This window comes from Ruegeria sp. CDSC079 (genome assembly GCF_059610505.1).
The window spans coordinates 54,006-109,291 of sequence record NZ_JBXWNT010000007.1 but is presented as its reverse complement, the minus strand read 5'-3'; the positions used below and the strand labels follow the sequence as shown (position 1 = coordinate 109,291).

The 55,286-nt window shown below is 54.7% G+C and carries 61 protein-coding genes (2 of these 61 cut by a window edge); 32 read left to right on the top strand and 29 right to left on the bottom strand.

Annotated elements, in window-relative coordinates:
• On the bottom strand, window positions 1-128 hold the start of the coding sequence (locus AC2FIC_RS14770) for a hypothetical protein (protein ID WP_496692139.1). The gene continues 745 nt to the left of window position 1, outside the view; the window shows 128 of its 873 coding nt (coding positions 1-128); the start codon lies at window positions 126-128; its stop codon lies beyond the left edge, outside the window.
• Between the two features lie 369 nt (window positions 129-497).
• Between AC2FIC_RS14770 and AC2FIC_RS14765 the strand changes: the two genes are divergently transcribed.
• The 3 genes from AC2FIC_RS14765 (at window position 498) to AC2FIC_RS14755 (ending at window position 3,745) form a co-directional block, all read left to right on the top strand.
• Window positions 498-1,334: an amino acid ABC transporter substrate-binding protein gene (locus AC2FIC_RS14765; RefSeq protein ID WP_496692140.1), complete on the top strand. Its 837-nt coding sequence runs from the start codon at window positions 498-500 to the stop codon at window positions 1,332-1,334.
• A gap of 190 nt (window positions 1,335-1,524) precedes the next feature.
• A complete protein-coding gene (locus tag AC2FIC_RS14760; protein WP_496692141.1) occupies window positions 1,525-2,853 on the top strand; it encodes a DUF3300 domain-containing protein in 1,329 nt (442 codons plus the stop codon).
• Between the two features lies 1 nt (window position 2,854).
• On the top strand, window positions 2,855-3,745 hold the full coding sequence (locus tag AC2FIC_RS14755) for a DUF2950 family protein (protein WP_496692142.1): 891 nt from the start codon (window positions 2,855-2,857) through the stop codon (window positions 3,743-3,745).
• Between the two features lie 530 nt (window positions 3,746-4,275).
• Here the strand turns inward: AC2FIC_RS14755 and AC2FIC_RS14750 are convergent.
• From AC2FIC_RS14750 to AC2FIC_RS14740, 3 genes are all read right to left on the bottom strand, one after another.
• Window positions 4,276-5,610 (bottom strand): alpha/beta hydrolase, encoded by a 1,335-nt coding sequence (locus AC2FIC_RS14750; protein ID WP_496870186.1) that lies wholly within the window; start codon window positions 5,608-5,610, stop codon window positions 4,276-4,278.
• A gap of 95 nt (window positions 5,611-5,705) precedes the next feature.
• Window positions 5,706-6,452: a porin family protein gene (locus AC2FIC_RS14745; RefSeq protein ID WP_496692144.1), complete on the bottom strand. Its 747-nt coding sequence runs from the start codon at window positions 6,450-6,452 to the stop codon at window positions 5,706-5,708.
• A 68-nt stretch (window positions 6,453-6,520) separates the two neighbouring features.
• Window positions 6,521-7,594, bottom strand: a complete 1,074-nt coding sequence (locus AC2FIC_RS14740; protein ID WP_496692145.1) for an AraC family transcriptional regulator — start codon at window positions 7,592-7,594, stop codon at window positions 6,521-6,523.
• A 472-nt stretch (window positions 7,595-8,066) separates the two neighbouring features.
• On the opposite strand from AC2FIC_RS14740, the gene AC2FIC_RS14735 reads away from it, so the two are divergent.
• From AC2FIC_RS14735 to AC2FIC_RS14700, 8 genes are all read left to right on the top strand, one after another.
• On the top strand, window positions 8,067-9,125 hold the full coding sequence (locus AC2FIC_RS14735) for a DUF1214 domain-containing protein (RefSeq protein ID WP_496692146.1): 1,059 nt from the start codon (window positions 8,067-8,069) through the stop codon (window positions 9,123-9,125).
• Window positions 9,126-9,141: 16 nt separating this feature from the next.
• Window positions 9,142-10,152 (top strand): DUF1254 domain-containing protein, encoded by a 1,011-nt coding sequence (locus tag AC2FIC_RS14730; RefSeq protein ID WP_496692147.1) that lies wholly within the window; start codon window positions 9,142-9,144, stop codon window positions 10,150-10,152.
• A gap of 40 nt (window positions 10,153-10,192) precedes the next feature.
• Window positions 10,193-10,981, top strand: a complete 789-nt coding sequence (locus tag AC2FIC_RS14725) for a transporter (protein WP_496692149.1) — start codon at window positions 10,193-10,195, stop codon at window positions 10,979-10,981.
• A 1,061-nt stretch (window positions 10,982-12,042) separates the two neighbouring features.
• Window positions 12,043-12,471, top strand: coding sequence for an EF-hand domain-containing protein (locus AC2FIC_RS14720; protein WP_496692151.1), 429 nt, complete (start codon window positions 12,043-12,045; stop codon window positions 12,469-12,471).
• A 217-nt stretch (window positions 12,472-12,688) separates the two neighbouring features.
• Window positions 12,689-13,753 carry a hypothetical protein gene (locus tag AC2FIC_RS14715; protein WP_496692152.1) on the top strand — a complete coding sequence of 355 codons (1,065 nt, stop codon included), beginning with the start codon at window positions 12,689-12,691 and terminating at the stop codon, window positions 13,751-13,753.
• The gene (locus tag AC2FIC_RS14710) at window positions 13,750-15,279 is read left to right on the top strand and encodes an ABC transporter transmembrane domain-containing protein (RefSeq protein WP_496692153.1); all 1,530 of its coding nucleotides are present in this window, start codon (window positions 13,750-13,752) and stop codon (window positions 15,277-15,279) included. The genes AC2FIC_RS14715 and AC2FIC_RS14710 overlap by 4 nt, the downstream gene beginning before the upstream one ends.
• Before the next feature lie 304 nt (window positions 15,280-15,583).
• Window positions 15,584-16,864 carry a HAMP domain-containing sensor histidine kinase gene (locus AC2FIC_RS14705; RefSeq protein WP_496692154.1) on the top strand — a complete coding sequence of 427 codons (1,281 nt, stop codon included), beginning with the start codon at window positions 15,584-15,586 and terminating at the stop codon, window positions 16,862-16,864.
• 94 nt (window positions 16,865-16,958) lie between these two features.
• Complete coding sequence (locus tag AC2FIC_RS14700; RefSeq protein ID WP_496692155.1) at window positions 16,959-17,630, top strand: response regulator transcription factor; 672 nt, start codon at window positions 16,959-16,961, stop codon at window positions 17,628-17,630.
• A 221-nt stretch (window positions 17,631-17,851) separates the two neighbouring features.
• Here AC2FIC_RS14700 and AC2FIC_RS14695 read toward each other — a convergent pair whose 3' ends face one another.
• Window positions 17,852-18,526, bottom strand: a complete 675-nt coding sequence (locus AC2FIC_RS14695; RefSeq protein ID WP_496692156.1) for a sensor histidine kinase — start codon at window positions 18,524-18,526, stop codon at window positions 17,852-17,854.
• 8 nt (window positions 18,527-18,534) lie between these two features.
• Window positions 18,535-19,032 carry a hypothetical protein gene (locus AC2FIC_RS14690; protein WP_496692157.1) on the bottom strand — a complete coding sequence of 166 codons (498 nt, stop codon included), beginning with the start codon at window positions 19,030-19,032 and terminating at the stop codon, window positions 18,535-18,537.
• An 861-nt stretch (window positions 19,033-19,893) separates the two neighbouring features.
• Between AC2FIC_RS14690 and AC2FIC_RS14685 the strand changes: the two genes are divergently transcribed.
• Window positions 19,894-21,435 carry an ankyrin repeat domain-containing protein gene (locus tag AC2FIC_RS14685; protein ID WP_496692158.1) on the top strand — a complete coding sequence of 514 codons (1,542 nt, stop codon included), beginning with the start codon at window positions 19,894-19,896 and terminating at the stop codon, window positions 21,433-21,435.
• A 73-nt stretch (window positions 21,436-21,508) separates the two neighbouring features.
• Here AC2FIC_RS14685 and AC2FIC_RS14680 read toward each other — a convergent pair whose 3' ends face one another.
• Window positions 21,509-22,459 (bottom strand): alpha/beta hydrolase family protein, encoded by a 951-nt coding sequence (locus AC2FIC_RS14680; RefSeq protein WP_496692159.1) that lies wholly within the window; start codon window positions 22,457-22,459, stop codon window positions 21,509-21,511.
• 208 nt (window positions 22,460-22,667) lie between these two features.
• On the opposite strand from AC2FIC_RS14680, the gene AC2FIC_RS14675 reads away from it, so the two are divergent.
• On the top strand, window positions 22,668-23,762 hold the full coding sequence (locus tag AC2FIC_RS14675; RefSeq protein ID WP_496692160.1) for a helix-turn-helix transcriptional regulator: 1,095 nt from the start codon (window positions 22,668-22,670) through the stop codon (window positions 23,760-23,762).
• A gap of 403 nt (window positions 23,763-24,165) precedes the next feature.
• Here the strand turns inward: AC2FIC_RS14675 and AC2FIC_RS14670 are convergent, their stop codons facing one another.
• The 4 genes from AC2FIC_RS14670 to AC2FIC_RS14655 form a co-directional block, all read right to left on the bottom strand.
• Entirely contained in the window at window positions 24,166-26,442 is a 2,277-nt protein-coding gene (locus AC2FIC_RS14670; protein ID WP_496692161.1) for a serine/threonine protein kinase, read from the bottom strand.
• 298 nt (window positions 26,443-26,740) lie between these two features.
• A complete protein-coding gene (locus tag AC2FIC_RS14665) occupies window positions 26,741-27,781 on the bottom strand; it encodes a hypothetical protein (protein WP_496692162.1) in 1,041 nt (346 codons plus the stop codon).
• 76 nt (window positions 27,782-27,857) lie between these two features.
• Window positions 27,858-29,474 carry a phosphate ABC transporter substrate-binding/OmpA family protein gene (locus AC2FIC_RS14660; protein ID WP_496692163.1) on the bottom strand — a complete coding sequence of 539 codons (1,617 nt, stop codon included), beginning with the start codon at window positions 29,472-29,474 and terminating at the stop codon, window positions 27,858-27,860.
• Window positions 29,475-30,162: 688 nt separating this feature from the next.
• Window positions 30,163-30,297, bottom strand: a complete 135-nt coding sequence (locus AC2FIC_RS14655) for a hypothetical protein (protein ID WP_496692164.1) — start codon at window positions 30,295-30,297, stop codon at window positions 30,163-30,165.
• Between the two features lie 76 nt (window positions 30,298-30,373).
• Here AC2FIC_RS14655 and AC2FIC_RS14650 point away from each other — a divergent pair, with 76 nt between their 5' ends.
• The 4 genes from AC2FIC_RS14650 (at window position 30,374) to AC2FIC_RS14635 (ending at window position 32,402) form a co-directional block, all read left to right on the top strand.
• On the top strand, window positions 30,374-30,823 hold the full coding sequence (locus AC2FIC_RS14650) for a hypothetical protein (RefSeq protein WP_496692165.1): 450 nt from the start codon (window positions 30,374-30,376) through the stop codon (window positions 30,821-30,823).
• Window positions 30,824-30,826: 3 nt separating this feature from the next.
• Window positions 30,827-31,045, top strand: coding sequence for a helix-turn-helix transcriptional regulator (locus AC2FIC_RS14645; protein ID WP_425595609.1), 219 nt, complete (start codon window positions 30,827-30,829; stop codon window positions 31,043-31,045).
• 37 nt (window positions 31,046-31,082) lie between these two features.
• Complete coding sequence (locus AC2FIC_RS14640; RefSeq protein WP_496692166.1) at window positions 31,083-31,706, top strand: class I SAM-dependent methyltransferase; 624 nt, start codon at window positions 31,083-31,085, stop codon at window positions 31,704-31,706.
• Between the two features lie 72 nt (window positions 31,707-31,778).
• Window positions 31,779-32,402: a putative glycolipid-binding domain-containing protein gene (locus AC2FIC_RS14635; RefSeq protein ID WP_496692167.1), complete on the top strand. Its 624-nt coding sequence runs from the start codon at window positions 31,779-31,781 to the stop codon at window positions 32,400-32,402.
• A 99-nt stretch (window positions 32,403-32,501) separates the two neighbouring features.
• Here AC2FIC_RS14635 and AC2FIC_RS14630 read toward each other — a convergent pair whose 3' ends face one another.
• Window positions 32,502-33,311: a division plane positioning ATPase MipZ gene (locus AC2FIC_RS14630; RefSeq protein ID WP_142639130.1), complete on the bottom strand. Its 810-nt coding sequence runs from the start codon at window positions 33,309-33,311 to the stop codon at window positions 32,502-32,504.
• A gap of 211 nt (window positions 33,312-33,522) precedes the next feature.
• Between AC2FIC_RS14630 and AC2FIC_RS14625 the strand changes: the two genes are divergently transcribed.
• A complete protein-coding gene (locus tag AC2FIC_RS14625; RefSeq protein ID WP_496692168.1) occupies window positions 33,523-34,410 on the top strand; it encodes an AEC family transporter in 888 nt (295 codons plus the stop codon).
• 79 nt (window positions 34,411-34,489) lie between these two features.
• Window positions 34,490-36,076: an MFS transporter gene (locus tag AC2FIC_RS14620; RefSeq protein ID WP_496692169.1), complete on the top strand. Its 1,587-nt coding sequence runs from the start codon at window positions 34,490-34,492 to the stop codon at window positions 36,074-36,076.
• Between the two features lie 106 nt (window positions 36,077-36,182).
• Here AC2FIC_RS14620 and rpmE read toward each other — a convergent pair whose 3' ends face one another.
• Window positions 36,183-36,404 (bottom strand): 50S ribosomal protein L31, encoded by a 222-nt coding sequence (rpmE, locus tag AC2FIC_RS14615; RefSeq protein ID WP_142639136.1) that lies wholly within the window; start codon window positions 36,402-36,404, stop codon window positions 36,183-36,185.
• Window positions 36,405-36,415: 11 nt separating this feature from the next.
• Entirely contained in the window at window positions 36,416-36,799 is a 384-nt protein-coding gene (rplS, locus tag AC2FIC_RS14610; RefSeq protein WP_142639138.1) for a 50S ribosomal protein L19, read from the bottom strand.
• A 381-nt stretch (window positions 36,800-37,180) separates the two neighbouring features.
• On the opposite strand from rplS, the gene AC2FIC_RS14605 reads away from it, so the two are divergent.
• The gene (locus AC2FIC_RS14605) at window positions 37,181-37,984 is read left to right on the top strand and encodes a glycoside hydrolase family 25 protein (RefSeq protein WP_496692170.1); all 804 of its coding nucleotides are present in this window, start codon (window positions 37,181-37,183) and stop codon (window positions 37,982-37,984) included.
• Between the two features lie 133 nt (window positions 37,985-38,117).
• Here the strand turns inward: AC2FIC_RS14605 and trmD are convergent, their stop codons facing one another.
• The 11 genes from trmD to AC2FIC_RS14550 form a co-directional block, all read right to left on the bottom strand.
• On the bottom strand, window positions 38,118-38,927 hold the full coding sequence (gene trmD / locus AC2FIC_RS14600) for a tRNA (guanosine(37)-N1)-methyltransferase TrmD (RefSeq protein ID WP_496692171.1): 810 nt from the start codon (window positions 38,925-38,927) through the stop codon (window positions 38,118-38,120).
• On the bottom strand, window positions 38,924-39,739 hold the full coding sequence (locus AC2FIC_RS14595) for a hypothetical protein (protein WP_496692172.1): 816 nt from the start codon (window positions 39,737-39,739) through the stop codon (window positions 38,924-38,926). The genes trmD and AC2FIC_RS14595 overlap by 4 nt, the downstream gene beginning before the upstream one ends.
• Window positions 39,739-40,242, bottom strand: coding sequence for a ribosome maturation factor RimM (rimM, locus tag AC2FIC_RS14590; protein WP_271951457.1), 504 nt, complete (start codon window positions 40,240-40,242; stop codon window positions 39,739-39,741). Before rimM ends, AC2FIC_RS14595 begins: the two co-directional genes overlap by 1 nt.
• On the bottom strand, window positions 40,235-40,384 hold the full coding sequence (locus AC2FIC_RS14585) for a hypothetical protein (RefSeq protein WP_496692173.1): 150 nt from the start codon (window positions 40,382-40,384) through the stop codon (window positions 40,235-40,237). The genes rimM and AC2FIC_RS14585 overlap by 8 nt, the downstream gene beginning before the upstream one ends.
• A gap of 4 nt (window positions 40,385-40,388) precedes the next feature.
• Window positions 40,389-41,024: a 5,6-dimethylbenzimidazole synthase gene (bluB, locus tag AC2FIC_RS14580; RefSeq protein WP_496692174.1), complete on the bottom strand. Its 636-nt coding sequence runs from the start codon at window positions 41,022-41,024 to the stop codon at window positions 40,389-40,391.
• A 12-nt stretch (window positions 41,025-41,036) separates the two neighbouring features.
• Complete coding sequence (gene rpsP, locus AC2FIC_RS14575; protein ID WP_142639148.1) at window positions 41,037-41,426, bottom strand: 30S ribosomal protein S16; 390 nt, start codon at window positions 41,424-41,426, stop codon at window positions 41,037-41,039.
• Between the two features lie 42 nt (window positions 41,427-41,468).
• On the bottom strand, window positions 41,469-41,765 hold the full coding sequence (locus AC2FIC_RS14570) for a chorismate mutase (protein WP_142639150.1): 297 nt from the start codon (window positions 41,763-41,765) through the stop codon (window positions 41,469-41,471).
• On the bottom strand, window positions 41,762-42,313 hold the full coding sequence (locus AC2FIC_RS14565; RefSeq protein ID WP_496692175.1) for a GNAT family N-acetyltransferase: 552 nt from the start codon (window positions 42,311-42,313) through the stop codon (window positions 41,762-41,764). Before AC2FIC_RS14565 ends, AC2FIC_RS14570 begins: the two co-directional genes overlap by 4 nt.
• Entirely contained in the window at window positions 42,310-42,864 is a 555-nt protein-coding gene (locus AC2FIC_RS14560) for a GNAT family N-acetyltransferase (protein WP_496692176.1), read from the bottom strand. The genes AC2FIC_RS14565 and AC2FIC_RS14560 overlap by 4 nt, the downstream gene beginning before the upstream one ends.
• Entirely contained in the window at window positions 42,865-44,361 is a 1,497-nt protein-coding gene (gene ffh, locus AC2FIC_RS14555; RefSeq protein WP_496692177.1) for a signal recognition particle protein, read from the bottom strand.
• A 161-nt stretch (window positions 44,362-44,522) separates the two neighbouring features.
• A complete protein-coding gene (locus AC2FIC_RS14550; protein WP_281973524.1) occupies window positions 44,523-45,041 on the bottom strand; it encodes a hypothetical protein in 519 nt (172 codons plus the stop codon).
• 88 nt (window positions 45,042-45,129) lie between these two features.
• On the opposite strand from AC2FIC_RS14550, the gene AC2FIC_RS14545 reads away from it, so the two are divergent.
• Complete coding sequence (locus tag AC2FIC_RS14545) at window positions 45,130-45,660, top strand: prolyl-tRNA synthetase associated domain-containing protein (protein ID WP_496692178.1); 531 nt, start codon at window positions 45,130-45,132, stop codon at window positions 45,658-45,660.
• Here AC2FIC_RS14545 and AC2FIC_RS14540 read toward each other — a convergent pair whose 3' ends face one another.
• Together AC2FIC_RS14540 and AC2FIC_RS14535 are read right to left on the bottom strand one after the other, a co-directional pair.
• A complete protein-coding gene (locus tag AC2FIC_RS14540) occupies window positions 45,661-46,401 on the bottom strand; it encodes an aspartate/glutamate racemase family protein (protein ID WP_271951500.1) in 741 nt (246 codons plus the stop codon). It abuts the gene before it with no gap.
• 66 nt (window positions 46,402-46,467) lie between these two features.
• Complete coding sequence (locus AC2FIC_RS14535; RefSeq protein WP_271951444.1) at window positions 46,468-47,049, bottom strand: FMN-dependent NADH-azoreductase; 582 nt, start codon at window positions 47,047-47,049, stop codon at window positions 46,468-46,470.
• Window positions 47,050-47,166: 117 nt separating this feature from the next.
• Between AC2FIC_RS14535 and AC2FIC_RS14530 the strand changes: the two genes are divergently transcribed.
• The 4 genes from AC2FIC_RS14530 (at window position 47,167) to AC2FIC_RS14515 (ending at window position 49,802) form a co-directional block, all read left to right on the top strand.
• The gene (locus tag AC2FIC_RS14530; protein ID WP_142639300.1) at window positions 47,167-48,045 is read left to right on the top strand and encodes a LysR family transcriptional regulator; all 879 of its coding nucleotides are present in this window, start codon (window positions 47,167-47,169) and stop codon (window positions 48,043-48,045) included.
• The gene (locus tag AC2FIC_RS14525) at window positions 48,042-48,956 is read left to right on the top strand and encodes a DMT family transporter (RefSeq protein ID WP_496692179.1); all 915 of its coding nucleotides are present in this window, start codon (window positions 48,042-48,044) and stop codon (window positions 48,954-48,956) included. The genes AC2FIC_RS14530 and AC2FIC_RS14525 overlap by 4 nt, the downstream gene beginning before the upstream one ends.
• 69 nt (window positions 48,957-49,025) lie before the next feature.
• The gene (locus tag AC2FIC_RS14520) at window positions 49,026-49,289 is read left to right on the top strand and encodes a hypothetical protein (protein ID WP_142639168.1); all 264 of its coding nucleotides are present in this window, start codon (window positions 49,026-49,028) and stop codon (window positions 49,287-49,289) included.
• A 9-nt stretch (window positions 49,290-49,298) separates the two neighbouring features.
• Entirely contained in the window at window positions 49,299-49,802 is a 504-nt protein-coding gene (locus tag AC2FIC_RS14515; protein ID WP_281995864.1) for a universal stress protein, read from the top strand.
• A 5-nt stretch (window positions 49,803-49,807) separates the two neighbouring features.
• Here the strand turns inward: AC2FIC_RS14515 and AC2FIC_RS14510 are convergent, their stop codons facing one another.
• Window positions 49,808-50,140, bottom strand: a complete 333-nt coding sequence (locus tag AC2FIC_RS14510; RefSeq protein WP_142639170.1) for an ArsR/SmtB family transcription factor — start codon at window positions 50,138-50,140, stop codon at window positions 49,808-49,810.
• An 83-nt stretch (window positions 50,141-50,223) separates the two neighbouring features.
• On the opposite strand from AC2FIC_RS14510, the gene AC2FIC_RS14505 reads away from it, so the two are divergent.
• The 7 genes from AC2FIC_RS14505 (at window position 50,224) to AC2FIC_RS14475 (ending at window position 54,928) form a co-directional block, all read left to right on the top strand.
• Window positions 50,224-51,135 (top strand): DMT family transporter, encoded by a 912-nt coding sequence (locus tag AC2FIC_RS14505; protein WP_496692180.1) that lies wholly within the window; start codon window positions 50,224-50,226, stop codon window positions 51,133-51,135.
• A gap of 184 nt (window positions 51,136-51,319) precedes the next feature.
• The gene (locus tag AC2FIC_RS14500) at window positions 51,320-51,652 is read left to right on the top strand and encodes an AtpZ/AtpI family protein (RefSeq protein WP_142639174.1); all 333 of its coding nucleotides are present in this window, start codon (window positions 51,320-51,322) and stop codon (window positions 51,650-51,652) included.
• Window positions 51,653-51,654: 2 nt separating this feature from the next.
• Complete coding sequence (locus AC2FIC_RS14495; protein WP_142639176.1) at window positions 51,655-52,413, top strand: F0F1 ATP synthase subunit A; 759 nt, start codon at window positions 51,655-51,657, stop codon at window positions 52,411-52,413.
• Window positions 52,414-52,461: 48 nt separating this feature from the next.
• Window positions 52,462-52,686, top strand: coding sequence for a F0F1 ATP synthase subunit C (locus AC2FIC_RS14490; RefSeq protein ID WP_005981269.1), 225 nt, complete (start codon window positions 52,462-52,464; stop codon window positions 52,684-52,686).
• 86 nt (window positions 52,687-52,772) lie between these two features.
• Window positions 52,773-53,324: a F0F1 ATP synthase subunit B' gene (locus tag AC2FIC_RS14485; protein ID WP_271951428.1), complete on the top strand. Its 552-nt coding sequence runs from the start codon at window positions 52,773-52,775 to the stop codon at window positions 53,322-53,324.
• 5 nt (window positions 53,325-53,329) lie between these two features.
• The gene (locus AC2FIC_RS14480) at window positions 53,330-53,890 is read left to right on the top strand and encodes a F0F1 ATP synthase subunit B (RefSeq protein WP_496690334.1); all 561 of its coding nucleotides are present in this window, start codon (window positions 53,330-53,332) and stop codon (window positions 53,888-53,890) included.
• Between the two features lie 177 nt (window positions 53,891-54,067).
• Window positions 54,068-54,928: a glycosyltransferase family 2 protein gene (locus AC2FIC_RS14475; protein WP_496692181.1), complete on the top strand. Its 861-nt coding sequence runs from the start codon at window positions 54,068-54,070 to the stop codon at window positions 54,926-54,928.
• Here AC2FIC_RS14475 and AC2FIC_RS14470 read toward each other — a convergent pair.
• Window positions 54,925-55,286, bottom strand: the 3' portion of a protein-coding gene (locus tag AC2FIC_RS14470; RefSeq protein ID WP_496692182.1) for a metal-dependent hydrolase. It continues 133 nt past the right edge of the window; only the last 362 of its 495 coding nucleotides appear in the window; its start codon lies off the right edge, out of view; the stop codon is at window positions 54,925-54,927. The genes AC2FIC_RS14475 and AC2FIC_RS14470 overlap by 4 nt on opposite strands.

The following is a 55,286-nucleotide window of genomic DNA, read 5'->3' as shown; positions in this document are numbered from 1 at the left end:
AACTCGGACTTCAAAAGTTCTGGGTTCGTGGTTGCGCAGGATGCGAAGAACAGTAAACACACAAAGGCAAAAGGTACGGTTTTACGCGCCCCAAGTTCCGCCAAACTCCATTGTAGTTCTATTCCCATTACCCTTCGCTCAACCTCACCGTTGAATATCAACCCTAACGTACAGCGTCACGGCGAAGGTCAACAGTTTGCACCACGAAAATATACTGGTGCGGTGTTGTGTTGTCGCAACGACTTGCAGTTGACGCGGGTCCTTTGAAACTTCGAGCATAAGCTCTGCCCACAAGACTTTTCTCTCGCGTTAAGCCCTGAGCAGGAGCAGATGCATTCGGGCATCTGCCAATATTGCGAGGGTATACTTTCGATTCGTCGCCATGCCAGCACCTCTCATCAACAGACCGACTCCTAGGCGACACAATGTGTTTTACTCTCGACACAGGGTGCTTTTCACCTCCACAAGGGTGTTACGCCACTAAAGAGGGAAAAACCATGCGCTTGCTTTCTATACTTATTGTGACGGTTCTATTCACAACCGGCGCGGTTGCCCAAACAATCGACAGGATAACAAAAAACAACGAAATCCGATTTGGTTTTCGAACAGATGCTGCTCCGTTGTCTTACATTAACGACCAAGGTCGCCCATTTGGTCTGTCGCCGTTGATTTGCGATCATGTAGCGAAGGTAGTTGCGCAGAAACTGGAATTGAAGGATTTGAATGTTCAGTTCATTCCGGTCGACTCTAAGGATCGTTTCGACAAAGTAGCTTCCGGAGAGGTGGATATGCTCTGCGGGGCAGCGTCGATTACACTTTCCCGACGCGAAATTGTTGATTTCTCAATTCCAACTTATGTCGATGGCACGTCCATATTGTTACCAATCGAGGCTGAGGGCACCATGGGTGCACTCGCGGGAAAGAAGGTTGGAATGAGAAGCAGCACAACAACAGAAGCGTCCGTTCTGAATTCATTTGAAGCTGCAGGTGTCGACGCAGAAATGGTGCGGTTCGCTTCACACCCAGACGGTATCAAAGCACTTCGAGACGGTGAAATTGACGCCTATTTTGCAGATCAGTCGATTTTGCTGGTCAACTACATTGCTGCGGGACTAAAGGGCAAATTCAAACTATCCCAGGAAATACTGACGATAGAAAAGCAAGGATTGGCCATCGCGAGGGGTGACGATAACTTTCGACTCGTTGTCGATAGTATTCTGTCAGAAATGTATGCTCAGGGCACAATGGAAGAGATATTTCGTCTCGCTTTGCCGGGGGTGGAGCCGAGCGAAGCACTAAAAGCTCTGTATGTTTTCGCCCCCATTAATCCCTGAAGCTTGTCGCGCAAAACAGTTTTGTCGGGAGTTAATCGCCCTGCACAATAGAAGCTGGCCTTGTAAGCAAATTGACGGCTCAAGCCAGCTTGACCAATGACCATGTTTTACTAAATGATCCTCCATTTGGCAGGCCAGTTGCCAGAATCACGGTCTTAGGCGATCCTTCGATAAATTGAAGGATCGCAATATGTTTAGATATATAATATTTGCTCTCAGTTTAAGCACATCTAACGCCCTGTTCGCACAAGAGGCGTCCGATACTGTTGCAACGGAAGTTACGTCTGAAACTTCATCCGACCTTTTATCTGATGCTGAGTTGCAAACTTTGGTCGCCCCGGTGGCTCTTTTTCCCGACACTCTACTCATACAGATATTCGTTGCGGCCACTCAGCCACTGGAGATTGTTAAAGCAGAACGGTATTTGTTGGATAACGCCGACCGCGACCCCGTAGAGCTCGAGCCGGAAATCGAAGCTATGGGCTGGGATCCGTCTGTAAGTGTATTGGCCACGGCGTTCCCCGAAGTCGTCGGTCAAATGGCCACCCACATCGATTGGACCGAGACAGTCGGCACCGCCATGCTGGCCCAGTCCGACGATGTACTGGATGCGGTGCAGGTAATGCGGGATCAGGCAATTGACAGCGGAGCTCTTGTTTCCGGGCCCGAGCAAACTGTCGAGGTATCTGATGAAGAAACGGTTGTAATTACTCCGACACAACCCGAAACAGTGTACGTCCCGCAATATAATCCCGAGACTGTCTATACCGGCCCGTCGACCGGGGACGTAGTGGGCGCGGCCTTGCTGACATTTGGCACCGTGGCGCTGATCGACGAGATTTTCGACGATGACGACGATTGGTATGACTATTGGGGGTGCCGGAATTGCGGCGGATGGGGCGGTGGCCCGATATACAGAAACCCGGACATCGACATAGACGTCGACGGCAACGTCAATATCGGTAACGATATAGATCTTGGTGACCGAACTGATATCGGATGGAAACCCGATCCTGACCGAAAAAAGGAAGCCCGGGACAAGATCGCTGATCACAAAAGGCCGGAAGGTGGTCGCGGCGACCTGCCTGTCGACCGCCCCGAGGGTCGCACGGACGAACTCCGCGCAAAACTGAGCCGTGAATCCGGTGCTGCAGACATCAGCAGGGGAGGCGCGGCAGCAGTTGCAGCCGGTGCAGGGGCGGGGGCTATCGCGAGCGGTGCTCTGGCCAATCGAGGTAGTGGGGGCAAGTCCTTGCCGCAGGTGAATCGCGGTAACGTTGATCGGGACAAGGCTGCTGCCAAGCAGCAGGCCATCGATCGGACTAAACGGCCAGATGCGGCGAAGAAGCCTGTCAAAAAGAAACCGCAAGCAGCTAAGAAACCTCAGGTAAAAAAGGCCACGGCTCAGCAAAAACCCGCTGCGTCCAAAGGTAAGGCTATGAAGAAAAAATCTTCAGGCGGCAAAGCTCACAAGGCGTCCAAACGGGGACATGCTGCCAAAGGCAAGGGGAGGCGGTAACATGCGTAAATCGGTTTTTTCTATTTTAGTGATCGCAGTGGCTACTGGACCGGCGTTTTCCGACGGTGCCCTGTTCGAAACTCCGCAAACCGCACTGGACGCTTTTGTCGAAGCGTTAAGGGCCGATGATCAGAACAAGCTGCTCGAGATTTTCGGACCAGAGGCAGAAGATCTAATCGGAACGGGTGATCCGGTGGAAGATCAGCAAAGAAGGCAGGAAGTGCTTGGCATGTATGCTGAAGGATACCGCTTTCAGCCCGAGGATGATGGGGTTTTTCTTCTGCTTGGCGAAGATAGTTGGCCCTTTCCGATCCCAATTCTGAAAGCTGAGAATGGTTGGAAGTTTGATTTAGAAGCCGGGGTAGAGGAGCTTTCCGCCCGTGAAATCGGACTGAATGAATTGGAAGTAATCGAAACGCTTGAGGCCTATGTTGATCTTCAGGCGGCGTTTCGTCTTGTGGATCACAATGGCGATGGCGTCATGGAATTTGCCCAAACGATCATATCGGATCCCGGCGCACGAAACGGCCTCTTCTGGCCAGAAGAAGACAGTTTTGTCGGTGAAGCCCTTGCCCGCGCCACCGCCTCGGGGTGGAGCGACGGTGCGGATGATTTCGAACCCGAACCTTTCCTCGGTTACTACTTCGCAATTTTGCAGGGGCAGGGACCAAATGCTCCGGGTGGTGCCTATTCCTATTTTGTCGGCGATCGGTTCTTGGCGGGTCACGCCTTGCTTGCGGTGCCTGCGGACTACGGAGAAACGGGTATCCATTCTTTTCTCGTGGGTGAAAACGGCACCGTGTTCGAAGCGGACTTTGGGCCGGATACGCTTGAAATAACAGCTGAGATATCGACCTATGATCCCGGCCCAAATTGGTCACCAGCCGAGTAAATTTAGATTGGCGGCGACGCTTGGTTGCCGGGCTTTGGTTTGACCGCTTTGTTGCCGCGTGCAGGTGTAGATTGAATGCAATTCTCGACTTAAGTGGCAATGGTTCGGGAAGGATCGATTTTGGGAAATCTAATTAATCGATGAAATAATTGCCCTTGATTCAATTCGACCCAATTTGCCCGCTATGGTTTGACCGAATGGCCGCTTTGTCCCGCACTCCAGACCTCCGTACGCCGTGCAGCATTGCTTCTGCAGCGAATGTCTTCTCTGACGGGCCACGCTGCAGCATCGCCAATATCGGGCGAAGGTCTGGATTGGGCTGGTTCAGCCAGGCGACGGGTCATAATGAGCTCGGATCTTGCAAAACATCCGAACTCCGTTGTGAGCCCTTCTTCTCCAACCTCCTGCGATGCAGCGAATATTGGCTTCGATAGATGCGGCATGCATTGAAACAAAGTAGTCGGGGTTCCGTCCAACGTTTGTGCCACGTGAGGAATCCGTGATCGACTTTGAACTTGCGTTGGTCAAACTCAGTTGCTCATACGATAATGCTTTAGTACCAGCGGATAATTCGACGGAAAACTCCAGACTGCTTCGCCTGTGGCGCGAACAAGTCCACGCGCCTGAGGGTCTCGGCCTGTAAGCAGAGTAAGGAACAAGTCACTGCTGGCCCACGGTGAAGACCGGAAATACCAATGACCATTTCCTGCACTGGCCTCTTCAGCCCTGGTCACGTCGATGATGTGCAGGGATTTGATCTCTGACAGTCGGCTCTGGAAGATCGATGCGTTTATTGCTTCGTCAGAAACCTGACCCAGGCGATCCCTTCCGAAAACGAACCGCGACATGGCCAGCGCTGAATCGGTTTGCGACTGATAAAGTGTCACATCTGAAACCGCATCCAGCAGGCCGTCTTCAATCGCCTGTAGAAAGTAGCTGCGATCAAGGTCGCTACTGATCAGAATCAAATGCCCCAGCCGCGGTTTAGGGCTCGACCGAAGTGCAATCTGGTAAGCTGTTTCAAATGCGAGTCTCGAACCTGCGCTGTATCCTATGAGATGAATGCGGCGCGGGCTTGTGTGCTTTGACAGGTATTCGATAAGGGATCGAAGGTTGCGGCGCGTCGACAACGCGGATTCTTGATCACGAAAATACGCGAGCCGATGGGGTGTTGCAGGCCAGTTGTAGCTGATGAATGCGCCCTGATAGCCCAGAAAATGCTGTAACTCTTTGGAAACAAGCGTCGAGTAATCAAAATCGACGTTGTAGCCATGGATGTAGATGAAGATGTCTTTGTTGCGAGAGGATGCAAGTTGATCCTCAATCTTCTCGGCAAAACGACGACCGACCGCCTCCATATCTTGTTGTGACGGAGGGTCTTCAAGATAACGCGTGACACTAAATGGCATGACGCCAATCTCTTGGACGTGAGAGACGCTGAGATTGTAATCCGTTGCTCGTCGGCTCGTCATAGTGATGCGGCGAAGATCTTCCCATGAATCCAGTCGGGGATCGATCTGCACGTTGGTGATACCGGTGCGCAGGAGGTGACCGCGTTCATTATTGTAAAAGGCTTGTGGGTCGCCCGGAACTGCAGGCATTCGATCCGTCGCGTAGAACAGCTGCGAGCGCTGATTGAAATTTTCGGCAGTGATATCAACGAAAGGGTCAAAGGCGGCCTCGGCGTAGACCGTTGGCGAGGGCATCAACTCAACTTCGTCATAGATATTTGCTCCGCAAGCGGCGAGTGCACAGCAAGAACACGCGATTGCCAAATGCAGAGCCGGAGCAATCAGTCGCCTGCTTGTTCCTTTCGTCAAATGTTTGCGCCAGATTGTTCGACCTCGGCTCTTATTGTCGGTCACACGCCTGTGGGCATCACCGCTTACGTCCCGGCGCAACTCAAGGATCCCCGATCTGTTTGTGTTTGGTGTCGCCATCTTTCGCATCATGCCGGTACTCAGAAGCTGTAAGTCACACCCAACACGGGCCCCGATTGTGAAAGCTTGAACCTGTCTTGACCTTCACCTTTGTCGACCATGATGTAGCGATAGCCTGCACGCAGATTCCACTTTGGGGTGATGGCATAACCTACCGTCGCTATGAACTGCGCCGTTTCGCGGTCTGAGCGAAACCCACCATAGTCGGCCAAGGCTACGGCCGACCACCGGTCATTGATCTGATACCGGATACGGGCCGCGATCAGAGGGTCTAACCAATCATCGCTGGTCTTTGCACTTGGCGGCGGGGTGGGCCCACCGACCAGAGTGATTGTACTGCTTGTCGCAAACCAACGAAACCCGCCCCCTAAATCCACTGCCAGGTTTTGGGCCTGATAGGCTGTGTAAGCGGCATACCCACTGAAGAACTGAGTCTGCAGACTGGTTTCAGCGCCGCTGAACACCGGGCCGGGGGTATCACCGTCAAAGGACAGGTCTGTGCGCATGTAATCCGCGATCAACGACCATCGGCCATTTCGCGCCTCAAGTGTACCCATGAATGCCAGATCAAGGTTTTTAACCGCATCACTGAAGCTCAGCTCCGACTCCAGCGAGCCAATGGTTGTCTTGGTGTCTGCGCCGTACATGTAGAAGCTGCCGTAAAAGCCCCAATCGGTATCCTGTGCCACAACTTCTGATCCGCCGAGGAGCGTCGTCGCCGCAACTAGAAAGCTGCCGACGATGCCTCGTTTTTGTATCCACTCCATGGCCTGCTCCCCTTTTCTACCTATCCCGAGTTTGAAGCGCGGCAAAAGTATGTTGCGCCTTATTCCTGTTACGCTTCACAATCGCATTCGACCGGGTCGAGTATCGGAACAGATGCCTCGTGGCGATTCAGTTCGTGGATGCGAAAATCGGAAGGTGTTTGTCCCGTCCATTTCTTGAATGCCCGTGTCATAGCGGTTGCGTCAGAATACCCTAGCTGGTCGGCGATATCGCCCACTGACGTCTCAGACCTGGAAAGCAGGTGTTTAGCACGGTCGCATTTGGCTTCGATGACTATGCGCGACAATGATGTCCCATAAGCCGCAAGTCGGCGATTGAGAACAGCACCACGAGCACCGCATGCCCTGGCAAGCGCCGTAACTGAAAAGTCATTTCGCCCAACCATTGAGTTGGCAACGCTCTGGAGCGAACTCAGTAAGTCTGTTGGTACCGGGTTTTTGTCGTCCTGGCCTGCCGGAATGCCATCAGCGGCGGTTCGGTTAACCAAATCATGCAGAAGCCAGGGGCTTGGGAAGCGGAAGGAATACCCGTCTGGGCCCGCACCTACTGCCCTGATACCATAGAAGTATGACGGGAGCAGATCAGGACGGTTCACCCGAACAAGAACCTTGTTCGCTTCCCAATTCTGACCAGCGGTTTCATGCAGTAACGTGGCCCACCGGCTGATCTGAAACGCATCCATATAGGCTGGAGAGCAGTGCGGCGTGAACCTGCGCTTAGCAGAAAGCACCGCGTAATCTCCAGAGACATCTAGTGTCATCGTGACCGCATTTGTATTGTTGCCTGCATGAACGCAGAACCTGCCGATGAAATCAGCCAGGGAATTGGCGGTCCGAAAGGCCTGCCCAAATGGGGATGAAACGGTCGGATCTGAAGTCTGGCCAACCAGTGCTGGAAAATCTGGTGATGTGTTTTGCGCGACGGCTTCGAACACGGCGTAGATCGTATCGTGTGGAATGAAGCAATTTGGGGCGCTCAACTCTGAAAACGCAAGATCGAACCCTGCAAGGAGGTCTTCTACGGATCGACCGGATTCCCGATAAGCCACCAACAGCGGTAAGAGAACCCGCCCGCGCGCAAGTGGCGGTGTCCTGTGCTGAGCGTTCCCGTCCTGGCCCGTCATCCTACATCCTACACGTACTACAATGAAAATTTTGAGCACTCCAAACATAGTCCGGCGCAGCTCGGCGTCCCTGACCTGTGTCAAAGCCAAACACACTTTTTGAATTGAGAAAGTCAGGCTCCAGCTGGCAAGGTTTGAGAGCACAGAGCCTTACCATCCGCTGATCTCAGTCTAAAAATTGACATCCCAACAAGAATGATTGGTCAGCCGCATGGGCGTAAAACAAGAAGAATATCAGACAGGTTGGTCAATGCGCGTTTGCAACCTGTCATTTTGAACCAGTTTTCCGACACGGTTGTTCCAATCGGTCAGGGTATACATTCGAGTTTTGTGTTTTGTTGAAAAACAACGACCATGGTTCCAATTGTAGAGTTTCTGCAACCCACCAATTGAGGGGCGTGAGAATGCCCGCCTGAGCAGGTGTCGGGACCATCAAGCAATGTATTGCAATAATTGGTTAGTGGAGCGGCAAATGATCAATCACACGCGCAAATGCTGGAAGCTGGCGGCCTTGGCTGCAGCGTTGGGGAGCTCCGCGACGGCTCAGAGCTTTGATACCACAGTTGATGCACTTGCCGAGACATACGAGGTGCCGGTCACAATAAGTAACTTTGTTCGGGCTGCGACTGACAACGAATTGAAAACGTATGACAGGCTGGCCGGAGGCGTAAACCAGTTCTTCCACTTCAATGAACCCACGCCCATCGACAATCAGCCCACTATCCGGATGAACCGGGACACACTCTATAGCGTTGCGGTTATCGACATCAGCAAAGGCGCAACCTTGACACTGCCCGATGTGGGCGACCGGTACATGACAACGATGGTGGTCAATCAGAACCATTTCATCAATGAAGTATTTGATGGTGGTGGTGTGTTTCAGCTCGACATGGACACATTTGACACCCCCTACGTACTTGTTTTCATGAGAATACTGGTGGATGCCGAGAGTCCGGAGGACATCGCGGCAGTCAACACAATTCAGGACGGGTTCACTATCGAAGCTGCCTCGGCAACGCCCTTCGAGATGCCCAATTATGACACCGAAAGCTTCGCGGCCGTGCGTCAGGCCGCGATTGAGTTGGGCAGGTTTGCAACAGACAGCGTTCGGACCTTTGGCACGGCAGAACACGTCGACCCGTTGCGCCATTTCTTGGGCACCGCAGCCGGCTTTGGAGGTCTACCAGAAGAAGAAGCCTTTTATCTCAATATCGAGCCCGGCCTGCCGCTCGGCGAATACTATATCCAGGTGCCGGCGGATGTTCCCGTAAACGCATTCTGGTCCGTGAGCCTGTACAATGCAGACGGATTCTTTGAACTCAATTCCCTCGACGCCTACGTGGTCAACTCGGTTTCGGGCACCCAGAACGACGATGGCAGTGTGACCGTGCATTTCGGCGGTTGCGACGATGGCCGCGTGAACTGCCTTCCAATCATGGACGGCTGGAACTACGCCGTGCGCTTGTATCAGCCCGGTTCCGAGGTCATCGACGGAAGTTGGGTATTCCCGACCGTGCAACCCGTGAACTGAATGACAGGATGCAAAAATGAAGAAGCTTTTTCTGGCAATCGCCCTGACACTCCCGACAGGGGTCTGGGCCGAGGACGTGGTTGATGTGACCGTGGACAATCTCGTGCGCGCGGAAACCGACCATATGTTCCGCACCAACATGAGTAATCTCGGCTTGGTCGTTGGCGAGTTAGGGCATATGCGCGAAGCCACAACACCTGACAATCAGCCGGTGATCCGAATGAACCAGGATACGCTTTACTCTGCGGTTCTGCTCGATTTGACCGAACCCGTCGAAGTTACGCTCCCCGAGGCGGATGGCCGTTACATCTCGATGCATGTCATCAACCAGGATCATTTCATGTACGCCGAGGCAACGCCCGGCACGTACCTGATCACCAAAGAAGACCTTGGTACGCCTTTCGGATTCATTGCCTTCCGCACTTTTGTAGATGTAACTGACCCACAAGACATCGCTGCGGCGCGGGCGGCGCAGGATCAGATTGTTGTCAGTGGCGGTGGAACTGGTCCGTTTGATGCGCCCAACTGGAATACCGAACAACTTGCCGTAGCGCGTCAGGCAATCAGCGATTTGTCCCTGCTGGGCATCGATACGTCGCGTGCCTTTGGTAGAGCCAAAGAGGACGTTGACCCGGTTCAGTTTCTGGTTGGGGCGCTCTCGGGTTGGGGCGGCTTGCCCCCAGAGGCAGCGATTTACCTGTTGGGCGCGGTCGATGCGAACGATGGAGAAACGCCACACGCGGTTATAGTTAAGGATGTCCCGGTTCGGGCGTTCTGGTCGGTGACCGTCTATAATGGCGAGGGTTTCCTGGCTGCTAATGATCTGGGTGTTAACAGCTACAACGGCTATACGGCCCAAGCCGCGGAAGACGGATCAGTCACACTCCATTTTGGTGGGTGCGACGACGGCCGCGTGAACTGCCTTCCGATCACTCCGGGGTGGAACTACGCGGTCCGCCTTTACGAGCCAGAGGATGCAATCCTGAACGGTAGGTGGTCGTTCCCGACGGTGGAACCGATCAACTAGGCCACTCGCCCATCCCGCCCTTCAAAAGGAGTACACGGCTATGCGTCGATCCCATGCACTTGTGGGGCTGTTTTTTGCAGCCAGCGTAGGAACCTCAACCGTTGCAGACGAGGCCGCCGATTTGGCCCAGGAACTGGCCAACCCGCTTGCTGCCATTATCTCGGTCCCGTTTCAGTTGAACTATGATGATAACCTGGGTGTCTCTGATCAGGGGTCGCGCACCACGTTGAACTTTCAGCCGGTCGTGCCCTTTGAACTTAACAATGACCTAAACCTGATCACCCGTACTATCATTCCTTACATCTGGCAGGAGGACGTTGTGCCGGGGACGCGTCAGGAAGGGGTCGGCGATATTCTGTTCTCCGCGTGGTTTTCTCCCACAGGAACAGGGGATCTGACATGGGGCATTGGTCCGGTCGTGCGGCTACCAACCTTTAGCGACGTGTCAAGCGACACATGGGCAGCCGGGATCACCGGCATTGCCCTGCGTCAGACCGGGCCTTGGACCTATGGCGCGCTGGCCAATCATCTGTGGGATCTGGAGAGCCACCCCGAAACCCCCACGAATGTGAGTTTTCTCCAGCCTTTTCTTGCTTATTCCACTGAAGGTGCCTGGACCTATTCACTGCAAAGCGAAAGCACCTATGACTGGGAGGCTGAAGCCTGGGCCGTGCCAGTTAACGCATCGGTGTCACGGCTGGTGCAATGGGGGGCGGTGCCGGTCAATTTACAAGCCGGGGCCGGCTATTGGCTTGAGGCACCCAAAGTGGGTGCGGAGGGCGTTCGTTTTCGCCTCCAAGCCCAAGTCGTCGTGCCCAGAAGGCGCTGACGTTTAGCGCAGGCTCTGATTGTTAAATGCGGAAGTCAGGGAGTCTTGATGGCAGAGCAGATGATAGGCAATGTTGCTAGCGCATGTCGAGCTCGCACCTAATCTTCAGAAGTTGCAATCGCCTCAAGCTAGGTCGCATACATTGGTGCTTTGATAAGGCAATGGTAGTACCTCCATCAGTCCAGGGAGAAAGGATCTAGAAGTCGTAAATTCCGTAAAGCAATCCTTGGCCCGCGCGCTGCGAAAGACTGCTTTCCCGACTGTGTGAATTGACCGTTCCAGCCTCGCTGCGCGTTGCACCAATGGCCGGTTTCATCGCCGCGTCACAGCGCCAGATTTCGAGTGCATGTAGCATTTCTTCCGTTGCGAGCCTGCGCCGCGAAAAATAACAATGACCGGGTTGGGCTCAAAGCCGTCATCTGACAGTTTTGTAAGGTTCAAACGATCAGAAGTGGTGGTCGATGTCTGCTGTGCGGACAAACTTGCCCCTGGTATTCTCCGCCCGAATGACCGCTTTGTACGCTTTGTGATCGCGGCGAAAAACATCTCTGGCGGGAAGTAGGCCTTCGGTGGTGATGTAAAACTGAACGGTTGCTGGATAAGATCAAACCTTCAATCTGACAGAAACAGTAAACTTCTTTCTGTGGAGAAAGCCTCTGATTGATTTGTGTAAATTGCAAGATTATCGAAGTCCTTTTGATCTGTTTGAAACGAACCCACGTTGTTGGCTTCGAGTACTGATTGATGGACCAAACCAAGATTAAGAGGCCAAGAAGGTTTTTCCGTGAGGACCAAAGGCGGCAATTGCCCAGCACCTGCACTCCGAATTTCTCTGGTAGGAAACTGAAAACACCGCATTTTCAGTTCCTGAGTCTCTAGTATCCGGACCTGATACCGAGAGGCTTCCAAACAATAAGGCCAAGCCATCTTTTCGCATGGAAATACCGTTCATCCAACGTTCACATTCTATATATGCGCTTTTCATCTCTGCGAGCCATATTGTCCTACTGAAATTAAATACCGTTGGTTCACAGAAACAACCGACGAGCAGGGGATCGTCTGTGACAAAGACTGGAAGTAGGTCAGCGCAACGCAAGTTGAGAATTTTTCGCTACCTAACCTGCGCCGTTTTATTGGCTTTCACTTTTCTGATTGGCGACAGTCAATTCAATAAAGTAGCGGCGCAGACTGCTAGTTTCAGGTCTGTTGATACGAATTCTGACGGTGTCTTGAGCTTGAATGAGCTGTCCGCCGCCTTTGGAGAAGTTGGTGCGCGGCGGCTTCTTGAAGACATTGATCGCAACCGAGACAATCGCATCACGATCCTTGAGTTACGGTGGGGAACAAAAAACAAGATAGGTAGCACTGGTGACCGCGGCGGTCGTGGAGATCGAACTAAAGGTCAAGATGATCGCGGATCTAATTACGAAGGGGCTAGTGAACGGGATGGAGACGATGACCGTGGCGACGATCGGAACGATGATGACTGACCGAAAACCGTTCGTTTGCGCACTCTAAGTGACTGTCCGCAAGGACAAACCGGAGATCGAACTAGCATCAGATTGCTTTGAGACAGAAACGAGGACCCTGAAAAGTGTTCATTTGCCGTTCATTCGTTTGCATGCCAATCCTTCATTCCACTTTGCAAATGTTCTCACATCACTTTGGCAAAACGATTTCACTGAACAGCCAGTTACGGAGCAATGCATGACACAGTTTCCCCAAACCTCGCATATTGCCTGCGAAATCGCAAAATGGGCGTTTACAACCCGCAGAGTTGACCGGTCCGATGTACATGGACTTTCCGCGCAGTTGGATACTGCAAAGGCAGGGGATCTTATCCTCTGTGAGATCGCCGAGATTGGTCATCACAAGAAAATCCAATTAGCGGAACGTCGCGCCTCTGTCAGTTACCCAGGCGATTACGTTGTTCTATGCTTGGGTGACCGATACGCACCAGACCAATTTCTTGCCAGCGCGGTGATTGATGATGATCTTATCGATCTCGTTGCCGGTGGCGGCGTCGCAGGTCGCGTAGACGCCGCGCATGATTGCATGGATGATCCAACACGGTTAAAGCCAATCGGCCTTTTGACCAATGCCAAGGGTCAGGTGATCAACGTGGCAGATTATGCGTTACCATCGATGCCGACCAACGAGCGCGTAACGGTCATTGGTGTTTTTGGAGCCTCAATGAATTCAGGAAAAACTACAGCCGCATCAAGCCTTGGCCATGGGTTGATGCGCTCTGGATATGCCGTCGCCGGTGTCAAAGCCACCGGAACCGGGGCCTTTGGTGACTTCAACAGTTTCGAAGATGGGGGCGCGCCAGCTCTTGATTTCACTGACGTAGGAATGGCGACCACGTATCGAATGCCATTTGAAGCGATCGAATCCGGATTTGATACACTGGTTGCAACTGCAGCGTCGCGCGGTGCCGAAGTCGTGGTTGTCGAGATCGCTGATGGCGTCTTCCAGCAGGAAACAAGGGCAATCTTACAATCCTCACGCATTCGGGATCGATTGGACGGCATTTTATTCGCTGCGCCGGACGCGCTGAGTGCGTTGGGCGGTGTAACCGTTCTAAATAATGTGGGTCTCAGCCCATTTGCGGTATCCGGAAAGGTCAGTTGTTCCCCGTTGGCTGCTGCTGAAGCTGCAGAAGTAACCAGCCGCCCAATTTTAACACGCGAAGATCTTTGGTCGCCAGCGATTATCGCCCAACATGTTGCACCGTTGATGCGACACGACCGCGAAGATGTGGCCGCATGAACCCCCTCCCAAGACTGGCCACAAGGGACCGCATCATTGATGCGGTCCTCGTGGTATCCTGTGGAATCGTGCAGGCTATTGCGCTTGCTTTCGCAGCGTTTGCTACACGAGATGCTTTTGCGGCACTTCACGCTGGGGATGTACTTGCAACAAATACTGTCTTGCAACTGGGGGTCTCCGGTACCGTCGCAGCAGCATGTCTCTTCTTTTCACGATATCGGGCAGAAGCGCTTGGCCAGAGTTACACTATTTCACTGCGCCGGACGCTTTACCGACAGATTGCGCGACTTCCAAAGTCCCGACATGAAAAACGCCGAGTTGGAGCGTTGTCCCTAAGGTTTGTCGGTGACTTATCTGCAGCGCGACTTTGGTTTGGTCGCGGATTACCGGATGCATGGTCTGCAATGATTGTGATCCCTGGCGCGGTATCCATTCTCTATTTTCTCGACCCTATGCTTGCGATGAATGGTATCGCCTCGCTGAGTGTTGCACTGGTCGCAATGGGGTTGCTGGCCTGGCATCTCGTTCGGCGCCATCAAAAACTTCGTCGAAATCGAGCCAACATTGCTATTTCCATGATTGAACGCATTTCTATCGCACCTGAATTAGACCAGATGGGTCGAACCGACCGTGAACTGCGCAAGCTTGACAAACAGGGCGCATGTTTGCGCAGTGATGCGCTGGCACGTCGCGGTAGAACAACCAGCTTGCAGGCGGTCTTGCAGCTGGGTGTGGCGTTAACCGCTCTGCTGATGCTTTGGCAGGCCAGTCGGTACGCCATTGCTCCGTCGACAGTTGCAGCTTGCCTGTCGGTATTGGCGTTGATTGCCCTTCCGTTACAAAATCTGGCTGAGGCGTGGGACCAATATTGCGCGTGGAGGGTCGCCCGTGAAAAAGCCGAGAAGCTGCTTTCGGAACCAGAAGTGACCAGATCTGCAATAAACCTAAACGATCCGATTACCATCAAGGTGGCCGGAGAGCTTGATCAGGAGCCCATCTCATTTGTGGCTCCGCCGGGATCAGTTTCCAAATTAACAGATATACATGCAAACAGCCTCGCGCGTATCATCGCCGGGCTAGACGCAAACGATGGCATTGATGTCAGTTATGGTGGGGGAGTTAGTATCCCGAAGATCGCCTTTATCGGAGACAACCATGTTGGACTTCAGGGAAGTTTGCGACGATCCGCAACGCTGAGCTGTCGGAGACGACCGAGCGATCTGAGGATAGCAACGGTTATGCGGATTTTTGGGCTGTCCGATCTCCTCGCGGCGCCCCGCGGCCTAGATCAACGGTTGGCGGAGAACGGTAAAGGTCTTTTGCCACTCCAGACTCTGCAATTGGATCTCGTGCGCGCTGTTCTCGGCAAAGCTGATGTCGTCATCATCGCGTCAGTCAGGTGGATGTCATGCTGGCATCACAGGGTCGAATTGCTCGAAACTCTGCAGGAGTTTTCTTCGGCCACCATCATTTTGGCCGAACACGCCATCCCGCTTAGTTTAGAACAGAATTCAAGGGTTATTTGATATGCGTTCATCTACTCTATTTGGGATTTATGCCGCTGTACTGATCGGTTTTTTGGGTGGGTTAGCGGGCCTGACCCTATACAGTCTCGAAAAAACCCGATGGTGGGATGCCCGAATTTCCCTGGCCCATGAGTCATATGGCCTGCATCTGAGGCTTGAGGCGGACCTATACCGTCTGTTCAAGCAACACGGTGACGCACTTCTTATCGGCGATCGGGATGATGGGATCAGCGAGACAGAGCTGCAGGAGAAAATCGCCCAGACTTTGGATGCAATCCGAAAGACCATTGCCCGGGAAATTCAGATGGTCGGCGAAGAGGAGTTCGAAGAACTGGAGCTTCTCGATGAGATTGAAGACGATATAGAAGCTGTCAATGCAGCCATCGCGAACCTTTCAGAGGCTGGTAGCCCGATTGAGACATTTGTGCGGATCGAGCGCCTGGCCGCCCTGCTGGACGGGGACATTGATGACGAACTGGATCAAAAAATTCAGGCCGCGCTTGATGAGGAAGTGGAAGAGGTTGAAGAAGTTTTGGCCGAAGCAGCAACCTTTCGAGAATGGAATGAACGATTGGTTTACGTGATCGTTCTTGCGGCCATAGGTGTGTTGCTGGTGGCCCTTGTATCGTTCAACCGCCAAATCAGAAAACCACTTACGTTGCTTGCAGACGGCGTTGGGCGCCTGCGAAGAGCCGATTATTCGAAGCCCGTAGATCTTGGTGGTAGCCGTGAATTCAGGGAATTAGGCACTGTTCTGAATAGCATGGCGGAAGGCTTGGCTGCCCGAGAAGCAAGTCGCGCCGAGCAAAAGAGGCAACTTGAAGAAACGGTTGCTGCCAGAACGTTCGAGCTTCAACAACTCATCGACAAACTTGAAATGGGGGAAGAGAACCGCAAACGATTGATGGCCGATATTAGTCACGAGTTGCGAACGCCACTGGCAATTATCCTTGGAGAGGCCGACGTTACTTTAAGGACATCAGACACATTGTCAGAGGATACTTCCGACTCACTCGCCCGTATTCGGGATTCCGCAAAGCACACCAATCAAATCGTTGATGACATGCTAACCGTCGCTCGGTTCGAGGCGGGTCAACTTAGGCTGGATCGCAAGAAAACGGATCTACGAAAAGTGGTACGAGATGCCGTGGCGATGTTCCCTGATCCGGTGCAGGTCGAAAGCCCAGAATGTATGGTGAAGGCTTCGGTCGATGAGGTTCGGCTTCGCCAGTCAATACTCGCGTTGTTGCAAAATGCACGACGATATGGAGGCCCAACAATCAGCGCAATACTGGAAGAAGGGCTCGCGTCTTGCTCGATTACAATCGAAGACGACGGTCCCGGCCTGAGCGCAGCGGAAAAATCCCAGGCATTCGACCGGTTCTTTCGGGGCTCAAACGCCTCGGGGCAGGGGATCGAGGGAAGCGGTCTGGGGCTTCCAGTCGTTAAATCGATTGTCGAAGCCCATGGTGGGACCGTTGATCTTCAAGATCGCCAGGAGGGCGGGTTGAAAATCATTATAACGCTGCCCAAAGAACCCCTAATGAAAATTGTACAAACCGATGTTCGACGAGAAACGGGCTAATGCCTGTCTGTTTCAGAAGCAAATTGCAAAACCATAAAACCTCACGCAGCTTTGCCATACATGGTTTCAGACAGAGAGAAAACTGAGGCACACTATGAATATTCTACTTGTCGAGGACGAAACACGCGTAGCTGACTTCATACGCCGCGGATTGTCTGCTGAAGGTTGGTCCATAGATCATGCACCAAGCGGGGAAGATGCTTTGGAGCACGTAGCATCCGGCAATTATGATATTATCTTGTTGGATCTGATGTTGCCGGGAATTCAGGGACAAGATGTTTGTCGCAAGCTACGTGCCCGAAAGTCAAAGATCCCTATCCTGATGTTGACCGCCTTGGATAGCCCTGAGGAACGGGTAGAAGGATTGAAGATTGGTGCAGACGACTATCTTCCTAAACCCTTTGATTTCGACGAACTCATCGCTCGGATAGAAGCGTTGCACCGCCGCGCCAACAGCTATGCAAATAATCTCAGCAACACGGTGATTACATGCGGAGCACTTACATTTGACAAGCAATCCCTTCAGGTCGCTGTCGAAGGTCAAGAAATCCAGCTGTCGAAGAAAGAGCGCGACCTTCTCCTTTTGTTTTTGACCAATGTTGGGCGCGTATTATCAAGAGAGCGGATTCTGAATTCAGTTTGGGGAATGAATGAAGATCCATTGACCAATGTTGTAGATGTCTATGTCGGGCGCCTCAGACGCAAGATCGGTGCAGATGGTCAGAGGATCGTGACCCTCAGAAACGTCGGTTACCGCATGAGCTGAATACTTCGTTTGTGGATCAGTCGAAGATGTACCTCCATTAAAGAGGCCTAGATATTGCGCAAGGTTGAATAGCTTTGCTCCGGCTCTTGAGCGATCTGAGGATTTGAGAAGAAAACACTCAAGAAACTTTCTTGCCCACTTTGTGTAAGAGAATTCAGCATGCCGACCAATGCCAACAAGACGCTTTACATCTGTGTGAGCCAAGTTCTCAATTAAAGCCGCTATGCAATTTCGGATTTAATTGAAACAGTCAACCCAGGTGAGTTGTTTGTCGCCGCTAAGAGCGCCGAATGATGATCTGCTATAGCCTTCACCAGCGCCAAACCCAATCCATTCCCAACACTGGTTCGTTCACTTTCTAGCTTATAGAAAGGAACAAATAGCTTGCCCAGTGTGTTTTCGGGAACACCAGGGCCATCGTCAATAACCGAGAGCGTAATGGTGCTTTCTTCTTGTTCAACAGTCAGGAGAATCCTGGAATGATCCGGACAATGATCAATTGAGTTCTGCAGAAGGTTTGCACAGAGCTGTTTCAACATACCTTCATCACCTTCGATTAGTGTACGCCCTGATTGGTTATCCACAAAAATAAGACTTTGGTCCTTAACCTCCGCAAGTGGAATAATGTTTTCAACTGTTTCTCTACCCAATCCATTTAAATCCAGATAGCTGAACGCTTTGGGGCCGCCTCCTTCTTCAATACGGTCGATCCTCAAAACTGTTTCGAAGGTCCATTTGAGACGATCAAGTTCAGATTGAATTTGGTCAATCGGTTCTAAGGATCGACCTTCCGATTGTAGAGAATCCTTCGCTTTCTGAAGTGTTATATAAGCATGAGTGAGCGGGCTTTTCAGATCATGCGCAATTGCTGCAGCGGCTGACCGGGTCGTTGACATCAAAGCCGTCAGTTTGTCGAGATGAGACCCAGATTGGCGGCCTTCTTGTCCAACGCGACATACACAAAAATGTTTGGGTTTTTGTCCAGTGGGCGAACCAGATGAAACTGTTTGCCAAGTGTAATCAGAATGTCTTCGATGGTATCGTTGAGTTTCAAAGCTTCGATTGCCTGCAGCTTAGCGCGGACAACTTCAACATTCGCGGCGCCTGCGGTATCAAGATCAAACTTGGAACCGCCCTCTGTGCCTAAAACAAGACCGGTATCGCTGTCGACGAGGCACGCCCCCAGAAGACCTTTGATTTCACTTAGTTTAGAAATGTCCAATGACATGTTTGGCTCCTTTTTGGCCTTGGAATAGTTGGTCTGACCTGCACCAAATGCACGATTGTCCGGACGGGCTTTGTTGTTTGCGGGCGGAATGGTGATGACGTGTCTTTGAATCAGGCCAAATCTTTCGTTAAATCTGGCCAGCACAGAGGTGGCGTCACCTTTGGATTTCGACATTTTCTATCCAATTCTCGCTGTGATTGTGGAGGTACAATGTCGACCTGTATGTCTGTCACTTCGAACTGCTTGGGCATGAAGAAACAGCTGATCAATTAGTCTGTCATCCAAACCAGGGAGGGCGTTGGTCCTCCGATGGGTGTGACACTTGGGATCAGATGTCACTTTCAGAACTGATGTACTTAGGTTGCGAGAGAGATTGTGGCCTCTGTGCAAAAAAACCAGTGCTGCAATGCAGGCAAAGACTAAGTATTGGGCAGTGTTGGTTGAAAAAGCCAAAACACTTTCGGGGCCCAGAAAGAATGCCGGCCACAGATGCCCAATTTCAAAAAGAACGCCAGCCAAAACGGGTAAAACAGAACTCAGCACAAGACCCTCGCCTCGTTACTAATCAACTAAGCTGTCCGTAGAATACCGGGAGTTTTAACTGACCTTTCAGACATCTTAAAAAATTGTAAGGATTTGTTTTTCGTTGGTGTGAAGTGAAGTCTAAGGCGCAAATGACTCGTTAACTGGCCCTGCGAGCATTCGGACGCCGACGTGGTTCAGAACGAGATGAACAACAGTTCCTAATTGGCAACTGTGTGCACATTACCGACCTTCGTGCAGAGCGCAGCATCTGTTTCTTGGGTCTCGTTGCAGGCCGCGGCCTTCGTTTTGCGGTCATTCGCATCAGTGTCATCCACTCAAGCCGATCTTGCGGGTGCTGCTTCGGATGGTTATGATAAGAATGCTTCTAGGGAAAGCCTCCAGGTCCGCGGAAAGCTGTCATCGGCATCTCTATCAACAATACGACAGCCTTATTTCGGTATGTCTCATGCTCGGATTCAGCGGACCATCGAGCCAAAAGTGAGGACACCGATGACAAAATCCCTGGACCAATTGCGCCGCGATGCCAAAGCACTTCGCAAAGACTATGAAGCAGGCGAATTACGCGCCCGTCAACGCATCGCAAACTATCCACCTCGACCGGAGGCAACAGCACTCAGGCACTCGGACTATTTGCACGTAATTGCGTGCGAGAACAGTTTTCCGACCTGGCCTGCCTTAAAGTTCGCAGCCGAACTACTAGGCATGGACAGAGCCGCCAAACGGCAGCGCCTGAAACTGGCTCTCGCTCAGGGTCATTTTACGGCTGTTGATCAACTTCTGGCTGACGCGCCCGATCTGGCTGACGGAGATTTCGGGCTGTGTCTGGCCCTTTATCGCAAGTCGGATGTGTTGGAATTTCTCAACCAAACGCCGAAACTGGCGACCGAGCTTATTGGCGATCTGGCGCCGCCTTTGACGATCCTCGCCCGGTCCAAGTGGATTCATCGCGCATCCGGGCTGGCCAATGACATGCTTGATATCGCAAATGCCCTTTTGGAATCCGGTGCTGATGTTGATCTTGGTGCGCCGGTCTACCATGGCAACGACTACAAGCTATCACCGCTCTACTTCGCCATAGGCCATTCGGACAATATGGTTCTTGGGCAATGGCTGCTGGAGAACGGCGCAAATCCGAACGACGGCGAGAGCCTTTATCACTCAACCGAGCTGGGTCATCATAAGGGATTGCAACTGCTTCTGGATCATGGCGCCGACCCGAAGGGGACAAACGCATTGCTGCGCGCGATGGACTTCCATGACACAACGGCGGTTCAGATGCTTCTCGACCACGGGGCTAAAGTAGATGAATTTGACGGGACGCATGTTGGCGGCGAGGCACCGTGGGTCGTCCCTGCGCTACACCAGGCGGCGCGAAGGATGGCCACGCCAGATATGGTCGAGCTTCTTCTTGAAAATGGAGCCGATCTGAATCGGCCCTTTGAAAACACTACGCCCTATGCTTATGCGCGGGTATTTGGAAATGTCAGTTTGGCGAGGATGCTCGAAGAGCGCGGCGCAGATACGACCTTGAGTGAAATCGAAACTACATTGAGTGCCGTTGCCGATGGCGTTCAGCCGCCATGCAACCTTGACCCAGACAAGATACCTGACGCTTACCGCAATATCATTCGAATGATATTGCACATCCCGGGAAAACTGGATCACGTTCGACGACTGGTCGCCGTAGGAGTTGAATATGACCGTCCAGATACCGAAGGATTGACACCGGTGCAGGTTGCCGGATGGGAGGGCTTGCCAGACGTCATGGAGTACCTTCTGTCGTTAAAGCCAGACCTGACACATGTGAACGGCTATGGAGGAACACTTCTGTTCACAGTTATTCATGGGTCGGAGAACTGCCCGCAGCGATTAGACCGCGACTATACTCGGTGCCTGAGTCTAGCATTGCGGGAAGGCGTCGCTCTTCCGCGCCGTGCCATAGAACTGGCAAGCCAAGATGCCGTATCCGAGTTTTTGTCAGATTGGGCGGAGCTATATCCCGAGCAAGTTGTCGACGGTGGTGTCGCCTAAACTGGTTTATGCGATCATGACAGAAGGCGAAGGCGGAAGGCCGGATTCACCATACCATTCCGCCTCCGCACGGTTATGAATTCGAAAAGAAATCCGTAACAGCGTCGATGATCATCTCATGCTTGGCAGCACGAACTGTGCCACCATCTGAGCAGATGATTTCGTCTCCTGGTTCTTCTCTTGCGAGCAGTTCGTAGCCACCGGGCTTGCAGCGACCCAGGAAGTCAAAATGCGATAGCGTCTCGGGCTCGATATAGTGTGCATTCTGCGTGGGTAACGCGGCAATCAGGGCACGGGATTCAATGTCGAGGGTCAGACCAGAATTCATGATCGGTGCCCCAAAGACCAACATCGGTCGGTCAATTTTCCGAAGGCTCGCTTCGGAAAAGCTCTGTGTTCCGCCAAGATCAAAAACTGCAAATGCCTTGATCCGAGCATCAGACAGGTCAGCTTCCATCTGAGCGCGATCTTCAGGTGTTTGCGCGATTTTCCAACCCGAAAGGATGCCACAAGCCAGTTCGTCTGGCTGAGTGTCGCAAAACCGATTTAACCCAGCCGCGTCGTACCGCGCGCCGGCAAGGGCAACAGCCGTAAAGCCACCCAGTGAGTGTCCCGCCATATAGATTCTGTCTGTATCGACATACCTCGCAAAATCAGACGAACCGGTTGCATGGTCAATGACACGGGAAATGTCCTTTGGCCGCTCCCACAGTTGCCGCGTTAAATCGGGATCGCGAGACCAGGTTGACGTACCAGGATGGCTGATGGCGGCCACGATGTATCCGCGCCGTGCCAGCCCACCGGCAAGCCATGCCTGATTATAAGCGTTGCCAAACATACCATGAGATAAGACGACAAGTGGGAACCGGCTGGTCACTGGCACAGCATCTTTCACAACCTTCGTCCCCGCCCACACTTCACTTTCGAAGTCGTAAGTTTCTGGCCCAGTTGCATCTGTTGGATACCAAATAAATCCGGACAGATCGCGTTCTCCCTCAACGTCGGCGACATTGAGTTCTGTCATTGCTGGCCGATAGGGCTGGGCAAATGCCGCGGCCGCGCACATAGCTAAGAACCCAGCAAGAAGGTAAGAAGAGTGTCTCATCAAAAGCTCCGATCATCGTTCAAGATAAGTCAAAACTGAGCCGTGGGTTTATTTGAAACAATGCTTTGCACTGCCTATACCTGTCCTTGATCCTGATCGAGGACAGGTCGCGATAGAAAGAGGACAAATGGACAGCCCCGGGTTGATCAGTTTCCCCTTGCCGCTGGCGACAGCGTTTCTTTGCGGTGTGCTTACCATGCTGGCTTGGCGGCTGGATCTGGGCTTTCGTCTTGCCAACATGTTGTTCTCAGCCTTCTTTGGGTTGGGCGCATTCTCATCCCTGTTGGTCGGCCTGCGATTTGGCTATGGAGTCGAGGAGTTGATCCCGCTGCAACGCAGTTTGCCCTTGTTCTTCGGACCGCTCCTGTATCTGAGCTTTGCATCGATGGCTGTCGAAAGGCACGACGTCGCCAAGATCGTCATGATGCACCTAGTTGCGCCTTTCATTTTGATTGGGTTGTATCTGCTCTTGGCCAGCGACTTGAGAAGTATGGATTGGGTAATCAGTGCCAGCTATTCGTATTATTGCGTCGCTCTCTTCTTACTTTGGCGGAAGGGGCCTGACGCACTGAGTCAAGCACGGGTCGATGTCACCCAGGCGCTTTCCAACTGGCTTTTACGCGGCATTGGATTTCTCGTCTTTGTACTGGTTTTGGATAGCGCGATCGCAATCGACTTTGCATTCAACAAGGGCGCCAATGCCTCAATGCTGATTTCTTACGGAACTGTTCCGTTGATCTTTCTTCTTCTTGCGACGTCAATCACGCTCCCAGTGATGTTTTCCAAAGCCAACGCTGTGTCATACGCAGCGCCAGTATCCAATACTGAAGATGCGAAAGTCCTAGAACGACTGCAGGCATTGATGGATGAACAACAGCTTTTTTTGGACCCCAACATAACCGTCCAACGACTTGCCAAGCGCTTAAGCCTTCCGGCCCGCACTGTGTCGTCTGCTGTCAACAGAACTCAAGGAACCAACATGTCGCAATACGTGAACGAGTTCCGTTTGGCTCATGCGGCCCGGTTGCTTGCAGAAACTAATGAAAGCGTTGCCAACATCGCTTCTCAATCAGGGTTTTTGGCACGCTCCAACTTCTATCGTGCATTCCAACGGGTCTACGGACAAACGCCTATCGAGTACCGCGCACTTCGAAATTCAAAAGAGAAACCACAATTCGACGACCATAATCCGCAAAATTCCAAGCATTCACACTCGGCGTAAATACTTGGTCACAAATCGAATGACAGTAGTCTCGGCTCGAAGCCGCGTCCGTGGCGCAGCCTTCATGCTGCGTTAGCAAAGTCACAATCTCAGTGAATGAATGTGCCGACAACAGGCTAGGACTTCGCGCCAATCGCGAATGGAACCGCATAGCTTGCTCATTGCAAGGCTGGTAAGCATTCCGCTGCTCAGAACACCGACTTGTTCAGAGAGCTTTGGCTCACTTTCTCCATATACGGTGAAATGAAACATACCGGTTTCGTTATCTTCGTCTGTGACGAACGCCCAGACAGATGTGTCGCAAACATTTCGAAAGACTAGAACCAGTTTATGCTTTTTCACAACCCACCTATTCAATGTGGCGTGGTCAACTCGCACACTGCGTTCAGCCATGATCTCTCTTTTACTTGCCCACGTAGTGCAAGTCCGCCAGCCACAAAGAAGTGCCTCTCCTGACCGTGAACTTGAAGTCAGTCTGGCCGTCATTCAAACCTGCTCGCAGAAGATCAGCAATCGTATCTTGCCCATCGATATTTTCATCTGTCGGAAAATATGCTGTCAGCTGGTCGTTCGGTTTCAGAGTTGTGCCTGGGCCTACATCTTCTGGGACATGAGCCACGCTCGTAACCCATTTTCCATTCTCTGCATATTGAGTTTGAAAAACGACGCCATTCGACAAGGTCGTGTCTTGTACGACACCAAGTGTAACGTCCCGCACTTCGACACCGTCTCTTGGGTTAGAAAGCCCGATGGTCACATCCATGGTTCCCTCTTGCGAAGGAGTAGCCCCAGATTGAAGTAGAACGGCAGCGATGGAGTTCAGATCATTGATTTCAATCCCATTGACAGAGTCAATACGCAGCCCCGCGTGAACCCAAACCGGGGCCTCGCTAGCGACGTATTCCACAGTATCGGGACTATCCGCCGACGCTACAAAAGGCAAAAGAACCTTCCATTCAGACTTCACTGAAGTCGGCCCTAAATCCTGAACGATTTGAGTGGTAGTATCAGCTTCGACATTCGCCTGATCTGTGTCGCCAGTGCTCACTTTAGCAGCAACTTCATCGTTAGCCTGCGCGCGCGATTCTGCCTCTGCCATCGCCATTGCGACTGCTTCGATCTCAGCCTGTGCTCGGGCTTGCGCTTCTGCTGCGGCTTTGGCTGCCGCTTCGACTTCGGCCTGCGCGCGCGCTTCTGCCTCTGCAGCGGCTTTGGCGGCCGCTTCAACCTCGGCTTGCGCGCGTGCTTCTGCCTCGACAGCGGCTTTGGCACGTGCTTCGGCTTCGGCTTGGGCAGCTGCCTGGGCAGCCGCTTCGGCCTCAGCCTGTGCACGAGCTTCCGATTCAGTTTCCGCTTTGGCGCGGGCTTCGGCTTCGGCCTGAGCCGCTGCCTGAGCTGCGGCTTCGGCCTCAGCACGCGCTATGGTCTCTGCCTGCGCGCGGGCTTCGGCTTGGGCCAGTCGTGCCTCGGCTTCTGCGACCCGTGCGGTGGCATCTGCGATTGCTTCTGCCGTCGCCGCTGCTTCGATCTCAGCTTGGGCGCGGGCTTCAGCTTCGGCAGCCAAAACGTCCTCTTGCGTTGCTTGTGGCTCGGAGGATGGTGAAAATGCTCCGATGGCCAGCACGCCGACTACGGCACCTACAACTCCAAATGCCAGCAGCCCGCCGGTTATTGCGACACGGTTGATTCCGCCGGATGAAGAGACCGCAACTCTAACATCCTGTTCCACGGCGGTCGGTTCGGTCAAGTGATCTATCGCCTCGAGCCACTCATCAGCGGTTTGAAAGCGATCCTTTGGCATCGCCGACAGAGCCTTGTCGAGCGCTTCGAGAAAGACGTCATCATACTTATCAAAGCGCCCCTGCAAAGGTTTGCAGGGATCGGGCTTTTGCTCGGCAATTGCAGAGACCCGAGTCTGGCTGTCTGGCGCGCGCTCTCCGGTGATCACATGATAGAATGTTGCCGCCAAGGAATAGAGGTCGCTAAACGGTCCTTGCACGCCGTCAGTGACATAAAATTCTTGTGGGGAATAGCCATCTTTGACTGCGCGTAAGGCAGACAAAACACGGTTTGTTTTCCTATTTTGCTCACGCGCAGCACCAAAATCAATCAATACAGGTATCTTGTTGGGTCCGACCAGAATGTTGTCAGGCGAAATGTCCCGATGCAACATCCCTTGCTTGTGCATAAATGCGACTGCATCCAGAATCTGCCGCAGGATCGACATGACATCGGCTTCGTCCAGCTGGGTTTCAGCGTCGTCGATTGCGTCCAAAAGATCCGGGCCTTCAACGAAGTCCAGTGCCATATAGGCGGTGTCATTGTCCTCAAAGACTTGGTGCACGCCAACGATATTGGGGTGATCCATAGTTGCCAAGCGCTGCGCTTCGTTGATGAAGTGCCGCACAATCTGGCGAAGATCTTCTTTGTGTTTTTGCACACGAGCCTTCACCAGCAGATTCTGTCGGCGCGCGAACATGGCTGGAAAACACTCTTTGATGACCACCTTGCGGTTGAGACTGTCATTGGCCAGATAGGTAATGCCGAAGCCGCCGCTGTTCAGGTAGTGGTCAATTTTGTACTGACCATGCAACAACCGGGCGCCTGCAGGGAGGTCGTCTGCGGAAGAGGCTCCGATCATCTGACCCGTATCTTCATCACCAGTCGTTACTAGTTTCATTACGTTGCCCATGCCTCGTCCCGTCCGTTATCGTCCCTTGCACATCAGGAATTATTCAATTTCCAATCACAAAACGTTTCTCAGTTATACACACTCTTTACGCGAGTCCGTTTGTTTCGTGATTTCCAGTATGCACACTGTTCGATCCAAGTTGGTCAGCGTAGGAAGTCAGTACATACAAACGTTTTACTTTTGCTTTACCGGAACCGGAACCATTGAACGGTTAAGCTATTTTGCAAAGGTTCACGACGCCTTCAAACATGTGATAATCTCAATCAAACCTTGTTTTAGCTATATGTTAGATCTTGGCTTTCAGATTAGCGGCAATGCAAGACGATCGAATGCCACGAGAGTAGTGGCGGCGCATGTTGTTTACCAACTGCGCGAAGATTTCGACCGCACGATTAGAATTCATGAATGTAGCCTGGTCAATTGACCCCTCAACTGGGGTGCGGATGGACATCAGCGTCTTGTAGCCACCTATGATTTCCAGAGCCTGAACCACGCAATCGTAGTCTACTGTTTCACCTTCGCATGAGTCGCAGTAGCGTTTTACTATGTCCAAGTATTTATCGGTTTCACTGATGCGGGAAATGCTTTCGTTCAAGCGAACCAAATCGACACTTTCAGGTAAGTCCGATCCCCGGCCCAGCATCACTGTCGTGAACTGGTTGGCTTCGTCGGAAAAATGCTGATTGAGGTTCAACAGCCGTGCCAGTCGTTTGAGACCCAACAACCCCGAAACACGTTTGGGATTGGATTCTTCCACAAAGGCCCGCATCGTGATCGCCTTGTTTTCCCGCGCCATATAAGCTTCGATCCACTTGAGAAAACCGGCTTCGGACAGGCCGTAGTTTTCTGAAGGCATGGAATTGATCAGATCAAAACGGCCGTTATTCAGTGTATTCCACAGTACATACTCGGCGCCTTCAATCTCACCATGAGTTTGCAGTGCTATCGCATTGCTGATTGGCTGACGACCAACCCGATATCCAAAGATAGCCTCGCCGTGTTTTTGTAGGGCAGGATTGCTCAGAGCAAGCAACCAGTTTACGGTCCCCTTATCGGGATCCGGTGCACGAAGAAGCTGGTCTCGTGCCTGATGATTGATCAAGTAATCGGAAAATCCTCCAGGTACAGTATCGCGATCGATCTGACCAAGGATCATTTGCGCCGACGTGTTCCCCTGACTGGCCGCTTCCGACAAACCTTGCAGGCCTTCGGCCTCGCTACCATTGAGCCAGGTGTCTACTGCGGTTTTGTATGGGTCTTCCTGCGCGACAGCCGCCCCTGACAATTGCAGTAGGAAAACATTGGCCAATACTGCGAGCATTCTCATACGACGTTACTCCATTGAATTATCGTCTTGGTCACTGACCGTTGTATTCCCGTTCCGAAGCTGAGTTGGCGCTTCGCTACTGGGATGTGGTGACGACGTCTCGCAACCAGACTTCCACTCGGCGGTTGATACGGCGACCATTCTCAGTGTCGTTGCAACTTAGCGGCGAGATCTCACCATAACCCAGAGTTCGGATGGTTAACCCGTCCAGGCTGTTGGTAGGCGCTGCTTGTAGCAACGCATTGCTAACTTGTTTGGCACGCTGCTGACTGAGTGACCGGTTGGATCCGCCAGCACCGACAGAGTCTGTGTATCCGATCAAAAGAAGTTCTTTGTTTGTGGTTTCTTCCTTGGCAAGCAATGAAGCAAGGCGCCTTATGTCGTCCTGTGCCCGCGTATCCAGGCGAGAGGATCCGAATGCAAACCGAAAGGTTATAGAACTACGGTCGGCACCGGACAGCTCAGCCGACATTTCCTGCAACTGTTTCAGAGTAACCTCTGCATCGGTTGGCATAACTGCGCCAAGATAGCGTAGTCCCTGCTCATTGGGGCCTTGCAGGGATTCCCCAAGTGACACAAAGCCCGAAGCATCAATTGTCTCTTGCGCCTTTTCGCTTTCGAGGAATTGCATGAAGCGGCTCAACTGTGCTGGCGCAGTTTTGCCGGTATATGCATACAAGCGTCGGCTAAGCGGGTATTCTTCTGTCTTGATGGTGAAAGGTGTCGCTGGAACCTGAATTCCACAAACACCGCGAATTGCAAGAACCTTGGCCTCATCAGCACTTGCGAGGCTGGTAATTCCGATACCAAGCGGATCAGAAGCAACTGCTGCAGCCAATTCCGTGTCTGTTTCGAAAAAGCTTGTATCGCTCGCGTATGTTGCGCCCACGGGGTTCATGATCAGGTCATTGAAAACCAACGCAGTTCCGCTTTCAGGCACTCGCATGTAAAGCTGGATCGGGGCATCGGGCCCACCAATCTGGCTCCAGTTGGAAATGGCTCCGGAAAATATTCGCGCTAGATCCTGTTCGGCGACTGCCCGCAGTTGGTTACTTTGCGATGTAATAACAACTAGACCGTCCAGCGCAAAAATTTTCTCGTTTTCACTCGTGGTGATATCCCCGAGTCCAGCCTGCGATGCGCTTGCCAGCTCGTCGGGTTGAGCCGGGCGTGTGGTCACTGCCAGTGCTGAGTTTCCATCGACCAGTTGTTTGATCCCGTCTGCGGAGTCACCACCCATCAAGGAGACTTCGGCCAAAAACTCGCCTAGTTCGTTGCGGAGCAGTAGCTTATCAACACCTTCTTCCTCAGAGCGCAAAGCAGTGCCGCCAATCTCCTCACCGAATTGCGTCGTAAGGTCAGCGAATAAGACATCGACCAGGCGAGAAGAACCAGAAATGCCATATTCGACCGGACCTTCGTTCCGACTGGGGCAGGCTTCGCCAATGCATTCAACTTTGAAAGCGTCAACCGTGATTGTACCAACCACCGTTCGGAGTTCGTAATTGGCGCCATCAAAATCTATTAGCTCTCCGGTCAGAGTCATTCCGCCGTCTAAACTGTTCAATTGAACAGTTTCAGCGTTTGCCATGGTCGCGACGGACAACATCAACGCACCAGAGGTAGTTTTCAGGACCCGATTTAACATTTTCCTAACCTCAAACTTCTGATTATTGATTCTCGTTTTACTCAAGGTTGTTTCGCAAAAGCTGATACAACCTTCATAATTTCTTAATGACGTAGCGGTACCCGGGAAGTTTAGTCAAGGCTGCAGCGGGGATACATAAAATTGCCTTGCTTCCCCCCACTTATGGACACGTTTGAGGCAGATTCTGACCACAGTTGGCGCTCTTTCTTAGCTTGTATCCGAAGCTGACGCGATTCAACGTCGAATTGAGTCGTGATTTTAGGGCCTCAGGTTTCCCTTGAGATTTCTCAGAACGAACCTCATACCTTTCTTGCTAGGCATTCGCAGCCTTTGACCCAGGTGATTCTTAACTATTTCGAGCACTCGAACGGTTCTGTTACAAAGTTCTGAACCTGCCGAGCGGTTTCAGCAATCGCTCGTGAGTTAGGCCGCGAGCTCAGGGAACGGCCGAAACGGACAGAATCCGGGTGTGAATTGCCCCTTGCGGATTATGTGAGGGACTTCGATATCGTCCAAAGTTGCCGCTGCTGAAGCGAAGGGGTTGTGTCGCAAACTTTAAATGACGCGTACGGCACATGTGTGGGTTCAAGCCATTTAGATCAGCTTCAGCCACACTCGATGGCATTGAGGTAGTCAACATGATCCGGAAGAAACAATTCTCTAGTAATACAACCTCTGGCTTTCGGATGTTTGCTGAGATCGCAGGATAACTGGGTCTAGCATAACGCTGGTTCTAGTCTTCGAAAAGTTGGCGACGCAACCTTTGGGCCAGTCGCAAACGCGCAGCACTCCAGTTGAAGGGTAGATGCCCATCATCGAGCATAAGCTGCAACAACGCTTCGATATTGAAGTATATTATTTTTGACATTGGGTATAATATTTCATACAAGATGTAAGTAATAATCGACTCACTAGAAGTGTTCTGTCCAATAGGGATTTCAGAAATGACCTACCAAGATCGCAATACGGTCGTCTCGATCTTCGTGAACCTCGCCGTTAGTGCATTTGTTGTTTCACGGCTTCTGGAAATGAATGCCTCTGGATTGTTTGATGGCCCAGACGCTGTAAACAACTGGGCCCGCATGGTGATCTGGCTGATCCCCTTGGGCGTCGTGGCCACCATCATCGGCACCATACTGTTCAACATTGGGTTTGCGATTGTTACTCACGAACCCAAACCCAGCTTCGTCGTTGATGAACGTGACAAGATGTTCGAGCGCCGTGGCAGCTACGCCATCATTATCTTCGCGGGTGCGGGTTTTGTCTCAGCTGTCGTCGCCATGGCTCTCAACGCATCAGCGCTCACCGGCTTCAACATCATCTATTTCGGAATGGCTTTCGGATCCCTGTCAGCAGATATTGTCAAATTTGCTAGCTATCGGCGGGGGTACTGATCCATGGGCAAGCTCAGGATCTCCAACAACATTAGACGTCTACGCTTTGACGCAGATGAAATGACGCAAAAAGAACTCGCCGAAAAGGTTGGAGTCACCCGACAAACCATCGTTGCCATTGAAAACGCCAAGTATTCACCAACGCTCGAACTGGCGATCTTGATTTCTCGTGTATTCGACAAGCCCCTCGAAAAAGTCTTCGACATCCAAGACGCCAGCTAAATCATCGCGTCTGCTGCACCCTACCAAAGGATTAGATATGTTCATCAAACCCACCCGGTTCTGGAATCTGATGGCGAGATCCTATGCCCGCCGTCCGGTCCAAAACCAAGCCGCGTATGAATACAAACTGGACATCACTGCAAGACACCTGTCCCCCCAAGATCGTGTCCTGGAATTTGGTTGTGGCACAGGTACGACAGCGCTCATTCACGCCCCAAAAGTCGCCCATATCGACGCCATCGACTATTCATCCGAAATGATCTCAATCGCCCGGGAAAAAGCCGACGCGCAGGGCAGCAAGAACATCAACTTTGAAGTTAGCGCGTTCGAGTGCTGGCCTATTCCGGCGAAGGGTCAACAGTATGATGCCGTACTGGCTATGTCGATCCTGCACTTGGTACTGGATCTTGACGCGACACTGGACCGTGTTCGTAGTTCCTTGAAGGAAGGTGGCCTGTTCTTCAGCTCGACGGTCTGCCTGGAAGGTCTCGAGAAGTACGTCATACCAGCTCTCGGGACCATCGGCCTATTGCCCAAGATCCGCGTCCTGACGCAAGAAATCCTTGTTGAGCGTATGCAAGCTTATGGGTTCGAAATTGAACAAAAGTGGCGTCCCGAAACGGGTTCGACTGCTTTCATAATCGCAAGGAACAGCGGTTAGTTCGTTCGACATCTGACAACACCGACCCTGCCGTTCACGCACGCCGCAGAGAACGGCTGGAGAGAGCCCTGATTGACCTATGCTGAAACACGCATGAATGTCCGCTATGGGGCAAGCAAAGCAATAGCGATGGTTGAGGCGATGATGCGAAGTACAATGTGGCGACGGATTGATGTCGTGGGCACAGAAGCCTGTTCGGTTAACCGTAACGGAACGTCTCGCGTAATCTCGGGCATGGCTGTCTACGTAGTTGAAAATTCTCCCGTCAGAATAGCTTATTCCGTGACCTGTAATGACGAATGGGAGTGTAGCGCCGCCACCGTACAGCGTTGGATTGGGGCAGATAGGGTTGATCTTGTTTTAGTGAAGCAAGACGATGGTACATGGACCTCGAATGACAAAGTTGTGGATGCTGTTGATGAATTGCTCGACATCGATCTTGGGTTTACACCAGCCACGAACACGAATGCGATCAAGCGACTCCAGCTTGGGATTGGAGATCAGGCAGAGTTCACCGCTGTTTGGTTGGATGATGAAACCTGGACATTCAAACCGTTGAAGCAACGATATGAGCGGCTGAACGAGAATACCTATAGGTACACTTCGATCAATAGTGGATACAAAGCAAATTTGACTGTCGATGGATTCGGTTTCGTTCGAGTTTACCCTGAGTATTGGAAAGCAGTGATAGCTTAGGCCCAACAAGGGCTCTGAAGCTAAAACGATTGCCAGAAACGGACTTTCGTTTTTCCAGGTGAGCGGCAGTATAGTCCGTCTACCCGTCGTAAAAAGCCTCTAAAAATCGATCTCAACACCCGGCAGGTTCAGCTCTTTCATCATGTCGCGCAATTCCTGACGTGCTGCGATGTTCGAGATGTTCAGCTGTTTAATCCCGATATCCTTGAGGTCCAATAGGGTCAGCCCGCGCGGGAACAGCTCTCGGAAAATAACGCGTTCGGAAAAGCCCGAAGCAACCCGGAAGCCGATCCGCTGCGACAGCATCTCGATCGCGCGCTGCATCTTTTCCTTGTTGACCATGCGTTGGGTGCCGACGCGGTTGCGCACTACAACCCAGTCGATGGGCTTCAGGCCGGCTTGCGCGCGCAGCTGGCGTGCGTTCCAGACCATCTCGGAATAGACCGACGGGCCCAGAATTTTCTCACCCTTAGAATCGATGCGTGCCAGCAGGTCAAAATCGATAAAACTGTCGTTCAGCGGAGTGATCAGCGTATCAGCCAGCGAATGCGCCACCTGGCTGAGACGGGTATGAGAGCCGGGGCAGTCGATCAGGATGAAATCGCTATCGCTTTCCAGCTCGGACACGGCTGCTGACAGGCGGTGGTCATAGATGTTCTCGCCGGGTTTCAGCGTGCTTGCGTCAATTTCGGGCAGGTCATGGTGGCGGGGGCTGGGAAGGGTCAGGTCCGCGCTTTTCAGAAAGCTATTCCGGTTCTCGAAATACCGTCCCAAGCTGCGTTGCCGCAGGTCCAGATCCAGGGTGCTGACCTTGTGACCCAGGCGGGCGAGTGCGGTGGCCACATGCATCGACACAGTCGATTTGCCCGCGCCGCCCTTCTCGTTCCCCACTACGATAATATGTGCCATGCCTGTATTCCCAAGTCTCACCGTGTTTGCGTACACGTTGTTGCAGGCCACTATATGTTGTGGAAAGCGGGAAGGGAAGAACCCGAAACAATGTATGGCGGCATAAAAAGGCGGTGTTGCGGAAATCTCAGCCTGCCCATAGGCCGCTGACTTGCGAAAGCCAGGACTATGTTTCAATCTCCAGGCTTAAGGACTGTGAGAAAGACATGGCTTGGAGCATCTGTTTCTGAACGTACTGAATGTGGTGTTGCCGGTGCTGATCTGTGCCGGGGCTGGGTATGCACTGGCGTTGACTAAAACGCCCTTTGACAACAAGGTCATTGGCGCGATCGTTTCGCGGGTTGGATATCCCACACTGATCATCTCGCATCTGTCGGCCACAAAGATCGCTGTTGGAACGTTTCTGGACGTGATGGCCGCTGCGGTTTTGGCGATTGCCGGGTTTGGTGTTCTGGGATTTGCGGCGCTGAAGGTTATGCGCCTACCGGCGCGGGCCTTTCTGACGCCTCTGATGCATGGGAATGTGGGCAATATCGGATTGCCAATCACCTTGCTTGCGTTAGGCGATGCGGGGATGGCCTATACGATGGCATTTGTAGTGGTCGTTCTTGTCAGCATCTTCACTGTAGGGATGTGGATACCAGCCAAAGAGTTTTCGCCCAGAAAGCTCGCCACCTCGCCGATCATATATGCGGTGGTCCTATCGCTGGTGCTGATGGCCAGCGGCTATAGCCTGCCTCAGCCTGTTGCGAAGTCATTCGATATCCTGGGTGGGCTTTCCATCCCGCTGATGCTGCTGACATTGGGCCACACATTGGCCAGCCTTCGGGTCAACCGCCTTGGGCGTGCGGTGATGCTGACCGCTTTGCACCTGGTGATGGCAGTTGCAATCGCCAGCGGGTTGGTCTGGGCCTTCGGCTTTACAGGCGCAGAGCGCGGCGCGGTGATCCTGTGCTGTTTGATGCCGTCATCGGTGGCGACCTATTTGTTCATAGACCAGCATGTGCCGGAATACGGCCCCGATGTTGCCGGGTTCATACTGGTTTCGACCCTGACAACGATCATCGCTTTGCCGCTGGCGCTGTCCTACTGGATCTAAGGCTAGGCGGTTTGCACATTCCTGCTAAGCTGTCGGTGTGGCGCTCCATAGTCGCCGCCCGTATTTTAGGACGTATTTGATGTTACAAACGAATTCATCTGATGTCGGCGCACGCGTTGTATTGGTCATGACGGCGATTTGCATGGTTGTTGTTGGCTTCAATTCCACGGCGGTTGCGACCATCCTGCCTGATCTTAAGAATGAGTTCGATCTGTCGCCTTCGGACCTGCAATGGGTCATGGCCATCTATACCGTGGTCAGTGCCACGCTGGTGACGATTATCAGTCGGCTGGGTGATATCACGGGCAAGCTGGGCGTGTTTCTGGTTGGCATGATCGTTTTTGCCATAGGCTCTGCCTCGGCCTTGTTCGCGCAGGACGGGGCGATGATGCTGTTTGGCCGTGGGGCGCAGGGGGCAGGGGCCGCAGCGCTGTTTGGCACGTCGTTGCCCTTGTTGACTGCAGCGACCCCGGAGGAAAAACGCGCCAGCGTTACCGGAGCATGGGGCGCCATCGTCGGACTGGCGATCGGGATCGGCCCAATCCTGGGCGGTGCATTCGCCCATTACATCAGTTGGAGAGCCGTTTTCGCCACCGATCTGATCTTGCTGGCTACCGCGTTTATCATTGGGTTGACCGTGAGAAAACGGAACTATGTACCGAACACGCGACTGGCCGGTGCCCGGTTCGATTATCTCGGCGCTGTGGCTCTTGTGCTGTTTCTGGGGCCGTTGTCATTTGCCCTGAGCAATGGGGAAAGTGGTGGATGGCGGGCACCGTTGACGCTGGTGCCGTTGGGTGTGGCCATGCTGGCCATGGTCGGCCTTGTGCTGGCTTCGCGCCGCAGTGAAGATCCGTTGGTCGAGCTGCGCTATTTCCTTCATCCGCGCTATTTCATGGCGGCAGCGGGGATGTTCCTTACCGGCTTTATGCTGTTTGGCTTTTTCGTCTATTTCAACACCTTCGTCCAATCGCCTGATACATTCGGGTACACGTCTATTGGGGCTGGGCTTGCGATTATGCCGTTGAGCCTGAGCATGTTTGCGGTCTCGGTCATCGCGCCCCGGTTTCTGGCGCCCTACAGCTTTCAGTGGCCCGTAGTGATTGGGCTGAGTGCTATGGCGGTTGGGTTTTTGTTGCTGACCACGATCACAGTGCCCACTCAATATGCGCAGATATGGTGGAAATTGATGATCGTCGGCATTGGCCTTGGCATCTGTTTTTCGCTGCTGCCGCGTCTTGGGTTGCGGCTTTTGCCGGACGAGCATGTAGGGCAGGGGTCAGGTGTGATCAATGCCTGTCTATACTTCGGGGCCACGCTGGGGGCTGTGGTCTGCGGCCTGGCCGAGGCCATCACTTCGCGCCGGGGTCTGACCGAAGTGATTGACGCGCTTCCGGCTGGCTCGACCCCGCGCGAAGATCTGGCCCATGCGCTGACCCACGGAACGCCCAGTCAGATCCAGCAGTTGATCGCAGGCATGGATCCAACATCGGGAAGTGCTCTGGCAAAGACCTTGCGCGACCTGCAGGACAACGCATTTGACAGCGCCATGATGGTGACGGCGATTGCGGCGCTGATCGGCGTGACGCTGGGGTTGATGTTGCTGCGCGGCCCTGTGCCCCCGGTGCACAGCGCGGCGGATCTGACACGCGCGACGAAACCCTGAGGGATTGATCCTGACGCGTTTCTTGCCAGGGCGGTGTCAGAGGTTTCGGGTAAAACGAAAAAGGCCGCCCAGAGGGGCGGCCTTTCGCATTCGAAACGGGTCAGGCTTAGAAGCCCAGACCTTCGTATTTCTTTTTGAACTTCGACACACGGCCACCGGCGTCCATCAGACGCGCGCCGCCACCGGTCCATGCGGGGTGCACGGAGGGGTCGATTTCCAGAGCCAGCTGATCGCCTTCGGAGCCCCAGGTGGATTTCATCTGAACTATGGTGCCATCGGTCATTTTGACGTCGATGACGTGATAATCGGGATGGATGTCTTTTTTCATCTTTCCGTTCCTTACGCTTCGGCGCCAGCTTTGGGCTTGTAGTTGGTGACCTCTGCGATACGTGCGGATTTACCGCGACGAGTGCGCAGATAGTACAGTTTGGCGCGACGAACGCGGCCACGGCGGACAACGGTGATGCTGTCGATATTGGTTGAATACAGCGGGAACACACGCTCCACGCCTTCACCAAAGGAAATCTTGCGCACGGTGAACGCACCGGCGATGGTGTTGCCACCTTTACGGGCGATGCAGACGCCTTCGTAGTTCTGAACACGGGTGCGCGACCCTTCGGTCACTTTAAAGCCGACACGAATGGTGTCACCGGCTTTGAAATCGGGGATGTCTTTCCCCAGGGCGGCAATCTGTTCCGCCTCAAGCTGTGCGATCAGGTCCATCGCAGGTTCTCCTATCTGCTCGTGGTTGGTCCACGAAGTTTGGGCACGGCCTGAGAGCTCTTGGTCTTCACCGGGTCCTGCGTACAGCCCGCCAGAGGTCAGATCGAATGTTCACTTGGTCTCTGGCCTGCCCGCCGCGCCGTGGCTGAAGAAAGCTGGGCGTCACGACATGATGCAAACCAAAACACCGGAGTCGCGAAGTTGCGGCACCGGATTGCGGTCATTTACGGGCATCGGGGGCAGGGATCAAGCCTAAATCGCCATGCAAGGCGGGGAAAACGGTGGGTTTCCGCCGCACGCAAACAGAACCATTGCCTTGCGGGGCTGATCAGGCAAACTGGACGTAATTATAAGAGCAGTCATTTGATACAGGATTAGATCATGCGCACCGCATTGATGCTTGCCGTCATGGCCTTTGCGACCCTGTCCTGCGGTCGCAGCAGCCCGCCGCCGCAACTGGTCGAGGCCCAGTCGTTTCCAGATGCTACGCCGCCCTCTGTGATCTTCCCAGCCTTTGCAGATGCAGACCCCCACGAATGGGAAGGGAGACATCCGGGGCATTACCCGGTGCACGGGCTGGACGTATCGCGCTGGCAAGGAGCGATAGACTGGCGCACCGCCAAGCAGTCCGGCGTTAGTTTCGTCTTTATCAAAGCGACCGAAGGGGGCGATGTCGCCGACCCCATGTTTGCCAGCCATCGGCAAGGTGCGCAGGCTGCGGGCGTGCCGTGGGGGGCATATCATTACTACTATTTCTGCCGGTCGGCGCGGGAACAGGCCCGCTGGTTCATCCAGAACGTACCCAAGGGATCGGATCTGCCACATGTGCTGGACATGGAGTGGACCCCGCATTCCAAGACCTGCACCCTGCGCCCCGATGGTGCGACGGTTCGGGCCGAGGCGCAACGGTTCCTCGATATCCTCGAACGCCACTATGGGCGCCGTCCGATCGTCTATACGACGGTGGATTTCTATGGTGATACGAATATCGGGCGGCTGCCCAAGACCGAGTTCTGGTTGCGTTCGGTCGCCGGTCATCCGCGAAATGTGTATCCCAAAGCGGTGTGGCGGCTCTGGCAATACACCGGCACCGGGCTGGTGCCCGGTGTTCAGGGGAGGGTTGATATCAATGTCTTCAACGGGCCACCGGAAATCTGGGCGCGCTGGAAATCTGGTAGCCCTTAGACTTTGGGCACCCCATAGGTTTCGATGGTGTCGCCCACGACGAAGTGATCAAGCCTGCATTCGCGCTTTTCCCCCCCGAATAATTCTGCAACCGGGACCGCTCAGCTGCGGGGCTCATGTCACACGGGGGATGTCATTCAGACGTCTCTTCCCGTTCACCCAGATAGGCCTCCCACAGATCGGGTCGCCGTTCGCGGGTGATCTGTTCGGACATATCGTGACGCCATTCGGCGATGCGACCATGATGGCCTGACATCAAAATCTCGGGGATTGGGCGGCCTTTCCATTCGGCCGGGCGGGTGTACTGGGGGTGCTCCAGCAGGCCCGACGAAAAACTCTCTTCTTCGGCCGAGGCCTGATTGCCCAGGACGCCGGGGATCAGACGCACCGTGGCGTCGATCAGCGCTTGCGCGGCAATCTCGCCTCCGGTCATCACGAAATCCCCCAGCGAGACCTCTTGGACGCCGTAATGCTCCAGCACCCGTTCATCAACACCTTCAAACCGCCCACATAGCAGGGTCATGCCATCACAGCGCGCGAGGTTCTGCATCATGCACTGGTCCATGCGGCGACCGCGCGGGCTAAGGTAGATCAGAGGCCAGTTTCCTTGCGCCTCGGTCATCGTGTGCTCGATTGCTTCGCCCAATACATCTGAGCGCAACACCATCCCCGCTCCGCCACCGGCCGGGGTGTCGTCCACATTGCGATGCTTGCCGACACCGAACTGACGCAGGTCAACGGTTTCCAGCTGCCACAACCCTTCTTGCAGGGCTTTTCCAGTCAGGCTTTCGCCAAGAACTCCGGGAAAGGCCGACGGAAACAAGGTGATGATCTTGGCCTTCCACACCCCATGCAAATCGGGCGTGGGCGTAAGCAGCTCGCGCGGTTTCAACGTAGGACGGATCGCCTTGCGACCATGAGATTTCGGGGACGTATCAGTCATGATGTACCAATCAGGTCTGTCTGCGCGCGTTCAATCACGGCAGTCTTTTGCGCCACCAGAGCCGCCTCGTCCAGGCGCGAACGGTTCAGGTCCAGCAACTCGGACAGGACGTCTTCGGGGAGCCGGGTATTGACTTGTGTCGGAGGCACCAGAAGGTTGGCCTTGTCACGCGGCAGGTCCATAAATTCGGCAAAGGGGTCGCCAGGTCCAAGCCGTCGCAGTTGCAAATCTTCCAGCCATTCAGTCGTAACAGAGACGGAAGGCAGCTTTTCCTTGATGCGGCTGACGGTGTCTTGCAGCGGGGGCAGGTGGTCCAGGTTGTCGCGAAAGGTTTCAAAGTCAAAAACCTGTCGCATCCGTTCCAGATCATGTGCCCACAGGCTGCGCAACCAGCCTCCGCGCTGGCGCAGAGACAGGTATATCGTGATCTCAACCTCTTGCCCTGAAAATCGCTGGCGAATTGAATCCACCAGACAGGCAGCCAGATCAGGGGCCGCAGCATAGCCTTGGTCGATATTGCGGCTGGGCCTGAGGCCGGCGAAGTTTTCTTCGCTCAGGATCAGTCCCCGCTTGTCGCCGAAATCCAGGCTGTCCAGAAATTCGCGCAGCTGACTGCCAAACTCTGAGAGGGTTCCCACCGTTCCATAGACGGAATGGTTGGTGGCCGCGCGGGACAGGCCGGAATTGCGGGTGCGATACGGTAGGACCAGCGCAAAATGCGGCCAAATCAGCTCGCGATTTTCATAGAGGAAGGATTGCGCTGCTGTTGTGCCAGTTTTGTGCAGGCCCAGATGCAGCAGGACCCGACGCATCAGATCAGCCCTTCGGGCGGGTCGGCGACGATGCGGCCCTGTTCCAGATCAACTGTAGGAACCGACTCGAGTGTGAACGGTAGCAAAACAGTGGAATTCAGGCCCGGCCCGTGCAATTCCAACAGGTCCGCCGCACCGTGGTTCTGGACAGATTTAACCTGACCCAGCAACGCGCCCCCTGTGTCATAGACCGCAAGCCCGATTAGATCTGTGTGGTAGAACTCGTCATCAGGTAGCGAAGGCAACTGATCGCGCCGCGCAAACAGGCGCAGCCCCTTCAGGTCATCTGCCTGTTCCTTGGTTTCAACTCCGCCCAATCTGGCGGCAAAGCCATTCTTGATCGGACGAGTCAGGACCAGCGGATAGCGTTCCGCGCCCTGTTCATCCGTCAGCGGCGAATAGGCTTCGATATCCTCAGGGATCGCGCAATAGCTTTTCAGGCGCACTTCGCCGCGCACCCCGTATGAGCCCGCAACACTTCCTACGCAGATCAGGTCATTCATTTGGTCCATCCACCGTCACACATAGCCCGTCTTGCCATAACCCGCGTGCCTCACACGCTTCGCGCTGGTTCGAGCGTTCGAAAAACACGCCCACAATAAAGGCGATCATCATCAGGATAGGAAGCCGTAATAGTCCGAACATACGTCTATCGTACCTCCACAAGCAGGTTGTCGTCGCGGAATTCCCAGCCAGATTGATGCAACTCGGGGGTTTCCGAGTGCTCTTCGGGCCATCCGACACAGAAGTAACCGATCAACCGCCAGCTATCCGACACATTCAGATCACGCGCCATTTGTTCGGGATCCAGAATAGACACCCATCCTAAGCCCATCCCTTCGGCCCGCAACGCAAGCCAGAACAGCGTGACAGCCGAGACCACGGAATAGCGCCGCATCTCGGGCATCGAACCTGCACCCAAACCGCGCCCCTTGTCGGTGGAATCGTCGCAGAACACGGCCAGCTGCACCGGTGCTTCCTGCATTCCCGTCAATTTCAGCTGACTGTAGAGCCGCGCATTGTCGCCCGAGTATCCCTTTAGGGCCTGGGCATTCGCCGCCTGAAAGTTCTTAAGCGCAGCCTCGCGCGCGGCGGTACTTTCGACTCGGACCACACGCCAAGGCTCGCTGAGCCCCACAGAAGGCGCCAGTCGAAACGCGTCGAGGCAGCGCGTCAGCACTGCCTCGTTCACAGCTTCGTCGCGAAACCGGCGCACGTCGCGCCGGAGCCGCAACAACAGATCGAACTGCGCGCGAAAATCGTCGGTAAAGGTCTGATCCCGCACGCGCCGCCCTGCTTACTCTTCTGCTGCTGCTTCTTCAGCAGGCGCAGCAGCAGCTTCGGCAGCTTCAGCGGCCTTTGCAGCTTTTTCTTCCGCGCGCTCCTGAGCTTTCTTGCCCGGGGTACCCTTGTTGGGGTTGCTACGCTCAGCTTTTTCCTTGGCGCCGGCTGCTTCCAGCATGCGGGCGATCCGGTCGGTGGGCTGGGCGCCCTGGTCCAGCCAGTACTGGATGCGCTCCATGTCCATTTTAACGCGCTCTTCGTTGTCTTTCGGCAGCAGCGGGTTGTAGGTGCCCAGCTTTTCGATGAAACGGCCGTCGCGCGGCATGCGGCTGTCGGCAGCCACGATGCGGTAGAAGGGACGCTTTTTCGAGCCGCCGCGGGCGAGACGAATTTTCATTGCCATGGTGGTATCTCCTTTAGATGGCGTGTGCCGGGAACGGCCCGGTCAATTCTGGTGTTTCTTATGGTGTCGGATGACTTCCTGAATGATGAAATTCAGAAAAGCCTTGGCGAAATCGGGGTCAAGATCGGCCTCTTTCGCCAGGTCTTCTAACCGTGCGATCTGCGCAGCTTCGCGCGTGGGATCGGACGGGGGAAGGTCGTGTGCCGCTTTCAGTTTGCCAACGGCTTGTGTGTGCTTGAACCGCTCGCCCAGTGTGTAAACCAGAATCGCGTCCAAGCGATCGATGCTTTCGCGGTGGTCCTTGAGCAACGCGGCAGCCTGAGTCACGGGATTGGTCATTGGCCGGTCCTTTCGGTGGTCAAAGCAGGTTCGGATAAATCGAGCGTGGGATGGCGCCAGACCTGGCAGGGCTTGCCCATCACTTCGCCTTCACGCTCGAAGCTAGCCCCCATACGCCCGGCCAAGGCACGAGAGCGCGTGTTTTCATGCGCGATATAGCTGATGACGCCATTCAAACCCTGTTGGCGTGCAGCATAGTCGCGAGCTGCAAGGGCTGCCTCGAAAGCCAGACCTTTGCCTTCCGCCCCTTCCATCAGGGTCCAACCGAGTTCGGGTTCGTCCCAGCCAGGTACATCAATGATGCCAACCCCGCCAACAAAGCGACCGCTGGATTTCTCGGTCAGATGCCAAAGGCCGTAGCCTTTCAGCGCCCAGTGACCTAGACGTGTTGCCAGAGAGCTCCAGCTGCCCACCTGGTCCCGCGGACCGCCAACCATATGGCTGCGCTCGGATGCATAGAAGGCAGTCAACTCAGGCAGGTCATCCGCATGCGGGGCCCGCAGGAAAAGGCGTTCAGTTTCGATGATCGGGATGGAGAACGTCGTCATGCGTATGCCTCCACTCCACCGTTCTCAAGGTCTGATGGAGCCGGGTGCCGCCAAACCTGCATCTCGCCATAGGCCGGGTGTTTATAGATGCTGTCAAACCGCGCACCCAATCTTTCGGCCACGGCTCTGCTCGCCAGATTGTCGGGGTCGATCAGAGAAATAGCAGTATCCCAGCCCAGTACGTCATAGGCATATGTCCGTGCGGCGAGCGCCGCCTCGGTCGCGTATCCTTTGCCTATTGCGCTGCTCATCAGTGTCCAGCCGATTTCCGGCTCAGGCCAGCTATGCGGAAACCACAGCCCTACATGGCCGATGTATTTGCCGGCGCCTTTTTCCTCTACCGCCCAATACCCATAGCCGCGAAGGGTCCAGTGACCCAGCAGTAGGGCAAGTGTCCGCCATGTCTCATCCGCACGCTTGGGACCGCCGACGAATTTCGATGCGTCACTGGCAAAGAATGCTTCCAGCGCGCTGAAATCGTCCTCGCACGGGGCGCGCAGGATCAGGCGTTCGGTTTCAAGCCGGGGGATATGAGGTGCAGCGGCGGTCATTTACTTCTTTTTGCCAAATCCGCTGAGGCCCGGAGGCAGGGCCATGCCTCCGCCCATTCCAGGCATCTTGCCACCCATCGCTTTGGCCGCCTGCTCTAGCGCCTTGGGGTCCATGCCTGTCGCCATGTCTTCTGGCGAGGGGCCGCCTTTGCCAAACATGCCCTTCATGGCCTGTTTCAGCATCTTGCCTTTGCCCATCTTGCCCATCTTCTTCATCATGTCCGACATCTGCCGGTGCATCTTGAGCAGCTTGTTGAGGTCGCTGACCTCCATACCGGAACCCGCCGCGATACGTTTCTTGCGGCTGGCTTGCAGCAGTTGCGGGTTGGCGCGTTCACGCTTGGTCATGGATTGGATCAAGGCGATCTGGCGCTTGAGCACCTTATCATCCATGCCCGATTCTTCGACCTGTTTAGCCATCTTGCCCATGCCGGGCATCATGCCCATCATGCCTTGCATGCCGCCCATCTGGATCATCTGTTCCAGCTGCATCTTCAGGTCGTTCATGTTGAACTGACCTTTGACCATGCGCTTCATCATGCGCTCGGTCTGTTCGATCTCCATTGTTTCCTGGGCCTTTTCGACCAGGGCAACGATGTCGCCCATTCCCAGAATACGTCCTGCAATCCGGTCCGGCTCGAACGTCTCAAGCGCGTCCATCTTTTCGCCCAAGCCCACAAAGCGGATCGGTTTGCCGGTGACCGCGCGCATCGACAGCGCCGCACCGCCGCGCCCATCGCCATCCATACGGGTCAGAACCACGCCCGAGATACCGACCTTGGCTTCGAATTCCTCGGCGACCTCAACGGCGACCTGACCGGTCAGACCGTCGACGACCAGCAGGGTTTCGCGCGGGTCGACCGCGTTGCGAACCTGCTCGACCTCGTTCATCAGCACTTCGTCGATGTGCAGACGGCCCGCGGTATCGAGCATATAGACGTCATAGCCACCCAGCGTCGCTTGCTGCTTGGCGCGTTTGGCGATGTCGACGGGCTTCTGGCCGGGAACAATCGGCAGCGTATCGACGCCGACCTGTGTGCCCAGAACGGCCAGCTGATCCATCGCCGCCGGGCGATAAACATCCAGCGAGGCCATCAGGACCTTCTTGCCCTCTTTCTCTTTCAACCGTTTGGCAAGCTTACCGGTTGTCGTAGTCTTACCCGAACCTTGCAGACCGACCATCAAGATCGGGGCAGGCGGGTTGTCGATTTTCAACGCACCGGGATCATCCTCACCGCGCAGCACGTCAACGAGCGTGTCATGCACGATCTTGACGACCTGCTGGCCGGGGGTGATCGACTTGGTCACCGCTTGTCCGGTGGCCTGATCCTGTACCTTCTTGACGAACTCCCGCGCGACCGGCAGCGAGACGTCAGCCTCAAGCAAGGCAACCCGTACTTCGCGCAGGGCGGTCTTGACGTCCTCTTCAGACAGCGCACCCTGTTTGGTCAGCCGGTCAAAGACGCCAGAGAGGCGTTCGGATAGATTTTCAAACATGCCTGCGGCCTCCTTAGCCGGTTATCTGGTGGCGCTTCTCAGATAAGAAACACCGGTTAAATACACAATTGCCCCCACGGGCGAAACTCGCTGGTGGGGGGCGATCCCTGAACGACTCAAGGGACCGGAAGATCTGAGGCTTCCGGATGTTGGGCAGGGATTTAAGCTGAACGGCTAGCGGTGTCAACCTTGCGCGCAGGAAGCCAGTTATTGACCGCATCAACCAGCCGATGCGCACCACGACCGTTCGAGAACGCTTCGACGATGGGATGACGTCCCGCGCTCATCCCCTTGTCCAATATTAGCACAGGGCGATAGAGGGTGGATGACCCCTTGTCGCTTCTAGATATCGTGCTTTCAATCTCCGCATGGGATAGGTTTGAAAGCACATGCTCGACAGTCTCATAGCCAAAGACCGACTGCCTGCGGATCATGATGCGATCTTGGCTTCGGTCCAGGATGACCTGAACACGGCGCACAAATGCGCAGAATGCGCCGACGCCCATTCCGCCGCCGAACAGTGCAAAGAAGATGCCGAACAAGATGCCCTCACCGCCTTCGCTGGCCAAGAACAGGCCTGCGCCGACAAATGCCAGAATGAAGAAGACCAGCATGATGCCGATAAACCAAGGGGTATCGGAAAGGATCAACTGGTTAGAGGAATTGCGCGTCACTTTCATGGCGGCACGCTAGCACCCGTTTTGCGGTTTGTCTCGGCTTGAAATCGTGCCCGTGTTGGGCGATGAGCGAGGCAGACAGGAGGTTCCCATGGACGCATCATCCGCTTTTCAAGACACATTGCCGCTCAGTTCCGATGGGCTGTTGGCGCAGCTGGATGCGTGGGGCCTGACCTATAGGCTGCATACCCACATCCCGCTGCGCACGGTTGAGGATGCGAAAGGCGTCGAAGATCAGTTTCTTGTGCCGGGTGAGCGTACCCTGCGCCTCAAGAACCTCTATCTGCGCGATAAGAAAAAGCGGAACTATCTGGTGACGCTGGAACAGAGCCGCGACATCGACCTCAAGGCGCTGGGCGCCGAGCTGGGTGTCGGCAGCCTGTCCTTTGGCTCGGCGGATCGGCTGTTGCAAAACCTCGGCATCCGCCCTGGGGCTGTCAGCCCGCTGGCGATGATCAACGGGGTGCAGAATGAAGTACGCTTTTACATGGATGCTGCCGCACAACAGGCCGATGTGATCAACATGCATCCCTTGGTCAACGACCGCACAGTTGCCATCTCGCGCGCTGATTTGATGGCCTTCTTCGATCGGATTACATGCGCGGTGAACTGGCTGCCCTGATCAGGGCACTAACGCTTCGTCCAGGGCCGCGGCCACATGTGCAGCGGACGGGTTGATGAACAGATGCCCGTCAGCCTCGAACACAGGGTCGTCCAGATGATCGGGAAAGGCCAGCGGCAGTTCCGTGCAGGCCAGAAGGATTGCGGTTCCGGGTTCGGCATGCCGGTTACAAAAGGCCAGCAGGCGCGCACGGGCGCTTTCTGACGCGCCGCCGTAGAAATCACCGTCGATCATCGCTTGCATCTTTGCAATTTCGCTTTCGGGCAGGCGGGCGTTTGCGCTGATGCCAATCTCGCCCAGCTTGTTGGCATAGTGCGTCGCCTGCATCGTTACCGTGGTGCCCAGAACCAGCGCGCGCGTGGCGTCTGTCGAGGCCGTAACCTCGGCGGTTGCATCGAAGATGCTGAGAATGGGCATCGTAACGCCCTGTCGGATTGCATGCAGCCGCGCGTGGGGTGTGTTCGAGGCGATAATCCCAAAGTCACAGCCAGCGGCTTCAAGAGTTAACAAAGCTTCCCGAAATACAGCATCAAATCCGGCCCAACTGGCCTCATCGCCAGCGACGCCACGCAGGGCACGGGTTTTAGCCTGGGTCACGGACTCGATGGTCATGGGTGGGATGGGCAGAGGGGATCCATGTCCGCGCTGGGCGAAAAACTGCCCCGCGCCTTCGGCAATCGCCCGGTAATAATCAACGGTCGAGGCCCAGCCCACGCCGCCCAGAATGCCGATCTTTTTCATTGCGTGCGTCCAGTCTGCCCATTTGGTATCCAGGACAGACTGGACGCATTCTGAGGTGAAGGTCAATCAGGCTGCCAGTTGCGAAACCGCATTTCGTGCATTGCTGAGAGAACCTTCGGCATCCAGCGCCAACTGGTCGGCGGCGACGATTTCCACGTCATGAATACCGATAAAGCCAAGTACATGCTTGGCATAGGTGGTGGCAAAATCGACATCAGACCCGACAGCTGTGCCACCCGACGCCACGGCTAAAACCGCGCGCTTTCCATCCAACAGGCCTTTTGGACCGCTTTCGGAATACGAAAAGGTCACTCCGACGCGGGCAATCAGGTCGATCCAGGCTTTGAACGCCGCGGGCACCGAGAAATTGTAGATCGGCAGGCCTATGACAAGCGTATCGGCCTGCTGCAGTTCGGTTACCAGCTCGTCAGACAGGGATAACTGGTCCTGTTGCATGGCACTGCGCTGATCGGCAGGGGTGAAATTTGCGCTGACCCAGGCTTCGGTCAGCAGCGGCAGGGGAGTGGCAAGGTCACGGCGAATTATGCGGTCAGCGCCCAGGTGATTGACGATGCGTGCCGACAGGTCACGAGTGGTCGAGCCTTCGCGGCGGGCCGATGCGTCGATATGCAGGATAGTTTTGGTCATGGTTCAATTTCCTTTGGTGTACAGGATGTGTCTTGGCCCGATATGAGCGTTGCGCGAGCGAACAAAACTCTGGTAAGTCAACAGGGTCTGTTAGAATTTGCACAATGGAAAACCGCAGTGGACAACTGGGACGAGGTAAGAACCGCCTATCAGGTGGCGCGTATGGGAACGGTCAGTGGCGCGGCGGAGGTCCTGGGTGTGCATCATGCCACCGTCATTCGCCACATTGATGCAATTGAGGCCCGGCTGGCGGTCAAGCTGTTCCAGCGCCATGCGCGCGGCTATACCCCGACCGAAGCCGGAGAGGACCTGTTGCGTGTGGCACAGGCGACTGAGGATCAGTTCAATCAACTGATCGGCCGGATGAAGGGTCGGGGTGATGACGTGTCGGGCGAGTTGGTCGTGACGTCGCTGTCCTCTCTGGCGTCTCTGGTGGTGCCGGTTCTTGCCGAGTTTCAGCGACGGCACCCTGAACTGATCGTCCGGTATCTGACCGGTGATCGGCTGTTTCGTCTGGAATATGGCGAGGCGCACGTGGCGATCCGTGCCGGGTCAGCGCCTGATCAGCCCGACAACGTGGTTCAGTCCTTTATGAAGCAAGAGGTCGGGTTATACGCCAGCACCGATTATGTCGCGCTGCACGGCAAGCCTGGCAGCCTCGATGACTTTGCAGATCATTCTTTCATCAGTACCGATGACGAAAACAGCCGAGCGCCGTTTTCCCGCTGGTTGCGCCAGACCGTGCCAGCCGAGCGCATCACCTTCCGTTGTACCAACAACTTCTGTATCCGCGAGGCGGTCCTGTCCGGCGCGGGTATCGGTTTCATGCCACGTTGGTCAGCTGCAGGAGATCCGAACCTGGTCGAAGTGATCGACCCGATGCCGGAGTGGTTTGGTGATCTGTGGCTTGTTACCCATGTGGATCTGCATCGCACGACCAAGGTGCAGGCCTTTCTGACCTATCTGAAAGAGCAATCCAAGAGCTGGGCAAAATGAGTCAACAGGCGCGTGGCCATCTGGCCATGCTGATTTTTTCGGCCCTGGTTGCAGGGAGTTTCTCGCTGGGGTCACTGATCGCCAATCAGATCGCGCCCGAAGCCATTACCGCGGCCCGGTTCGGCATCGCATCCGTGGTGATTGGGGGTGCCGCCCTTATGACCACCGGTCTGCCGCGCAGCGCGGCACAAGCCCCGTGGCGCTATTTGGTTCTGGGCGGAGTATTCGCGGCCTATTTCGTGTTGATGTTCTACGGGTTGAAAACTGCACCGCCTGTCAACGCGGCAGCGGTCTTTACGCTGACTCCGGTTATGGCCGCATTCGCCGGTTGGATCTTGTTGCGCCAGATCACCACACCAAGGATGGCGCTTGCACTGACCCTTGGGGCAGTCGGCGCGCTGTGGGTGATCTTTCGCGCCGATTGGCAAGCCGTGCGCGCGTTCGATATCGGGCAGGGGGAAATCATCTATTTCTGGGGCTGTGTCGCGCATGCTTTGTATACCCCCCTTGTACGCAAGCTGAACCGTGGAGAGCCTGCAGTGGTGTTTACTTTTGGTACGCTTCTGGCGGGATGCCTAATGCTGACGATCTACGGGTGGTCCGAGATCCGTGCCACCGACTGGGCGAACCTGCCAGCGATAGTCTGGGTGGGTTTGATTTATGTTTCGGTCTTTGCAACCGCGGCCAGTTTCGTGCTGGTTCAGTATTCAACGCTGCGCCTGCCATCGGCAAAGGTGATGGCTTATACTTATCTGGTTCCCAGTTGGGTCATTCTGTGGGAAATCTCTCTGGGGCAGCAGGCGGTTGGCCCTGTCGTCTATTTCGGTGCCGGTCTGACGATCCTGGCCCTGGTTTTGCTGCTGAAATCCGAGGAGGGCAAACCCGCGCGTCCTTTGCCGCAATCCGATTGAACTTGTGAAACGACCAAATTGTGTCAGGCTTGGCCCTAGACCAGAATATGAAACGTCCAAGGGGACGACATGAAACCAGTTCTTTCCATAATGATATTGGTGGCTTGCGGCGCCTGTGCCGGGTCATCTGAAACGGATTTACAAGCCAGTTGCGAGGCGCTGGTCGCAGCCGAAACTGGAACGCGGCCCGGGGATGTTCGGGCATTGTCCACCGATACCGAACCGGGCGGGTCGGTCACGACGGTTTCCGTTACCGGGGCCCAGGCCCCGTGGCTGTGTCGGGCGGACCCTTCGGGGGTCGTGACCGGTGTTGAATACAGTCAGGAAGGCTAGCCCGTTTCAATGTTTGACCAAGCGGGCGACGGTGTTGAGGCAGATCAAGGCCTGGCACCCTCTGGTTTCTCTATGCTTCAGGCCAAGGAGGAACGTCCCATGTACAGTCATATCATGATCCCGGTTGATCTTCATCTGCCACCCGAGGTGCGCAAGGCCGCCAAAGTTGCAGCAGCTATAGCCGAATGGCAGGGGGCCAAGATTACTTTGGTCAGTGTCACCGGCACCCAACCGGGTGACCCTGTTCAGTCAGATGCTGCGATTGACAAGAACCTACGTGATTTTGCCAAACAGTTGGCTGAAAGCAGCGGGACCGAAGTGGCGTATCGCAATATCCATTCGGTTGATGTCGCCGCCGAAGTTGACGGTGACCTGACACGAACTGCCGAAGAAATCGAAGCTGACCTTATCGTCGTCGGCACCCATGCGCCGCGTATTACCGACTATATATTCTCGAGCCATGCGGGGTATCTGGCGAAACATGCCAGTGTCTCTGTTTTTGTAGTCAGGTAGGCGGATCATTCCTCGGCTGCGGGCAGTTCAACCTCAAGAAATCGTTCGAACGCGTCCAGATTGACCGGCTCGAACTGCCCGAACCCTTGCATCCAGACGGATGCGGATCGCAGCGCGTCAGGCTCCAGCTTGCACCACTTCACCCGTCCACGCTTTTCCTGGCTGATCAAACCGGCTCTGGTCAGGATCACCAGGTGTTTTGAAATCGCGGCAAGCGACATCTCGAACGGTTCGGCGACATCCGTCACCGCCATGTCATCCTCCAGCAGCATCGCAAGGATGGCGCGGCGTGTGGGGTCGGCAAGGGCCGCAAAAACGGTATCGAGATCGTTGGACATACTCCTTTCCTAAAGCGCAAGAACCGGTTTGACAATTTTCGGTATGAGGTCACTGTGCCCCGGCATGTGTATCGGGGGTTGGGATGTCACTAAAATACTGGCTGGTGATTTGTATTCTTGGCATCGGTTGGGGCATGTCCTTCATGTTTAATGCCATTTTGCTGCGGGAACTTGGGCCGCTTTCGGTGTCGATGGGACGGGTTGCATTTGGGGCGCTCGGGTGCTGGGTCTATGTGATCGGGGCGCGATTGCCAGTCAATCTGACACTGGCACGTGCGTTTGGGTTGTTGGGATTTGGTGCGCTCAGCTATGCCGCGCCCTTTGCGTTCTATGCGCTTGGGCAACAGCATATCGCTTCGGGTGTGGCAGGGATCGTCAATGCAACGACACCGGCCTTTGCCGTCATTGTTTCGCATTTCTGGCCCGGAAGTGAACGTGCCACCCTGTTAAAGTCTCTGGGCGTGGTTTGCGGCTTCACCGGTATCGTTGTGCTGTCCCTGCCTGTACTGGGCGGTGGCGCGTCGTCCGAATTTTGGGCGATCCTTCTGACACTTTGCGCACCGATCTGCTATGCGTTCTCAGTCAACATCGCGCGGGCCTTCCGGGATATGCAACCTGTGGTTCTGACCGCCCTTGCATTGACGGGTGCTACGCTGGCCATCACGCCCTTGGCGCTTTGGCAAGAAGGACTACCCCATATAACCCGGGCCGAGACTTGGGCCTCGCTGGCGATGATCGGGTTTGTGCTGACATCCGCCGCCTTTATCGCGTTCTACTGGTTGCTGCCCAAGGTTGGCCCGACCAATATCTCGACAGTGACATTGATTGCGCCTGTTTCGGCGCTGGTGCTTGGAACATGGGTGCTGGGGGAAACCCTGCGGCCCGAGCATCTACTGGGAATGGCAGCGATCTTCGCCGGTCTGCTGCTGATCGACGGGCGCGTGATCAGACGTATCTGGCAGGGGGTGTCGGGCAAAGATCAACCAAAAGGTTGAATATGCGGATTCCGTGCCTTTGTACCCGCTTCCTGTGGTTCGGGCTGATCACGCCTATGGTGATTCAGAAAAATTACCTTTAAAAACAATAGAGTAAAGTGCGGCAATTCGGGCTGCCAACGCCGTTGACTCTGCGCTCTCCGCCCCTTAGCACCGTGCCCAAGACTGTACGAGGGAAACGCCCGTGACTGATGATGACCAAAAGCAGCGTATGGCGCAGCTTGAGGCTAAGATCACGGCGGCGAAAAAGGCCAAGTCAAAGCCTGAGGCCCGTGCGGACGCCGATTATTCGGGAGGCGAGCTTGCCTGGCGGATGGTCATCGAAATGGTATCCGGTCTGGGGATCGGATTTGGCATCGGATACGGGCTGGACAGCCTGTTCGGGACAATCCCGATCTTCCTGGTGCTGTTCACATTGCTGGGTCTGGTCGCCGGGGTAAAGGTTATGCTCCGCAGCGCACAACAGGCGCAAGAGAAACAGATGGCCGACAAGGCCGACGAAGACGAGAGGGACTGAACGTGGCAACCGAGACCACCGCAGCAGAAGGCAGCAGCCTGGTTTTCCATCCGATGGATCAGTTCATCGTCAAACCGCTTTTTGGCGACGGTGCGATTGCTTGGTACACGCCCACTAACGTCACTCTGTGGCTGTTTTTTGCAATTCTCGCCGTGATCGGCCTGCTGGTGCTCAGCACGTCCAAGCGCGCCATTGTCCCGACGCGCATGCAGTCGGTGGCCGAACTGGCCTATGGCTTTATCTACAAGATGCTTGAAGACATCTGCGGCAAGGATGGCGTCAAATACTTCCCTTATGTCATGACCCTGTTCATGTTCATCGTGACCGCGAACTTCCTGGGTCTGATCCCGACCTCGTTCACAACCACATCGCATTTCGCCGTGACCATCCCACTGGCGCTGGCCGTGTTCCTGACTGTGACCATTCTGGGTTTTGTCAAGAACGGCGCCGGGTTCCTGGGCCTGTTCTGGGTCTCCAGCGCGCCGCTGGCGCTGCGCCCGATCCTGGCGATCATCGAGCTGATCTCGTATTTCGTGCGCCCGGTCAGCCACTCTATTCGTCTTGCCGGTAACGTCATGGCAGGCCACGCGGTTATCAAGGTTTTCGCAGGCTTCGCCGCGATTGCCGTGATCTCGCCTGTGTCCGTTCTGGCGATCACCGCAATGTACGGTCTTGAGGTCCTAGTGGCCTTTATCCAGGCCTACGTATTCACCATTCTGACCTGTGTATATCTGAAGGATGCACTGCATCCGTCGCACTAAGGTCCGATACCCAAACATCGAAACTTCCAATTCGTAAGGAGAAACATCATGGAAGGCGATCTCGCACACATCGGCGCAGGCCTGGCAGCAATCGGTTCCGGCGCAGCCGCAATCGGGGTGGGCAACGTAGCAGGCAACTTCCTGGCTGGCGCTCTGCGCAACCCTTCGGCGGCTGCTTCGCAGACCGCAACCCTGTTCATCGGTATCGCATTTGCAGAAGCCCTGGGGATCTTTGCATTCCTAGTTTCGCTGCTGCTGATGTTCGCCGTCTAATCTGCGGAACCTGATCCTTACGCGCAGGTGGGCCCAAGCCATAGCGGCCCGCCTGTTGTAAAGACAACGTTCCGACGGAGGACATCATGGCGACAGAACCCGTATACGAAGAGGTGGCTGGCACCTGCGTTGACTCTCATGGGTCGGCGATTGGTATGCCTCAGCTTTGCTTCGATTGGTTCCCCAACCAGATTTTCTGGCTGGTCATCACGCTGGTCGTCATCTTTCTGGTCCTGTCCCGCGTGGCTCTGCCCCGCATCGCGGCAATCCTGGCGGAACGTCAGGGGACCATTACAAATGACCTGGCTGCGGCCGAAGATCTAAAGGCCAAAGCGGTCGAGGCTGAAGAGGCCTATAACAAGGCGCTGGCCGATGCCCGTTCTGAGGCACAGCGTATCGCTGCCGAAGCACGCGCCGAAATCCAGTCTGGTCTGGATGACGCGATTGCCAAGGCAGATGCTGAAATCGCTGCAAAAGCGGCTGAATCGGAAAAGGCTATTGCCGACATCCGTGCAGGTGCGCTGGAAAGCATTCAAATCGTTGCCAAGGATACGGCAGTAGAACTGGTTACCGCTCTGGGTGGCGAGGCTGATGCCAAAACCATCAACGGTGCGGTTGACGCGCAGACAAAAGGATAAGTGACATGCGGAACACTCTTGCCCTTATCCTGACATTTGTTGCCGCCAGCCCCGCGCTGGCCGCAAGTGGCCCGTTTTTCTCGCTTGGCAACACCGACTTTGTGGTTCTGCTGGGCTTCATCGTTTTCATCGCAGTCCTGTTCTACTTCAAGGTCCCGGGCATGATCGGTGGAGCGCTGGATAAGCGTGCCGAAGGCATCAAGTCCGAACTGGACGAAGCTCGCGCCCTGCATGAAGAAGCGCGCAGCCTGCTTGCCTCGTACGAGCGCAAGCAACGCGAGGTTCAGGGTCAGGCGGATGCCATCGTGGCCGCCGCAAAGGAAGATGCGGTTCTGGCAGCTGAGCAAGCCAAGGTCGATCTGGAGAAATCCATCGCGCGCCGTCTGGCGACCGCGCAGGATCAGATCGCTTCGGCTGAAGCGTCGGCTGTCAAGGAAGTCCGCGATCAGGCCATCACCGTTGCTATTTCTGCAGCCAATGCTGTGCTGGCCAAGCAGATGACCGCCGCGCAGGCCAACAAGCTGATCGACGCATCCATTGTGGATGTGAACGAAAAGCTTCACTAAGACAATTCCGGCCCGGCAGCACATCTGCCGGGTTCGGACATTGGGCTGCGAATATCGCACCCCGCTTCCCGATTTGACCGGGGACCGATTGTCTGCGTTACATATTCGGAAACACTCCAACCAATTTTGCGCCCGTGCGACGGCATTTGCCGAAACCGGACTGGATAAGAGCCCTTTATGACCGAATTGCCGACGATCAGTGTCGTTATTCCCAACCTGAACTGCGTCGATTTCATCGAACGGACAATCCTCTCTGTGCTTGAGCAGGAATATCCCAAGCTGGACCTGATCCTGTCGGACGGCGGTAGCACCGATGGTTCGATGGAGGTGGTCGAAAAGTACCGCGATGCGTTTTCACATATCATCTCGGGCCCGGATACCGGGCAGGCCAACGCTGTAAACAAAGGCTTTGCAGTGGCCACGGGCGACGTAATGGGTTGGATCAATTCGGACGATGTTCTTATTCCCGGCGGCCTTGCCACGGTAGGATCGCTGTTTGCGTTGAACAAAAACATGAATTGGATGACCGGGCGGGTCACGTGCATTGACGAAGAAGACAATGTCCTGACTGTACGGCGCCCAAAGCCCGTTTCACGGGTAAGACTGCTTGCCGGGGACTATCAGTGGGTTCAGCAGGAATCGACCTATTGGCGGCGTGACCTTTGGGATCAGGTCGGGGGCCAACTAAACGAGAACCTCAAGCTTGCCGTCGACGGAGAGCTATGGCTGCGGTTTTCGCGACATACCGATTTGGTGCCCGTGCATGCTCAGGTCGGGGCTTTCCGGTTCCGCAAGGGCCAGCGGTCCGAAGCGGCTGAGGCTTACCATTCGGAAATGCTTCAGGCGATTGAAGTCGAGCGTCAGGCGCAGAGCCGGTCGGATGACCTGATCGGGGCGATATTGGACACGCCGTTGGAATTGCGCTCTCGGACCGAAGCTGAAGGGTTGTTTCCGTCGCTGTACAGTCAGGACCCGAAGGCAATGAAACGGCCAAATTTGTGGGTTCACAGTCTTAAGCGGCGGCTGAACGGAATTTAACCCTCAAGGCCCTGCTGTTTCTTGCGCCTGCTGGTCCACCACACATAGGCCGCCAAAAGCACGATTGCGATTTCGATCTTGAAGGTCCAGTGGTTCAGAAAAGATAAGATCCAATGAGAATGCGTGGCCTGAACAACCACCAGCGGGTGGGTGACGTCGGATAGTGGCCAGGCCCACGCCACTTCGCCAACAATCGAATCCAGGGCCATATGCACCAGCCCCCCGGCGCCGAAGGCTGCAGTAATACGTCCAGCGTGCGCGAATCTTAGTCGCAGCAGCAGACCGATCATCAGGATACCAAACCAGAGCGCCGGGCGATGCGTGAGGTATTCGTGATGGTGGTGGCTGCGACCGTCTA

Excerpts from the sequence above, each read along its gene's own strand:
- AC2FIC_RS14765 (WP_496692140.1), top strand. The coding sequence starts at position 498 with ATGCGCTTGCTTTCTATACTTATTGTGACGGTTCTATTCACAACCGGC.
- AC2FIC_RS14760 (WP_496692141.1), top strand. The coding sequence starts at position 1,525 with ATGTTTAGATATATAATATTTGCTCTCAGTTTAAGCACATCTAACGCC.
- AC2FIC_RS14755 (WP_496692142.1), top strand. The coding sequence starts at position 2,855 with ATGCGTAAATCGGTTTTTTCTATTTTAGTGATCGCAGTGGCTACTGGA.
- AC2FIC_RS14745 (WP_496692144.1), bottom strand. The coding sequence starts at position 6,452 with ATGGAGTGGATACAAAAACGAGGCATCGTCGGCAGCTTTCTAGTTGCG.
- AC2FIC_RS14740 (WP_496692145.1), bottom strand. The coding sequence starts at position 7,594 with ATGACGGGCCAGGACGGGAACGCTCAGCACAGGACACCGCCACTTGCG.
- AC2FIC_RS14735 (WP_496692146.1), top strand. The coding sequence starts at position 8,067 with ATGATCAATCACACGCGCAAATGCTGGAAGCTGGCGGCCTTGGCTGCA.
- AC2FIC_RS14730 (WP_496692147.1), top strand. The coding sequence starts at position 9,142 with ATGAAGAAGCTTTTTCTGGCAATCGCCCTGACACTCCCGACAGGGGTC.
- AC2FIC_RS14725 (WP_496692149.1), top strand. The coding sequence starts at position 10,193 with ATGCGTCGATCCCATGCACTTGTGGGGCTGTTTTTTGCAGCCAGCGTA.
- AC2FIC_RS14715 (WP_496692152.1), top strand. The coding sequence starts at position 12,689 with ATGACACAGTTTCCCCAAACCTCGCATATTGCCTGCGAAATCGCAAAA.
- AC2FIC_RS14710 (WP_496692153.1), top strand. The coding sequence starts at position 13,750 with ATGAACCCCCTCCCAAGACTGGCCACAAGGGACCGCATCATTGATGCG.
- AC2FIC_RS14705 (WP_496692154.1), top strand. The coding sequence starts at position 15,584 with ATGGTCGGCGAAGAGGAGTTCGAAGAACTGGAGCTTCTCGATGAGATT.
- AC2FIC_RS14700 (WP_496692155.1), top strand. The coding sequence starts at position 16,959 with ATGAATATTCTACTTGTCGAGGACGAAACACGCGTAGCTGACTTCATA.
- AC2FIC_RS14695 (WP_496692156.1), bottom strand. The coding sequence starts at position 18,526 with ATGTCAACGACCCGGTCAGCCGCTGCAGCAATTGCGCATGATCTGAAA.
- AC2FIC_RS14690 (WP_496692157.1), bottom strand. The coding sequence starts at position 19,032 with ATGTCGAAATCCAAAGGTGACGCCACCTCTGTGCTGGCCAGATTTAAC.
- AC2FIC_RS14685 (WP_496692158.1), top strand. The coding sequence starts at position 19,894 with ATGACAAAATCCCTGGACCAATTGCGCCGCGATGCCAAAGCACTTCGC.
- AC2FIC_RS14680 (WP_496692159.1), bottom strand. The coding sequence starts at position 22,459 with ATGACAGAACTCAATGTCGCCGACGTTGAGGGAGAACGCGATCTGTCC.
- AC2FIC_RS14675 (WP_496692160.1), top strand. The coding sequence starts at position 22,668 with ATGGACAGCCCCGGGTTGATCAGTTTCCCCTTGCCGCTGGCGACAGCG.
- AC2FIC_RS14670 (WP_496692161.1), bottom strand. The coding sequence starts at position 26,442 with ATGAAACTAGTAACGACTGGTGATGAAGATACGGGTCAGATGATCGGA.
- AC2FIC_RS14665 (WP_496692162.1), bottom strand. The coding sequence starts at position 27,781 with ATGAGAATGCTCGCAGTATTGGCCAATGTTTTCCTACTGCAATTGTCA.
- AC2FIC_RS14655 (WP_496692164.1), bottom strand. The coding sequence starts at position 30,297 with ATGTCAAAAATAATATACTTCAATATCGAAGCGTTGTTGCAGCTTATG.
- AC2FIC_RS14650 (WP_496692165.1), top strand. The coding sequence starts at position 30,374 with ATGACCTACCAAGATCGCAATACGGTCGTCTCGATCTTCGTGAACCTC.
- AC2FIC_RS14645 (WP_425595609.1), top strand. The coding sequence starts at position 30,827 with ATGGGCAAGCTCAGGATCTCCAACAACATTAGACGTCTACGCTTTGAC.
- AC2FIC_RS14640 (WP_496692166.1), top strand. The coding sequence starts at position 31,083 with ATGTTCATCAAACCCACCCGGTTCTGGAATCTGATGGCGAGATCCTAT.
- AC2FIC_RS14630 (WP_142639130.1), bottom strand. The coding sequence starts at position 33,311 with ATGGCACATATTATCGTAGTGGGGAACGAGAAGGGCGGCGCGGGCAAA.
- AC2FIC_RS14620 (WP_496692169.1), top strand. The coding sequence starts at position 34,490 with ATGTTACAAACGAATTCATCTGATGTCGGCGCACGCGTTGTATTGGTC.
- rpmE (WP_142639136.1), bottom strand. The coding sequence starts at position 36,404 with ATGAAAAAAGACATCCATCCCGATTATCACGTCATCGACGTCAAAATG.
- rplS (WP_142639138.1), bottom strand. The coding sequence starts at position 36,799 with ATGGACCTGATCGCACAGCTTGAGGCGGAACAGATTGCCGCCCTGGGG.
- AC2FIC_RS14605 (WP_496692170.1), top strand. The coding sequence starts at position 37,181 with ATGCGCACCGCATTGATGCTTGCCGTCATGGCCTTTGCGACCCTGTCC.
- trmD (WP_496692171.1), bottom strand. The coding sequence starts at position 38,927 with ATGACTGATACGTCCCCGAAATCTCATGGTCGCAAGGCGATCCGTCCT.
- AC2FIC_RS14595 (WP_496692172.1), bottom strand. The coding sequence starts at position 39,739 with ATGCGTCGGGTCCTGCTGCATCTGGGCCTGCACAAAACTGGCACAACA.
- rimM (WP_271951457.1), bottom strand. The coding sequence starts at position 40,242 with ATGAATGACCTGATCTGCGTAGGAAGTGTTGCGGGCTCATACGGGGTG.
- AC2FIC_RS14585 (WP_496692173.1), bottom strand. The coding sequence starts at position 40,384 with ATGTTCGGACTATTACGGCTTCCTATCCTGATGATGATCGCCTTTATT.
- rpsP (WP_142639148.1), bottom strand. The coding sequence starts at position 41,426 with ATGGCAATGAAAATTCGTCTCGCCCGCGGCGGCTCGAAAAAGCGTCCC.
- AC2FIC_RS14570 (WP_142639150.1), bottom strand. The coding sequence starts at position 41,765 with ATGACCAATCCCGTGACTCAGGCTGCCGCGTTGCTCAAGGACCACCGC.
- AC2FIC_RS14565 (WP_496692175.1), bottom strand. The coding sequence starts at position 42,313 with ATGACGACGTTCTCCATCCCGATCATCGAAACTGAACGCCTTTTCCTG.
- AC2FIC_RS14560 (WP_496692176.1), bottom strand. The coding sequence starts at position 42,864 with ATGACCGCCGCTGCACCTCATATCCCCCGGCTTGAAACCGAACGCCTG.
- ffh (WP_496692177.1), bottom strand. The coding sequence starts at position 44,361 with ATGTTTGAAAATCTATCCGAACGCCTCTCTGGCGTCTTTGACCGGCTG.
- AC2FIC_RS14550 (WP_281973524.1), bottom strand. The coding sequence starts at position 45,041 with ATGAAAGTGACGCGCAATTCCTCTAACCAGTTGATCCTTTCCGATACC.
- AC2FIC_RS14545 (WP_496692178.1), top strand. The coding sequence starts at position 45,130 with ATGGACGCATCATCCGCTTTTCAAGACACATTGCCGCTCAGTTCCGAT.
- AC2FIC_RS14540 (WP_271951500.1), bottom strand. The coding sequence starts at position 46,401 with ATGAAAAAGATCGGCATTCTGGGCGGCGTGGGCTGGGCCTCGACCGTT.
- AC2FIC_RS14535 (WP_271951444.1), bottom strand. The coding sequence starts at position 47,049 with ATGACCAAAACTATCCTGCATATCGACGCATCGGCCCGCCGCGAAGGC.
- AC2FIC_RS14525 (WP_496692179.1), top strand. The coding sequence starts at position 48,042 with ATGAGTCAACAGGCGCGTGGCCATCTGGCCATGCTGATTTTTTCGGCC.
- AC2FIC_RS14520 (WP_142639168.1), top strand. The coding sequence starts at position 49,026 with ATGAAACCAGTTCTTTCCATAATGATATTGGTGGCTTGCGGCGCCTGT.
- AC2FIC_RS14515 (WP_281995864.1), top strand. The coding sequence starts at position 49,299 with ATGTTTGACCAAGCGGGCGACGGTGTTGAGGCAGATCAAGGCCTGGCA.
- AC2FIC_RS14510 (WP_142639170.1), bottom strand. The coding sequence starts at position 50,140 with ATGTCCAACGATCTCGATACCGTTTTTGCGGCCCTTGCCGACCCCACA.
- AC2FIC_RS14505 (WP_496692180.1), top strand. The coding sequence starts at position 50,224 with ATGTCACTAAAATACTGGCTGGTGATTTGTATTCTTGGCATCGGTTGG.
- AC2FIC_RS14490 (WP_005981269.1), top strand. The coding sequence starts at position 52,462 with ATGGAAGGCGATCTCGCACACATCGGCGCAGGCCTGGCAGCAATCGGT.
- AC2FIC_RS14485 (WP_271951428.1), top strand. The coding sequence starts at position 52,773 with ATGGCGACAGAACCCGTATACGAAGAGGTGGCTGGCACCTGCGTTGAC.
- AC2FIC_RS14480 (WP_496690334.1), top strand. The coding sequence starts at position 53,330 with ATGCGGAACACTCTTGCCCTTATCCTGACATTTGTTGCCGCCAGCCCC.
- AC2FIC_RS14475 (WP_496692181.1), top strand. The coding sequence starts at position 54,068 with ATGACCGAATTGCCGACGATCAGTGTCGTTATTCCCAACCTGAACTGC.